The following is a 57,671-nucleotide window of genomic DNA, read 5'->3' as shown; positions in this document are numbered from 1 at the left end:
GCCTTGCCGCGCGTCCAATCCTCCATTTGCTTGAACGGCTCGACCGCCGGCGGCGACCAGATCGGCGTCAGGTTCGTGTCCATCATCATCCAGAACGTATGGGACGCGCCGTGCTGCTTGTCGAACGCGCCGCGGTCCGTATTCAGCAGGTTCAAGGCATCCGGCAGGAATTGATCCTTGCCGTCGATCGTATCCCACGTTACGCCTTGCTTGCCGAAGAACGTGTCGTGCTGCCCTTCTTCGGAGATCAGGTAATCCAGGAAGCGGATGGCGCGCGCCTTGTCCTTCACGTTCTTGGAGATGAGCGTCACCGTCCAGCCGGAGATCGAAGGGCCGGCGAGCGTCGGCTGGTCCAGGTTCGCGTTCGCCGGACCGTCGACCGCGATATAGACCGAGTTCGGATCGTTCGCGTACAGCGCGTTCTGCTGGTTGGCCAGATCGCTTCTGGCGTACAGCATCGCGAAGTAGCGGCCCTGCGCGATCTTCTCTTCCATTTGCGGACGCTTGTCGATGAAAATATCTTTGGCCAGCAGCCCGTTCTCGTTCGCCTGGCGCATCGTTTTGAGCCATTTCACGTATTCGGGATCCGTGTCGCGGTCGTACAGCTGGCCGTCCTTGTCGTAAGGAATCGCCAGGAAGTTCTGAATGTAATGCTGCAGCGACGCGTTGCCCGTCTCGTTGAAGTCGTACATGCCGAGCGGGATCAGCGGCTGGCCGTTCACGTCCGGGAACATCTCCTTCGCGTCGGCAAGCGCCTTCAGGAACCCTTCCGGCGTGCGCATGTCCGGTTTGCCCAGCGCCTCGTACATGTCCTTGCGCACGAGGAACGTTTGGGTCGACGTGATGTTGTCGCCGAATTTCTCGTAATCCTTGGGAGAGGACGAAGCGTTCGGATAGCCGTACACGTTGCCGTCCTCCTGCGTGTACCAGGACAGCTTCGCCGGATCGGTCACTTTGTAGAAGTAGGGGTCGTACTCGTCGGCGAGCTCGTTCAGCGGCAGCACCAGATCGCCCTCGATCATTTTTTTGACGGCGTCCTCGTACCAGCCGAGCGTAATGAAGTCGGGCAGCGTGCCGGAGGCGATCATCGTGTTCATCTTCTCCGCCTCGTTGCCGGCAGGGACGATGAAATTGACGTTGACGCCCGTCTTCTCCGTAATGTACTTGCTTGTCGCGTCGACGCCCCACTTGTTCGGGAACCAGGAGAAGTTAATGTACCAGTCGAACGTAATCGGCGATTTGTCCAGCTCCCAGCCTTTGTCGTCCTGGGTCAGCTTCACGTCCTCCGCGGGGGGCGCGCTCCCCTCTTCCTTCCCGGCGTTGCCGCCGCCGTTCGAAGAACAAGCGGCCGTGAATAGCAGCGCCGATGCCAGCACCGGCAGGAACAGCCTGTTGAACGTGTGCTTCTTGTTCATATTCGTTTCCCCTTCTCTGTTCGAATAAATAATGATATATGCAATCCTCCGCGTCGTAAAGGCGGAAGGCAATGCCGGAATTAGCCTTTGATCGAGCCGATCATCATCCCTTTGACGAAATACTTCTGCAAGAACGGGTAGACGAGGACGATCGGCAGGGTCGTCACGACCATGGTCGCCAGCTTGATGGACTGCGACGTCACCGTCTTGCCGATGCCGCCCGGTATGGCGGCCACCATCTGGTTGGAGCTCGACTGGGCCACGACGCGGTACAAGTACGTTTGAATCGGCTGCATGTCCATGTTGTTCATATAGATGACGCCCGCAAAATAATCGTTCCATTGGTAGACGCCGTGGAACAGGGCGATCGTCGCGATGACCGGCATCGACACCGGCAGGACGACCCGCAGCAGAATGGACCAGTCGTTCGCCCCGTCGATCTTGGCCGCTTCCTCCAGACCGTCCGGTATTTCCCGGAAGAAGGTCATGAAGATGATCAGGTCGAAGAAGCTGAACATCGCCGGGATGATATAGACCATGAAGTTGTCGAGCAGCTGCAGATCCCTCATGAGCAGGTAGGTCGGGATAAGGCCGCCGCCGAAGAACAGCGTGACGGTGCCGACGAAAATGTAGATTTTGCCCCCGATCAGGTTTTTGCGGGAGAACGCGTACGCGACCATCGCCGTAAAAAACACGTGGATAAGCGTGCCGAGCACCGTCTTGGCGACCGTAATGCCCATCGCCGTCATGATGCCGCTGCTCTGGAACACCGCTTCGAAGCTCTCCAGGCTGAATACCCGCGGCCACCAGTAGATGCCGCCGCGCATGCCGTCCTGCCCCTCGTTGAACGCATTGACGAGCACGTACCAGATCGGATAGAGCGTGGCGAAGCAGACGAGCAGCATGCCGAAGTTGTTGAAGAGGTCGAAGAAAGCTTCTCCCTTTGTTTTGCGTTTTAAACGAAACACGGCCTGCAGCCTCCTGTTCTAGAAAAGCGAAGTATCGTTCATTTTTTTCGTAACCCGGTTGGCGAGGAGCAGCAGAATGAGCGCGATCGCGGATTTGAACAGGCCGACCGCGGTGGAGTACGAATAGCGGCCCTGCTGCATGCCCGTCTGGTACACGTAAATATCGATGACGTTGCTGGCGCTCTCGTTCAGCGAGTTGCGCAGCACGAGAATTTGGTCGAAGTTGGAGTTCAGCACGCCGCTGACCGCCAGAATGAACAGGATCGAGATCGTCGCCTTGATGGAAGGCAGCGTCACGTACCACATTTTTTGAAAACGTCCCGCGCCGTCGATCGTCGCCGCTTCGTACAATTCCGGCGATACGCTCGCGATGGCCGCGAGGTAGATGATCGCCGACCAGCCGAGCTCCTTCCAAATGTCCGACGCGATAATGATGCTCCAGAAATAGCTTGGCTCCGCCAAGTACGAGATCGGCTCGTCGATCAGATGCAGGGCGAGCAGGATGTTGTTCACGATGCCCACGTCCGCGAGCCACGTCGTCAGAATGCCGCCGAGGATGACCCACGACAGGAAGTGGGGCAAGTATGAGATCGTCTGGATCGATTTTTTGAAAACGACGGAACGGACCTCGTTCAGGAACAGGGCGAACAGAATCGGAAGCGGAAACCCGATCGCCAGCTTGATAAGGCTGATGCCGAGCGTGTTCCTCATGACGTTCGCGAAGCTCTCGTCCCCGAAAAATTCCTTGAAGTGGCCGAAGCCGACCCACGGCGCCGCGCTGATCGCTTTGACGATGTTGAACTCCTTGAAGGCGATAATGACCCCGTACATCGGAACGTAGTTGAAGATGACCATCCAAATGACGCCGAGCAGCGCCATGATCTGAATATGCCGTTGGCCGTACAGCTTCCTCAGCCATCTGCCCCGGGCAGCCGCCTTGGTCTCTCCGGCACGCAGCGCCGCCGGCGCCGGTTCGAGGTGTGTCTTCACGATAATAACCTCCATGGTGTAGCGAATCTGTTGTAAGCCTTTGCAGCGATATAGCTCCATTGTAGAAGGTTGCCCAGAATCCCGTAAGGCTTCAGATTTCGTATTCGGGGTTCCGTTTTTCGGGTGGGCAGCCCGGAGGCAGGGGCAGAGGGTAGAGGAATGAGGTTGCTTTCACAATTTGTGAGCCTAGACTCACTAATTCAATTCAAATAGTCCCCCGCTTACGAATTAGTGAGGTAAACCTCATTCCCCGTGAATCCCGCCTCATGGCGAGTGAGGTTTCCCTCACTATTTCAACTAATTTCTACGCAGACGGCGAAAAGAGTGAGGTTTGCCTCACAATTTAATGAGTTTGCCTCATTAGCTGGTCATAGGTATGGCGGGCCAATCAACGTATAGCGGCTCCGAGGTCCGTTGCGCAACGAGCCTCCGCTTCGGTCAAGCGCACAGCATACAAAAAAGAGAGGGCAGCTGTTGCCCTCCCTTGCCTTTCTCGCATTCATTGCGATTTATTCCATGTGTCCTTCAGCGGCACGATGCGGTTGAACGCCGGCCGGCCTTCCGCCCCGTATTTCGGGTCCGCGCTGAAGTAGCCGTGACGGAAAAATTGCACCTTTTCCTCCGGGCGCACCAGCCGCGCGGCCGGCTCAAGCAAACAATCCTTCAGCAGCAGGAGCGAATCCGGATTGACGAGCGACTCCCACGATTCCCCGTCGTCCTTCGGCTGCTCCTCCTTCAGCAGAAGCTTCTCGTACAGCCGAACGTCGGCTCTCACGGCATGCTCCGCCGAAACCCAGTGGATCGTCCCCTTCACCTTCCGGCCCGCGAAGCAGGTCCCGCTCTTCGTCTGCGGATCGTACGTGCAGCGCAGCTCGGTCACTTCTCCCGTTGCCGGATCCTTCACGACTTCCTCGCACTTGATGAAATAGGCCCCCTTCAGCCTGACCTCCGCGCCGGGCGACAGCCGGTGAAAGCCCTTCGGCGGATGCTCGGCGAAGTCGTCCCGCTCGATATAGATAACTTTGGCAAACGGCACTTCCCTTCGCCCAAGCGCTTCGTTGCCGCTGTTGTTCTCGACGGTCAGCAGCTCGGAGCCGCCCTCCGGGTAATTCGCGATGACGACCTTCAAGGGACGAAGCACGGCCATGATGCCGGATGTCCTGTCCTTCAGGTCCTGCCGGAGCGAATGCTCGAGCATCGAGATATCCACCGTGCTCTGGGTGCGGATGCTGCCGATCTCCTCGATGAAGCGCCGTATGCTCTCCGGCGTAAAGCCGCGCCGTCGCAAGCCCTTGATCGTCGGCAGCCTCGGATCGTCCCAGCCGTCGACGTAGCCCCCTTCGACCAGCTGCCGCAAAAACCGCTTGCTCGTTACGACCCCCGTCAAGCTGAGCCTGCCGAACTCCCGTTGGCGCGGCGGCTCGGGTATGTCCAGCTCGCGCAGCACCCATTCGTACAGCGGCCGATGGTCCTTGAATTCGATCGAGCACAAGGAATAGGTGATGCCTTCGATCGCGTCTTGGATCGGATGCGCGAAATCGTACATCGGGTAGACGCACCAGTCGCGGCCCGTCCGGTAATGCTCGGCGTGGATGATCCGGTACAGGACGGGATCCCTCATGTTCATATTGGGAGAAGCCATGTCGATCTTGGCGCGCAGCACCATCGAGCCGGCGGGGCGCTCCCCCTTCTTCATCGCCGCGAACAAGGCCAGGTTCTCCCCGGCCGGGCGGTCCCGATACGGGCTATTCCTGCCCGGCTCGGTCAAGGTTCCGCGGTATTCGGTCACTTCCTCGGGCGTCAGCTCGCATACGTACGCTTTACCCCGCTCGATCAGCTTCACCGCGGCCCGATAAATATCGTCCGAGTAATCAGAGCCGTAGTAAATATGCTCGCCCGGGTCGTAACCGAGCCACTTGATGTCCTCGATGATCGCCCGCACGTATTCGATGTCTTCCTTCAACGGATTCGTATCGTCGAAACGCAGGTGGAATTGCCCGCCGAACCGCCGCGCGATCTCGTAGTTCGAATGGATCGCGTAGGCGCTTCCGATATGCAGATAACCGTTCGGCTCGGGCGGAAACCGCGTGCGCATCCCTCTGCCGAAGCCGCTTGCCTCAAGCTCCCCGCAGATCAGCTTAAATAAAAAATGGTCCGTGTCGTTCACGATTTCGTTGCTCATGGCAGGCTCCTCCTCATCGTTATGGCTTTCCGGCAAACAAAAAAATCCCACCCCCAAGACTTTGCGTCTTGGGGACGAGATTGTTCGCGGTGCCACCCCAGCTTCGTTAATATGTCGCCATATTAACCTCTTCAAGTACGGCATAGCCTGCTATGCTTATACTCTAGCCCGGTAACGGGAGCACCCGTCGCGCCATCTCCTCGCAATCGGTTCCGGCGCGCCGCTCGGAGGCTTGGTTCAAGGTTAGGCGCTTCGCTCCTTCCCACCATCCGGAGCTCTCTGTGCAAGGCCATGTTCCCCTACTCTTCTCGTCGTCGCGTTTCATTATTGGACCTATCGTATCAAATGATGCCCGTTTCTGTAAACCGCTATTCCCGCCTGCCTTGGTCATGATAAGGGACGTCCGGCTTGCCGATCAACGCCTGTACGCCATCCTTGTGATAAGGCATTAGCCGATCCGCCTCTTCGAGCGGCACCCACTTCACATCGACGATTTCATCCGGCCGCGATATCTCGATCTCTCCGCCGGCGATCTTCGCTTTAAACGTAAAGAAGACGGCATGCTCGCCAAGCCCCTCGAACACGCACTCGTTAACGGCGCAAATCCCTCCCACTTCGATATCCAGCCCCGTCTCCTCCTTGGCTTCCCTGATCGCCGCGGCGTCCAGCGACTCGTTCGGCTCGACCGCGCCGCCCGGAAGCGACCAAACCATCGAGCCGCCGTTTCTGACCATTAACACCCGATCCCGCTCATCATTCGTAATAAGTACATAGGCCACGTCTACTCTGCGCACCGTTATCATCCTCTCCCGTATCCGGCTAAATAATAAGCGTATTCGATCGGCCTGCTATACACCCGATGCTTATGCTTAACGTTTCGAATCTGATTATATATCATTTTTTGCGGTTTGCCATTAAGCTCGATGATCCATAGCCGCTGATCGGCATCGATAGCAAAATCAACGCTTAATTCCCCGAATAGCCCTAGATGGTTATCCATCATGTTGGCGGCTGCAAGGCTTATTGTTTCCATGGACCGCATGAGTTCCAGCTTTTCATTGGCTGAATAAAGGGTCGAGAAAAGCTCCTCCGCAGCATAAACGTCCTTCACGATACTCGTGTTGAAATAGTTTTCATAGGCCGTCCTGCACGCGAGCGCCGACAGGCTCCACTCGCCGCGAATATTTTTTTGAACAAGAGCGCGGCTATCAAAATAACGCCCCTCCGCCCGGCTAAGGCGGATCCCTCTTTGAACCAGGCAGTCTTTCAAATCGGCAAGGCCGGCTATTCTATTCCGAAATTGCTCGTCGTTCCTGCAAATATAGGCAGGAGCCACGCTGTGCTCGGAGAGATGAATATCCCCGTTGTCCATTCGTTCGATCCGATAAACCCCATTCCCTTTGTTGCCATAGAATGGCTTCAGGTATAGGAGCCTATGTTGCTTAACCAGCGCCAGCAACTTCTCTTCATCGCAAAGAAACGCATCCGGCAAAAATGCTTTTAATTCCGATTGGCTTAATAATTGATAGACTTCCCATTTATTTAAACGATTAATGGCGTTAAAGCAATTGCCGATGCCGATTTTGTCTATTAACGGCCGAAACGCCGCCGCGCTTTTGTTATAGCATTGATTATAGACGGCATCAGGAAAAGGAAATGCTTTCTCCCGCCAGCTTCCCCCGCTTAATTGAAGGCCGACGATATGTTGATTTTTCCACCGGATATCCGCCGGCGTAAAGGCAAAAAGCACCGCATCGCATGCGCAATACCGTTGATAGAGCTTCAATATCTTCCTTCTTCCGGTTTTGGAAGCCACCATGATTCCGATTAAACGGCGATCCGCCACGACCATTCCTCCCCCCGAACGCTATCTCTAGCATATGCTTGCCCGGACGGACCGGCATGGGACAAGGGCGCCCTTGAACGTACAATTTTCGCGCCGTTTTTGCCCAATTGCATAACACAACGGGCAATAGCTGTGGCTCCCCTACCGCACAATAATATGATAAGAAGATAGTTATACCATTTGACAATAAAAGGAGATGCGAGATGGGGCATCATCGTTGTCCTCCGGGACCGCCCGGACCGGAAGGTCCTCCAGGACCGCCGGGTCCGGCAGGTCCGTCCGGGCCTCAAGGCGTAATCGGTCCTCCGGGACCTTCACAGCTTCTGGTCAATCAGACGGCATTCGTCGATCCGGTCTACGGCAACAACGCTACGGCTATTCTTGACGACGAGACGAAGCCATGGCAGACGGCCGCAGCCGCGGCAGCCGCAGCGCCTTCCGGAACGAGAATCGTCGTTCGTCCCGGTTCCTACACGGAGACGAATTTGGCGAAGGACGGGATCAGCTGGGTCTTTGAAAAGGGATCGATCGTAACCGCCGTTGGAAATCTTTTTAACGATTCCGGAGCCGCCATCACCTTTGACGTACTCGGAGAAGGGCAATTTCAAACCGATGGCGCCACGGCGGCGGGAAGTTCGATTCTGCGGAGCACGGGGGCAAGCACGATCCGCTTCGAATGCGAATCCATGAGCGATGCGGCAGGCCATACGGTCGACCTCTCCGGGGGCGGGACGTACACGATCAATGTTTGGGAGCGCATGACGAACCATGCTGCCGGGAGCTCCGCGCTCGTCATCTCGAATGGAACCTTGTTTCTGAATGCCGTTGAAGTATCGAATGATAGCAGCGGCACGGACACGCTTATTCTGCTCGCCGGAACCGCTATGATTACCGTAGATATCGAAGCTAGACTGCTGATGAGCGGGGGAGAAACGATTGCAGTTACGAACAGCACCGCCCCCGTGGACCAGAGCCTTATCACCTTGCGGGTAAGCATCATTCAAAGCATCTCGGGCCTTATTATTAATGTTGGATCGGCGTTTAACGGAAACCTTATCCTTCGTGCCACAGCATTGGTTGGCATATTTCAAGGGGTATCGCTCCAAAGCGGTCAAATTACGTTTAACGCCTTCATATTAGTCGTCGTCAATCCGCCGTCTCCGGCGCTCGTGATTGACGGAACGTGCAGCTTTATTGGCGAATTCGATCTTCTGCTGAGCCAGGAACGGTGCCTTGCCTTGCTGAGCGCGTCCGCGTCGGCAAGCATTCACGCCATCAATATAAACTCCTTTCAAACGGCGACCGCTGCTCTTGATTTGCAAGACGGACAGTCGCTCCTGCAGGTGGACACTTTGAACAGCTCGGCAGGCTGCATTCGCATAGCCGGAGGGAATCACAAGATGACCGTGATGCAGATGTCGACCTTCGGATTGGCGGAGCCGGCCGTACGGGTTGCCGGCAACGGCATTCTGTTCTTAAACTTCCAGGAAATAAACGGTACCGTGAACGGGCTTATTCAAGTGCAGGGCAACGCCATTTTGAACATGATAGGTGACCGGATCTCCACATTTGACAACGGCAGCGGCCTTAAGACGGCCGTTCTTATTAACGACGGCCAGGTCGAAGCGAACGTCAATGCGATCTCCGCCTTCGGCAGCTGCATTCATTTGACGCCCGGAGGCGTCAACCCCAATATCCGCTGCTACGTAAACGCTTTGACCAGCACGGTGCCCTCCGGCTCTCCCGGCGCCGGCCTGATTCTCCAGGAAGCAGGCAATACGAATATCAAGTTCAACCGGATGGACGCCAACACCTCCATGCGGATGATCGCCTTGACGGCTGGCAATATGGACATCCAAGGGGAATTCATGCTTAACACCTTCTCGGACTCTTCGATCGGCGTTTCCGTCACGGGGGGAAATTTCAGCGGCAATATTTCCAGAATGCAATTGGGGACGCGCGCCTTGGAAGCAAGCGCGGGCAACGTCGCGCTTACCTTCGTTGAGGCGTCGGCCTTCGAGCCAAGCATGGTGCGTACGATCGTATTGCTAAACGGAACCGTGAATGCCCGAATCAACGGCAGCCTGATTCAAGGCGGAGAGGATTATACCGGAATTTCCGTCCAGGACACGGCTTTTGTCGTGATCGACGTTAGCGAGGTCCGAGTCGGCGGAATCTGCATGCTTTATAACTCTACTTTCACCGCAACCTCAGACTTGTTCTTCGACAAGCTGTTAGTCGTGAGCAGCGTATCGTTACCCGATGCGGCTGCCATTATCGTGAACGCCGGTACATTAAGGGCGAACGGCAGTATAATCGGAAACGATACACCCTTCGATACCGGAACGGGCATTATCGTTGCCAATGACGGGAGCTTGCAAGCCGATATCAACTTTATCCGCACAACGAACAATGCGCTGCGAACGTCCAGCACCGGCAGAGTCCAGTTGTATGTGGACGAAGCGGAAGCCGGGGCGGAAGTCATAGCCATCAATGACCTTCCCGTCGATAACCCTGCCGACTATACGTTCAAAGGACTCTACCGCTGCCTGGATCCGGCCACTGCGGTGATCGCGATTAGCGCCGAGCCTCCCGATGTATTGCGGCTGATCAACGGGACGCTTATCAACGGGGCAGAGCCTTCGATTACTTCGCCGGTCAACGTAACCATTAATAATTATGGCATCGCTTCGCTTTCCTTTGATCCGGAGGGCACCGTTAGCTTTCTACTCCCAGCTCCATACTTCATTGTTAATTCTGGCGTTATTTAGTTTATTTCAAAGAACCGAAACAGGCTGCCGCTCGATTGAGCGCAGCCTGCTCTAATCAGACTCTAATCAAGCCTTCGCTTCCGGACGCTACGTACATACTTCAATCAGCGCATAGCTTCTAGCCGGGATGGACAAGTCCGCATTCCGGACCTCGCCCGGGCCGATGGCGAACCATTCCCGCTTCTTCTCCTTGTCGATACGCAGCACGCGGTATTCCCCGGCGGCGTCCAGCTCCAAGCGGCGCGGGTCGATCTCGAATTGCACGGATACGGCCTCGCCCGTGACGTTCGCGAAGAACAGCCCCGCGCTCTCGCCCCTGAACAGCCAGGCGGAATGAATAACCGACTCCGCCTCGTACGTCCCCGACGTATTGTAATCGGCGGAGTTTGGTCCATGATTGTAATGATACCAGTCAAGCGCGATCCGCTCGCATGCGTAGGCAAGCGGCTTTAACATCCGCCCGTAGGCCAAATACTTGTTGCCGGCTCCGGTCCGGAGACCGGCATACATGCCGACGTATGCGGCGCGCTCCGCGGAGAATGCGTAGCCTCTTTCGCCGAACGGGCAGTAGTGCTCATCGGACTTGTTTTCGACGCCGTCCAGCGCCTCCATCGGGCTGTACTCGTGATTCAGCTCGTACAAGCCTCCCCACAGATAGGTCCGGGCTACAGAATAATAGAACAGCTCACCGATTTCCTCCACGAGCTTGCCCCAGCCGTCCATGCGAAGCGCCCCGTACTCGTGGTAGACGAAGGCGAACATCGGAATGAGCCGCGCCGCGCCGGAGGTCGCCAGCTCCCGGATGTTCCAGAACTCCAGCGGCGCCGCCGGCCGGCCTCCCGCCCGGGATTGGTAATAATCCAATACGTCGAGAAACACCTCGCACATCATTTCCGTGCCCATCGGGACGTAGCGGCCGGCTTTCCGGATCATCGCCGCCTTCGTATCGATGTAGTTCCGGCGGTACGCCATCGTGATCGCGCGGCCTGCGCCTACCGGGTGATCATGCTCTTCGTTCATGCAAATCTTCATGATGTTATTGGCGGAAATATCGTAGTAGATCGAATCGACGCCCGCTTCCTCCTGAAGCCGCTCGTCCCGGCGGACGTGCAGCTCGTGCGTATAAGGATGCGCCGGGCAGAGCAGCCGGAATTTGTATTTGTCGATGCTCTTCATCGCCTCGGGCTCGGGGAAGATCTGCTTCGCCTGCTCCGCCAGCTGCCCGTCGGTCCGGTCGAAGTTGAAAATATAATCGAATTCGAACGGCGCGAACTTGTCGCCGTATCGCTTCATGGCGTTCAGATTGTCTTCGTTGAATCTCGCGGGGAACCAGTCCTCCAGCCCGCCGGGCTTGTCCCCGCCGAATTTCACGTCGATTTTGGGCCAATCCGGACCGAGCATATGGAAGATCGGCGTACGGATGTAATCGTGATACGTATGAATCCAGGCCGCCCGGTCGCGGCTCGCGTTGATGCCGAAGGTGGAAGCGCCCATCTCCTCGTGCAGCCAACGCGCGCGCTCATGCTCCTCGCGGTCGTACAGCTCGCCCTTCGCGCACCAAAATTGCCGCACCGCCCATTCCTTATACATCGCCGCCGCTTCGTACCAGCCGTCTCCCGCAAGCGCTCGAATGACGACCGGGTATTCGGTCCTCATCCCTTTGCCCGCGCCCATGTCCTCGCAGCCATGATAGAAAGACGCTTCCAGCAGATCGTTACCGTTCTTGTAAAAATTGAGCCACTTGGCATAGCCCTCGCCGTCGTGCGCGGCGAAATACAAGCCTCCGGCATTCTCTCCATAATAGGCGAAAAACTGCATCGACGCGCCGGAGAAGCTTTCCGGATACGGCATATGCCGCAGCCCGTTACCGTCCTTCTCGAAGTTATTCATCGGATTCCGGATAAGAATCCCCGTCCCGAAGCTGTGCGCCAAATAGTCGCCGTCCCCGTCTTCCGTTATGGCCGTCAGGTTCGGCACGATCGGAAACTCGACCCCCGCAATTGTGGAATCGGTTTCATTTTTGACGTCGCAACAGAAGCGGATATCTTCTTCGTCATCCCGGACGGCGACAACGCCCGTCACCGTCAAGCCTTCCCGCACCTTCCACGTCAGCGCGACTCTCGTCTCGCCCGGCTTCGTCTCTTCTACCGAATAACCGAACGATTCGAACCCGCTTGCGAGCTCGCCCCCGGCCTCGATCCGGTATGGCTCGCCTGGCTTCCCCGCGGCTATGTAGTCTCTGTTGCTGCTTTTGTCGAACAAGCTGCCGATGCACCCATTGCCTTCATCGATCGTTACGATTAACCGCTTGTTTTCCAATCGGATCATGCAAAGACCTCCTACGTCGAATGGTTGTTGCGCGATCTTGCCAGGACATTAGAAAAAAAAGCTCCACTTCCGGTAATGCGTTGCTTCGAGAACAAGCATCCATGGTGGAGCGCCTTCGCCTTCAAGGTGAAGTCTATCATACCGCTTGGCAAAATCAAGCTTTATTTCGATTGGCGGCATGCCCGCCCCGCATCGGCTTTTCTTTATCGGATCAGCGCGATCCTGCGCGGAGAATTGCCGACCGGAATCTCTCTTACGACGCTGTTGGTATTGCCGTCAAACACCGATACGGTCCGCCCGACGGAATTGACCACGTAGACCCCGTTCCTGAGCGGATTCACCGCGACGCCGATCGGCTCTTCCCCTACGGGGAAGTCGCCGAGCACCTCATTCGTATTCCCGTCGATAGAGGTGAGCGTGTTGTCGCCCCTGTTCGGAACGTAGATACGTCTCGTCTCCGGGTTGACGCCCGCTCCCTCCGGCAAGCTTCCGGTCGGGATGTCGCCCACGGGAGCGTTGGATACGCCGGATCTTACCGATAAGGTGCTGTCGCCGAGCCTCGCCACGTAAAGCCGATTCAAGCCCGGATCGAGCCCCAATCGGAACGGCACGGCCTCCTGCTGGTCGATCGGGAAGGTTTCCCGAACCGCATTGCGGCGGCCGTCGATGACCGATATGGTGCCGCTGTCCCGGTTCGCGACATAAATATAATCGGCAATCGGGTTAACCGCAATGCTGATCGGGGCGCTCTCGACGGGAACGGAAGCGATGACCTCGTTGCTGTCCCCGTCGATGACGGATACCGTATTGCTTTCGACGTTCGCCACGTAAATCCGGTTCGTCGTCTGATTCACCTCGATACCCTCCGGCGAGCTGCCGACCGGGACGGTCGCGATCACTTCGCTGGTCAGGCCGTCAATGACCGTTACGGAGCCTTCCCCGCCGTTGGCCACGTAAACCCGGTTCGTCTCGTCGTTCGCCGCTATGCCGGCCGGGCCGTTGCCTACGGGTACCGTTGCGATGACGGTATCCGAATTTCCGTCAATGACCGAGACGGTGTTGTCTCCGAAATTGGCTACGAAGACCCGATTGACCGAGATCGGCAATGGCGCCCCGGCCGGGCCCGGAGGTCCCGCCGGTCCGGGAACGCCCATCGGCCCCGCGGGTCCCGCCGGTCCCGTCAGGCCGACGGGGCCGATCGGTCCCCTAAGCCCTCTCGGACCCGTTCGGCCGCGAAGTCCGCGCGAGCCGGCCGCTCCTCTGCGCCCGACGCAGTTGGCAGCATGGCGCAGCCCTTTCTTGCAGCCGCACTTCCGTCTCGCGCGGTCTTTTAATTTTACTCGCTTTATTTTCCGGCAAGGGCACGATCTGCCCAATCTCCTGCTGCGGCCTTTCTTCCATTGGCACCCCAGTTCCAACACCTCCAAGTAAATTTATACTATTCTATTCATCTCGCATAGGGAGAGCATGGACAGCTGTCTTGTAAACGTTCGCTGATCTGGTAGGCCGTTCGTCCGACCGGCCTCCGCCGCCGCAAAACGCACAAAAGCCCGCGCGGCTTTCCGCGCGAGCTTCATGTGTTTGCCTTAGCAGCCGTTCCTTCATTCAAGCGCTTCGAGAACCGCTTGCACGCCGTATGAATTGCCGATCGGACCGTAGCTGAGGGCGAGCTGGCCGTCGATCGCGTAGACCTGCCCGCTCTGAACCGCTTTGAGCGATTTCCAAACCGCGCTGTCGTCCCACTCGTCCGTCAGCGCTCCGACCGATTGATCGCTGTAGTTGAAGTAGCCGAGAAACAAATGGTCCGCATCGAGCTCGCTTAGCCCTTCGAGCGTAAGCTGCGCGCCTTCCGCCATCACGTCGCCTGCCGGAGGCGTAAGCCCCATCCCCTCGTAATACGGCTTTAAGTAATCGACTCCTTGCAGCCATACCGCATCCGCTCTCACCTGCAGGAACGCGACCGTCCCTTCCAGACCGGCGAGCTTCTCCTTCGCCGTCTTCAGCTTGTTTTCGTATTCGGCGATATAGCTTTGCGCTGCATCCTCTTGGCCGAGAATTTCGCCGAATTTGGCGACGAGCGCGGGCCAGTTCGCCCATACGTCCGTTTCCGCCTCGTCGATGACGACGGTCGGCGCGATTTTCTCCAGCTCCCCGCCGACTGCCTGGTTGACGCTGTTGCCCGCGATAATCAGATCGGGAGCGTACGCGAGCAGAGCCTCCATGTTCACCTGGGTGTTCTCGCCTACGACGACGAGCTCGTCGTGCTTGTCTACATAAGGCTTGTAGCTCTCCGTCGCCAACACGGACTGCTTCTCCGTGAACGGCAGCGCCAGCGCCACGGACGGCAGGTCGAACAACAGCAGCGAATCGCCATAGCCCCAATGAACGACCGCAACCTTCTTCGGCTCCTTCTCGATCGTGATCTCGCCGTTAGCCGCTTTGACCGTACGCGGAAATTTGTCCGTCTGGGCGACTTCTTCGTCCTGCCCCTCCGTCTGCTGCCCTCCGGCATCGTTGCTTGGCGCGGCGCTATTGCCCGGTGCGGCATTATTGGTATTCGCCGCGCCCGAACAAGCGCTGATCAGCAGCATGATGCATAATAAACTCATTAACGCGGCGAATGATTTGGCTCGATTGCTCATGTCTGGCATCCTTTCTTTTGTCCCCGTTTATTGTGCGATAACGATTCTCATTATCAAATAAACTTTATCACCTTGCCCATCTTTTGAAAATAGATAAATTCCCGATCTCAAGATGGACGATTTCTTCTGCGGTAGAGGCCGACCTTGCTCGGCGGCAGCCCCTTGTGCTTCTTAAACAGCCTGCTGAAGTAGTACGCGTCGGAATAGCCGACGCTTCCGGCTACGTCGGAAACGGAAAATTGTCCCGTCATGAGCAGCTCGTACGCCCGGTTCATCCGGTATTGGATCAAATAATCGATCGGCCCGATGCCGACATATTTGTGGAACAAATACGAAAAATACTTCGCCTTCATCTCGCAGCGCTCCGCAAGAGAGTCGAGCGTGATCGGCTCCAAATAATGCGCCTGAATATAGGCGACGGCTTCGTCGATAACCGGATAGCTGTCCTTGTTCTGCCGGTGGCGTTCGGACTGGAGCACCTTGCCGAGCAGCCGGTAGAACGCGGTCTTCTTCTCCAGAAGGCCGATGCCGCCCGGAGAGTCCGCCGCCTGCTGCAGCTGCTCCAGCAGCTGCAGCAGCTCCGGGTCGTACGCGACGTGCAGCATCGAAACGTCCTTCAGCCGCCCGCCGTCTTCATGGTCCTGCGGCGCGGGCACGTAGTGGACCAGGCAGTACTCGAAGCCTTCTCCGCCTACCTGGATCTCCAGCTGCCTGCGCGCCCCGCCCAGAAGCGCCTTGCCCGGCTGCAGCTCGTACCGCTCCGCCCCGTCGAAGAGGAAGACGGCTTGTCCCTTAAGCGCCACGACGAGCGCGCATTTCGTGGTCGGTTGGTCGACGTGGCCCCGGTAGACCCGGTCCGCCGCAAGCTCGGTCCGATAGACGCCGTAAACCTGCAGCGGGACGCTCGCAAATTGTTGAGCCAGCTCTTCATAATCGTAGGCCACGTCCTCGCTCCCCTTTCCTTCCGGTATGACTCCATTCTATATGAACCGAAGAGGCTCTTCAATCGCCGGCGGCTGCCGTGCGGGAGGCGAGCGCTCCTGCCTGTTATTACGCGGTTAATCTTACATGGCGTAAAAGGAAATACGGGCGGCGATATGACCATAACGGCAGAAAGCCCGGCTCGAAAACGGCACAAGGCCAGGTCTGCCCCTGACGGGGAAGGCCTGGCCTCAATTGGTTGCGGACGCCCTGCGCCGCCCTGCGCGGCCGCCAGACTATAGCGAAGCGGCGGCCTGACCGACCAGCGAAGAAAGCAGTTCGGCATCGAGCGAGTCGCCTTGACGCAGCTTCATCGTTTTTCTCTCCGGAGGACCGTCGAACTGCCCTTCCGGGATCGGCAGACCGGCCGCGTTGAAGATCGTGAAGCTGACCGCGTCCTTCGACGTGGAGATGACGGCGGCGTATTTGCCGTTTTTCAGAAAATGCGGTTTTTTGTACTGCATGCGCTCCTGAATATCCGGTACCGAGCCGTGGACGATTTCGCGCAGCCGGGAGCAAAGCTCCCCCTGCCATGGATCTTTGACCGTTTCGATAAAAGCCGTTACTTCCTGGTTCATGTTCGTTCTCCTTTTTAAGTTATGTCGTTGGCGCCGTTCTTATGGTTTGACGACTTGCCACGTGACGCCGAACGGATCGACGACCTCTCCGTAATGAGCCCCCCACGGCTGATGCTCGAAGGGATACTTGACCGCGCCGCCCTCCGCAAGATTCGCGAACGCCGTCCGCGCTTCGTCTTCGCTCGCGAACGTGAGCGACATGCTGATGCTTCTGTTTCCCGTTACCGGCTCGAAGGAATCGGACAGGAATAGCGTGTTGCCTCCGGCAGCCGTCATGGCGAGGTGCATCACTTTGTCCTTGATCGCCTCCGGCGCCCCCGGCATTTGGCCATGCATGACGACCGACAAAATCTCGCCGCCGAGCGCCTCCTTATAGAACTCGGCCTGCTTTTTTGCGTTCTCCGACATGATATAGGGGGTAAGCTGCGCTTTCATTTCCATCAACCTTTCGTCTCGTTTTTATGGGTGAAACTTTCGCTTCTATAAGGACGACGAACGGGGTGAGACGAAATCGACAGCTTCGGAAAAATTTTTTAAAAAAATTTTTTCAGGCCCCGCTGCTGCGGCAAAACCGGCGGGTACGCCGAACGACCGGGACTAGCTCTTTCCACTCGACTGGAATTTATAGTATGCTAATCCATAAGGGAGGAGATGAATTTATGGTTAAACAACTGATCGTCGGCGACGCAACGCACGAACTGGCCACTACGCGCCGCGTTTTGGAACGGTTGCCCGAGGAGCATATGTCGTGGAAGCCGCACGAGAAATCGATGACGCTCGGCGGGCTGGCCACGCATCTGGTCAACCTGCTGAACTGGCAAATCGCGATTTTTCAGTACCCGGAGTTGGATCTATCGACCGTGCCGCTGCGTCGGGAGCCTTTGGAAAAGCGCGCCGACGTTCTGGAGGAATTCGACACGAACCTCGGCAGGTTCGAAAAGCTGCTCGCCGAATGCGACGAGACAGCTCTCGGCGAGGAATGGACGCTGCGGCACGGCGACCATATCATTCTCCGCAAGCCGCGGGCGATCGCGCTTCGCACCTTCGGACTCAGCCACATGGTCCACCACCGGGCGCAGCTCGGGGTATACTTGCGGCTTCTCGATATTCCTGTGCCGGGCATGTACGGTCCCTCGGCCGACGAGGCAGCCCAATGAACTAATTTTTTCGATCCGATACACGCCAAACAGTCGCAGGGAGCCGGCATGACCGCCGGCACTCTGCGACTGTTTCCCTGTCATCTCGTTTTCCCGTCAAATGGCCGGGGCAGCTCTGGCGGCGTTACTCGGGCTCGCCGCCGCCCGCTTCCTTGACGGCGCATTCCGCCGCGCGCCTAAGCAGCAGCCCGCGCTCTTTGTCGTTGCGGGTCATCGACGCGGCGCGTTCGAACTGCTCGCGGGCTTCGCCGAACCGTTCCAGCTTGAACAGCAAATCGCCGCGGACGCTCGGCAGCAGGTGGTAATCCTTCAGCGCCTGCTCGGAAGCCAGCGCGTCGACGAGCTGGAGGCCGAACGCCGGGCCGAACGCCATGGAGATGGCCACCGCGCGGTTCAGCTCCACGACGGGCGACGGCATGACGCGCGACAACGCCTCGTACAGCGCGGCGATACGCGGCCAATCGGTCTCGGCCGCAGTACGGGCGCGAGCATGGCAAGCGGAAATCGCGGCCTGCAGCGCATACGGACCGAGCGGCCAGCCCAGCTTCTGAGCGCGATCCAGCGCGGCGAGGCCGCGCCGGATCAGAAGCCGATCCCACTGCGCGCGGTTTTGGTCCATGAGGAGCACGGGCTCCCCGGCCGCGTTCACCCGGGTTTTGAACCGTGACGATTGGATTTCCATCAAGGCGACGAGGCCGTGCACCTCCGGCTCCGAGGGCGCGATCTCCGCCAGCACCCGTCCGAGCCGAAGCGCTTCCTGGCACAGCAGCGGCCGAATCCAGCTGCCGCCGGACGTCGCCGTATATCCTTCATTGAACATTAAATAAATAACCTCGAGCACCGTCGACAGCCGCTCTTTCAGCTCATCGCCCGCCGGGACCTCGAACTCGACACGCGAAGCGTTAAGCGTCCGCTTCGCCCGGACGATCCGCTGGGCGATCGTCGATTCCGCGACGAAGAAAGCCCTCGCGATTTCGTCGGTCGCAAGCCCCCCGAGCAGGCGCAGCGTCAGCGCGACCCGCGCATCCTGGGACAATACCGGATGGCAGGTCATAAAGATCAACCGAAGCAGATCGTCCCCGACCTCTCCGTCCAGCGCGTCGTCGATGTCGTCCTCGGTATACAGCTCGCTGCTTCGCCCCAGCTCTTCGTATTTCCGCTCCCGCACCTTGCTCCTGCGCATCAGGTCGATCGCGCGGCGCTTCGCCGTCGTCATCAGCCAGGCGCCGGGGTTGTCCGGAATGCCGGCAGCCGGCCACCGTTCCATCGCGACGATAAGCGCATCCTGCGCCAGATCCTCCGCGAGGCCCACGTCGCGCACCATTCGCGTCAGACCGGCGATCAGCTTGGCCGATTCGATCCGCCAGATGGCGTCGATCGTGCGCTTGACCGCTGAATCGCTCATGGCTTGTTAGCCCTCTCCATCTTCTCGCGAATGGCGGCTTCCATCGCCAGCGTCTCCGGATTTTGCGTCAAATCCGTCGGATCGATGATCTGGCGCAGCTCGATGACGCCTTCGCCCTTGCCATGCGGATCGGGCATGCGCATCGCCCATTCGATCGCTTCTTCCCTCGATTTCACCTCGATCAGCGTATAGCCCGCAATAATCTCCTTCGCCTCGGTGAACGGGCCGTCGGTTACTTTCGGCTTGCCGCCAGGCTCCGGATAGGAGATCCTTATCCCCTGCGAGCTGGCGTGCAGGCCGTCGGCCGCGAGCAGCACCCCGGCCTTCGCCAATTCCTCGTTATACTTCAGCATCGCTTCGAGCAGCTCCTGGCTCGGCATTATCCCCGCTTCGGAATCTTTCGTGCCTTTGACGATCATCATAAAACGCATCGGTCTTTGCCTCCCGCATTCCATTCATTATACGAATCTTCTTCTTATTGCCTGCCTTTAATAGAAGTATAGTACGGATAGTCCATCTTGTCTTGCACCTGCCGGACGAACCGTCCATCCGTCAGCGATTCGACGAAAAACAAGCCCAAATCGATCGAAGCCGACACGCCTCCGCCCGTATAAACATCGCCGTCCCGCACGAAGCGCTCCTTCGCCACTTCCGCGCAATACGGCGTCAATTGTTCATAGGCCGAACGATTCGTCGTCGCCCTCTTCCCTTCCAGAAAGCCCGCCGCGCCTAGGATCAACGCCCCCGCGATCGATCTTAACCGTTAATCCCCGGTCTTCGGCAATTTGCGGTTGGTTCGAGCAAAAATCCCACGAGAGGAACTCCTTTCCTTTTAGAATGCCCATCCAGGTCACCGCTTCGTAAAATCCCGCAAAGTCGAGCGTCGTCATTCCGTCGAACAAAATAAAGGCCATCTTCATTTTCGAAACCCCGCCCTTTCGAAATAAAATAAAAAGCATCCGATCGGCGCGATCGAATGCTTGGCCCAGGCGTACGGCACTGCTCAGCATGCGTTCCCTCGCGGTTATCCGCGTTACGCCAGTCGCGCATGCCGGTTATTTCCCGTATTGTATTCGGAATAATGGATGAAATCAACATTTTTTACCGCAAAAAAACGTTCTCTTACCTTCGTCAAAACGTCGGGCCGATGCGCCAAATGCCGAAGTCATGCTGCTTTAGCACCTCCGCTTTGGTCAGCTTGCCGGAGCAGACTTGCAGCATTTCCTCGTACAGCCGGTCGCCGACCGCTTCGATCGATTCCGTGCCGTCGATGACGGTTCCCGCGTTAAAATCGATGTTGTCGTTCATTTTCTCGAAAATCGGCGTGTTCGTCGAAATCTTGATCACCGGCGCGATCGGCGAGCCGGTCGGCGTGCCCCTCCCCGTCGTGAACAGCACGACCTGCGAGCCGCCCGCCACCATGCCCGTCAGCTGCTCGATGTCGTGTCCGGGCGTATCCATCCAGACGAGCCCTCGCTCGGTCGGACGCTCCGCGTAGTCGATCAGCTCCTTCAGCGGCCGGCTTCCGGCCTTGTTGGAGGCGCCGAGCGACTTCTCCTCCAGCGAGCTGAGTCCGCCCTTGATGTTGCCGGGGCTCGGGTTCCCCGTCCGGATGTCGATGCCCATCATCAGCGCCCGGCTCTCCATCGCCTGGATGACCTCGTACACCCGCTTGGCGACGTGGTCGTTCACCGCCCTGCGCGCGAGCAGATGCTCCGCCCCGATCAGCTCCGTCGTCTCGGCGAGAATCGAGGTGCCGCCTCCGTCGACGATTTTGTCGCTGACGACGCCGACCGCGGGATTCGCCGACAAGCCGGAGCAGGCATCCGAGCCGCCGCATTCGGTTCCGACGATCAGCTCGCCGATATGGCACGGCTCTCTTCTCAGCATTGACGCTTCCTGCACCATGCGCGCCGCGATCTTAGCCCCTTCCGCGATCGTGTACAGCGTACCGCCGTGATCCTGGATCGACACGACCTCCACCGGCTTGCCGCTCTTCGCGATCTCTCCGGCCACGCTTCTCGCCTGATGCGTCTCGCAGCCGAGGCCAAGCACGACGACGCCGTACACGTTAGGGTTCAGCCCCATTCCCGCGTACGTGCGGAACGTTTGCTCGTAATCGACGCCCACCTGCGCGCAGCCGTGCTGATGGATGAACGATACCGTGCCGCTGACCAGCTCCGTAATTTGCTTGGCCGCCTGCGTCGCGCACGTGATGGTGGGCAGAATCAGCACATGATTGCGGACTCCGACCGAGCCGTCCGCGCGGCGGTACCCCCAAAATTGCCCTTCCCCGAGCTCCGTCATACCTGGTCACCTCTTCCTCTTTTTCCTTCCAAATTATGCACATGTACATGCGCGCCCTTCGAAATGCCGCAGAGCGCCGCTCCGATGACCTCGCCGTACTTGAGAATATCCTCGCCCTGCGCGATGTCCCGGACGGCGAACTTATGGCCGAACTCGATCGGCTCGAGCAGCGTCACTTCGAACCGCGAATCCTGACAGGAGAAGGCAAGCTCCGTCCCGGCCGGAATGCTCATCAAAGCAACCGCCACATGGTCCTGCGGCTTAATCATAACCAGCTTGTAACCTTCGGTAGCGCGATCCATCCCGCATCATCTCCTATCGTTTCGTCTTGGGAGTACCCGCTTGCGGCTTGCCGAACGGGCCGCCCGATCTGTAAGCGCTATCAATGAAAAGTTAACGATCGGACAAATACCGGATAACCTTCATCGCATCGCCGCCCACAAACTGTTCTACATTATAAAACAATGTTCTCGTTTCATTAGAAAGAAAAACCAATAGCCGCTCCCGCTATTGCTTCTCTTCCCGCTTTCCCGTCGATCCTGCCCTATAACCCAAAGCCCATTTGCCTGGAAAGCTCCTGCCCTTTGGCCGTCAGCTTCCCCGCGTATTCCGCTTCTTCCTCGGCCGTCACCCTTGCGACCAGCATGGAGAGGCTGACGGCGGCGATCACGTCCCCTTTGTGGTCCCGAATCGGCACGGCGTAGCAGCGGACGCCCGGCTCGTTCTCCTGATCGTCGATCGCATACCCCTGCTCGCGGACGCGTTCGAGCTCCTTCAGCAGATCGGCCTTATTCCGAATGGTACGTTCCGTCTGAATCCGATATTCATAGTTCAGGAGAATGGCTTCAAGCTGCGCGGGCGCCTTGAACGCGATGAGCGCCTTGCCGACGGCGCTGCAATGAATCGGAATGCGCCGTCCGATCCGCGAGTAGCGGATTTGCGCCTTCTCTCCTTCCACCTTGTCGATGTAGACTCCTTCGCGGCCGTCCAATATGACGAGATGCGCCGTCTGCCCCGTCTCTTTCGAGAGCTCGGCAAGGGTAGCCTTGGCCGTGCGCCGGATATCCATGCTCTGCGTCAGCTGGCCGCTTCGCTCGAGCAGCTTGAGGCCGAGCCGGTACTTCCCGTTCTCCGCGTTCTGCTCGATGTAGCGGTATTCCTGCAGCGTCTTCAGCAGCGAGTGCACCGTGCTCTTGTGCAGGTTCATTTTGGCGCTGATTTCCGTTATTTTCAGCTCTTGATTGTATTCGTCGAACAAGTCGAGGATGAGGAGCGCCCTTTCGACGGACTGGATGATTGGCATTGCACTTGCACCCTTCTCGATTTCGGTTTGATATTACAAAACGGCGGTTGACTATTTCACCAATAGAATAATTGATCGGGGCGCTTAACGCAATAGGATAAACGGGCGCGGATCCATTGTACGAAGCGCAACGTAGGAGGGGCTTGGGCACGCATGGTGCAGCCGATCCGCCAAGCGCATGACCTTTCATTTCTGCCCCTCCCGTTACAACAACCTGCCGCCTACATCCCGTACCGCTCAAGCAGCTCGCCGTGGTGGGCCTTCATCCGCAAGTAGCTTTCGGCCGCGGCGCCGTTGCCCCAGTCGAAAATCGTAAATTCGCCGATGCCGAGCCCTTCGTCGTTCACCTCGCCCGAGTGGCCGTAATTTTCCATCATGAAGCCGTAATCCCGCTCGTTGAAGAACGGATACACCTTCTCCCACTGCGCCTTCGTCCGCTCGTTCTCGGGACAGTACATCATGACGAACGCGCAGCGCAGGGCGGCGAGCCCCCGCTCGATGTACTCCTCGCGCCGCAGGACGATGCCGTACTCGACGATCAGCTCCGCGAACAGGCCCTGACGCGCATCGTTCCACTCGCCGTCGCAGTTCATGACGCCGAAGCCGCCGAGCGCGTCCAGATGAATGTACGGAGGCTGCCAGGAAGCCTGCGTCATGAGCATTTCGTCCATGCAGCGCTCGCCCGCGGTCAAAAACTTGCTCTCGCCCGTATGCTGGTAACAGCGCAGGAACGCCTCGGCGCACCAATAGATCGAGAAGTTGCATTGTTTGTACATGTTGTTGCGGCTATATTTGCGCCCGACGTGATCCGAATTCCCGAAGGAGGAGCAGGACCAGTACGTTTCGAAGTCCTCCCATCGCCCTTCCGGCACGACCTCCCCCGCCACGACGTCCGCAGCCCGAACCGCCGCTTCCGCATAATCCGCCCGTCCCGACAGCGCGGCAAGCTTCAGCAGCAGCGTAACGGACAATGCCGTCTCCGGCGAATCGGACAGCGTCGCAAGCGGCCGCAGCGTTTCGTAATCGAGCCACGCCGGGAAGTACCCGCGCTCGTCCTGCAGCCCGATCAGCGCGTCCGCGTACCGGACGGCGTACTGCAGCAGCCGCTCGTCCTTCTCCAGCTCCTCGTACCACCTCACCATCCATAGCGCCGTCCAGCTCATATCGAGCACATGGTAAGGCGCCGACCGGACGGATTGCCACGCCTTTACGGGATTCCGGTTGGAATTGCCCCAATACGCCGTGTCCCAGCCCTTCGAGCGGTTAACCCGTACGCCGTCCGCTTCCGCCTGCTCCATCTCGGCCGCGATCACCGCCGGGAACAGCCCTTCCCGCTGGGGAGCGGAGAGCGCCAGCTCCTTGGTCATATTCGCCTTGGCGATCAGGCTCTCGTCCTTTTCTTGCAAGCCGTACCGATAGACGCCGTGCGCGGAGCGAAGCGAGCTGAACCACGCCTGGTTCCATATCGAGAGAAATTCCCTCTGATTAACGGGTCCCGGGTAGTTGGGGCTTTGCGTATAGTTCACGATGAAAGCCGCCGCCCCCACTTCCTTGCCGTCCAGCTCGAACTGCTGCCATACGCTGTCGCGCCACGTTTCGAAAGCCCACCTGTACGTGTACCGCACCAGGTTCATGAGCGGCAGCTGCAGCGGCGCGCCCGCCCGGAACAACGATTGCCCCCACTTCTCCCACATAAACCGCAGGACAGGACGCCAAGGATTGGCCAGCGTCTCCGGTTCTTCGGACGTGAACGCATAAAAGCCGAACGTCACCGTTCCGGCCTTGTAAGCCGCCCCCGGCTTTCGCCGGTACAGCACATGCTCCTTCACCTCGTATTCGCTCATGCCGAGCGTCAGCACATTCCGCTCCGCGTCCATGTCCATGTACCATCTGACGTCCTGTCCGGCGAGCATCAAATCCAGATCCGGCACGAGCGCAAGCGTGCGCGCCCCGTCCTGAACGATAAGCGCCGGAGAACGGAAGCTGTGCTGATCGATGATATGATCGTCCGTCGGCGTCAGATGCGGCGCCCAATGGAAGCTCGGCGCGAACGCCGGCTTCACCGTAACGCGCCAGTCGTCCTGCCTCACCGGCCCTTCCAGCCGGAAGGTCAGCCGAATCCGGAGCAGACCCGGACCGATCCGCTCCTGCTCGACGTCCGGGCGCGCGGAACCGATCGTTCCGCACGCCATTCCGCTAATGTAATCCTTTAGCCCCTTCTCGGGCTCAAATTCAAGCATCTGCCCTTTTTCCTTCTCCACCTTGCATTCCCTCCAGAATCGTAGAAAAAGTTAAAAACCGGTTACCCTTTGACCCCCGACATCGTGATGCCTTGCACGTAATACTTCTGCAGGAAGGCGAACAGCAGCAGGATCGGGATCGAGCTTACGGTATCCGCCGCGAGAATTCTTCCCCATTCCGTCATTTCCATATTCGTGAAGGAGGCGATCGCCACCTGCAGCATCTGCTTGCTTTGATCGCTAATGACGACGAGCGGCCATAAATAGGAATCCCATTGCCCCAGGAACGTGATGATGGCCAGCGTGACGAGTGCGGGAGCCGCGGCCGGCAGCACGATGCTCTGGTAGACGCGAAGCCACGAGGCGCCGTCGATCCGGGCCGCTTCCAGCAGGGCGCGCGGAATTTCCGAGAAAAACTGCACGAGCAGGAAGACGGCGAATACCGAAATGACCGACGGAACGATGAGCGCCGCGTACGTATTGATCCACCCGAAGTTTCTCATGAGCAGGTAGGTCGGAACGAGCGTCACCTCTCCGGGAATGACGAGAGCGGATATAAAAAATACGAACAGGATCCGTTTGAACCGAAAATTCATCTTCGCGAACGCGAAAGCCGCAAGCGAATTGAAAAATAAAGCAAAGATCGTCACGGTCGCCGCGACGGCCAGCGTATTGCCGATAAACCGGCTGAACGGCTCCGCGGTATCGAAGAACAAATCCGCGTAATTTTGCAGCGTCCATTCGACGGGAAACAGCGTTCTCCACTCCAGCACGTTCGCGAACTTGAAAATTTCCTCATGAGGCCGGAACGAGCCGAGCGCCATCCAGGCGATCGGCAGGATGAACACGAACGCCAGCGCGAGCATGACCATGAGCTTTAACGTCAGCGACAGCGTCTTCAACATCGCTAGTCTCCTCCTTTGCGTGGTTGGCGAAGCCCGGAACCGCATCGAACGCAATGGCTCAATGCTCGACGTCCGTCTTGAAAAATTTCATCTGGACGAGCGAGATCGCCAGCACGATGACGAACAGAATAAAGGCGGCCGCGGTCGAATAGCCCATTTGCATCTCCTCGAACGCCTTCTCCACGATAAAAAAGGTGGCGGTCGTCGTCGAACCGGCCGGGCCTCCCCCGGTGAGGATGAAGATCGGACCCGAAATTTTGATCGCGTCGATCGTCGTAATGATGACGACGAAGGCCGTCGTCCGGTTCAATAGCGGCAGCGTAATGCGCCAGAAGCTGTCCCATGGCGAGGCGCCGTCCATCTGCGCCGCTTCGTAAATGTCCGGGGAGATGTTGTTCAGCCCCGCCAGAAAGATGATCATAAAGAAGCCGACGGACTTCCAGATGCCGAGCAGCATGACGCCGTAGATGGCCGCCTGCGGATCGGACAGGAAAGCGATTTTCGGCAGGCCGACGGCGTTCAGGATCGTATTCAGCAAGCCGAAATCGTTATTGTACAGCAGCCGGAAAACGGTCGACGCGACGCCGATCGCGATAACGACAGGCAGGAAATAGACCGTCCGGAACAGCGGGGCGTACCACGTTTTCCGCTTGATGAGCAGCGCCAGTCCGAGCGCGATGGCCGTCTGCACCGGGATGACGACGACCGCGAAGTGGAACGAATGCAGCAGACTGTCGAGAAAATCCCGATCCTTAAGCAATTCGATGTAATTGCTAAGGCCAACGAACTCCGAGTCCGGGCTGATGAGGTTAAAGTCCTTGAAGCTGACGATCAGCGCCTGCAGCATCGGGTAGAAGACGAAGACCAGCAAGCTTGCGAGCGCCGGAAAAATAAAAGCGTACGCGTACCGCTCCTCCGACCTGAGATACGACAGGCGAGAGGACGGCTTCTTGGCGTTGACGCCGTTCATCACATTGCCTCCTTCCGGAATCCTGGCCGGGGGAAGCACCGCTCCCCTCCCGGCCGCATGTCCAGATCCGCTATTTCGTTTTCTCGATCGCTTTGTCTATCGTCTCTACCGCTTTGCCGAGGGAATCGTCGATGTTCTTGCCGCCGAGCACCACTTCCTCGAACAAATCGGTAATCGCTTTGCTGATGGTCGGATAAGCCGGCGATACCGGGCGCGGATGCGCGAAGCTCGACGATTGCTCGACGAAGATGTTCATCGGGTATTCCTTCAGCTCCGGATACGCATCTGCGACGGATAGGCGGGCCGGCAAGTTTTTCGTCTTCTCGTACCAGACCTTGGCGCCTTCCTTGCCCGTTACCCAATTAAGGAACAGCCACGCTTCGTCCGGATGCTTCGACTGCTTCGTGATCGCCAGGTTCCAGCTGCCGTTCGGCGTGACCTGCTTCGCGTCCTTCCACAACGGCGCGATGTCCCAGTCCTCGCCAAGCTTGAAGTTCGGATGACTTGCGGCATAGCCGCCGATCGACCACGGTCCGCTGACGTTAATGCCGAGCTTGCCGGTTTCGAACGCTTCCGGCGGCAGCTCCTTGGCGGCCAGCTTCTCCGTATACAGCGAGTTGAAAAACTCGATCGCCCGCTTGCTTTCCGGCGAGTTGAGATACCCGTCGGCCGTTCCGCCGTCCGGACTCAGAATTTCGCCGCCCGCCTGCCAGATGAACGGCATCTTCACGAACGCCGAGCCTTCGCCGGCGCCGACGCCCCAAGCCGGATCGATGGCGTATACGCCTTTGCCCGGATCGTTGATTTTGCGCGCGGCGTCCAGCACCTGCTCCCACGTCCACGCCTCGTTCGGATCCTTGGACGGCAGCTCGACGCCCTTCGATTCGAACATCTTCTTGTTGTAGAACATCGCCACGCTCGCGTCGTTGAGCGGAGCCGCCCAAATTTGATCGTTATACGTCAAGCTGTCGCGGACGGGCTTCGCGATATCGTCCAGATCGCCGTCCTTCGCGAAATAATCGTCCAGCGGAATGACGGCGTCCTGATACGCGTAGGCCGCGACGTTCGGACCGTCGATGCCCATTACGTCGGGAGCCCCTTTGCCGGCCAGCGCCGTGCGTATTTTCGTCTCGTAGTCGGCGTAAGGAATGATTTCCATTTTGACCGTAATGTTCGGATGCTCCTTCTGGAAAGAAGCGATCAGCTGCTTCAGCGTATCGACCTCTACGTCGTTGTCGTGCCGCCAATACTTGATCGTAACCTTCTCCGAACCGCCCTCGCCTGCCGAGCTGCCGCCCGTTTCCGCGTTGCCGCCTCCGCCCGAGGAGCATCCGGCCAGTACGGTCAAGGCCAGCAGCAATCCCGTCATGGCTCTAACAAGCTTCGATTTCCTCACCTTTGTTCATCCCCTTTGTTTGTGGTCGTTACAAGTACAAAATTAACACGAAGGAGCAGGTTCGGATTTCACGATTTTTGGCTTGCCGCCTATAATTTCTTTTGATTTTTCCGGAAGTCCGCCGGCCGGACCCCGTGCGTCCGTTTGAATATCGTGCTGAAGTAGCTCAAATTCGAGAAGCCGACGCGGAGCGCAACGTCGCTGATGCTAAGACGTCCTTCCCGCAGCAGCGCCTCTGCATGGCGCATGCGCACGTCCAGCAAATATTCGCTGTACGTTTTGCCCGTCTGCTTGTGGAAGACGTCGGACAAATAGGCCGTATTAATCCGATATTGTTCCGCGAAGCCGGCCAGGCTGATTTCTTCCCCGTAATTGTCGTCCATATACCGGCACACCGCGTCGACGATCTCGTCGCTCCGGGAACGCTTGACGCGGTTCACCTGATCCGCGATGATGCCGCCGAGCAGGAGAAGGCGGCTCTTGACGCTCTCCGCGGCTTCCAGCTTCCACAGCGCCTGCTGCCCGTCCCACAGCGCCTCCTCGATCCGCGCGTCCTCGATCCGGAACTTGCGGACGACGGCGCTTACGGCGAACATCACCTTCAGGACGGCGAGGTTGAACGAAAATTTCGAATAGCTCTCCGTCTCGCGCAGCAATTCGTCCACAAGCGACGCGTAGGCCGCTCCGTTCCCCTTCTCGAGCGCGGCCGTTATCCGCTTCTCGAGATCCGACGGCAGCTCCCTGTCCTGCTCCGAGTCGTGGGCGAAGCCGATATGGGAATGCGTGTCGAGACGGATCCGGCTGAGCGCGAGCAGGCTGGTCGCGTATCCGTTCTTCATCCGGCTTGCGTCCGGAATCGCCTGGCCGATTCCCGCGACGACGCCGACTCGCAGGAAGTGATGGATGTCCCGCTGCAGCTTGGACGCGAAGGCGACAAGCCTGTCCTCGTCCGCGAACGCGGCGAAGAAGTGAACCATCGCCGGATAATTCATGTCGTAGAAGGCAATGATCGGCTCCAAGCTCTTCTGCGCGATTTCCCTGCACATGAGCTGGAAGGCGGTCCGCATCAACTCCGGCCGCTCCGACACGCGCTCGAACCGGTTGTCCGGGACGCGCAGCTCGGCCGATAAAATGCGCGCGCCCGTCCCGCCGTCAAGCCACGCGCCCATTCCCAGCTCCCCGGCTCTTCTCCGCGTTTCCGCGGCGGACAAGCCGTCTTCCTTGATCAGCTGCAGCACGAACTGCTCCCGCATCGCCGGAACCCGGTCGGCCAGCTTCCGCCTCAGCTCGGTTTCCGCCGTTTTTTTGACGTTGTCCTCGTCCAGCTGCTTCCCGACGCGTTCAAGCAATTGCTCCAGCTCTTCGGTGACGACGGGCTTCAGAAGGTAATCCGCGGCGCCGCATTGGATGGCGGTTTTGACATACGCGAAATCGTCGTAGCCCGACAGCACGATCAGCCGGATATGCGGATACGAGGACGAGCATTCCCGCAGCAGCGCGAGTCCGTTCATGACGGGCATCTGAATGTCGGTAATGACGACGTCGTACGGCTCCTCCAGCAGCCGCTCGAGCGCCTCCTCCCCGTTGCCCGCTTCCCCCGCGACCTCGAAGTGGAATCGATTCCACTCCACCCGCAAGCGGATGCCGGTCCGGATTTCCCGCACGTCGTCGACGATCAGTACTTTATACATGATGCCCGCTCTCCTTTATCGGCATGATTAGGCGAATTTCCGTCCCTTTGCCTTCCTCGGAATCGATGCGGACCGCAAATTGCTCCTCGTAATGCAGACGGCAGCGCGCAAGCACGTTGCGAAGCCCGATTTGTTTCCCTTCGCTCCTCAGCAGCTCCCTGCCCTGCAAGCGGTCCAGCTGCTCGGTCAGATCGCGGCGCAGCGCCTCGCCCATGCCGATGCCGTTGTCCTTGACCGACAGGCATAAGCGGCCGTCCGCTTTGGTTGCGGCGATGTCCACTTGCACCTTCTCCGCGTGATCGATGCTGAATTTCACCGCGTTCTCGACCAGCGGCTGCAGGATGAATTTGAGAATCGCCAGCCCGTCGTCTCCCGTATTGTCCGTAACGTTAATTTCGATCCGCTCGCCGTATGTCAGCTTGAGAATCGAGGCGAAGAAGCGCGCGTAATCGAGCTCTTCCTTCAGCCGCACTTCGTCGCTGTCGAGCTTCAGCGAATAGCGCAGCATGCGTCCGAGCGACTCGGTCGCCTTCAGCACGTCGCGATTCCGGCCTTGAACGGACAAGGAGCCGATGACCTCCAGCGTATTGTACAGAAAATGCGGGTTGATCTGCAGCAGCAGCGCCTTGTACTCCGCGTCCTTGCGGCGCAGGTTAAGGTCCACCTCGATTTGGATGTAATCGCGAAGCGTCCGGGTCATCCGGTGAAAGACGTGAACGACGTAGCTGATTTCGTACGAGTTGGATTTGGCCGCGGGCAGCAGCGCGTTCGTTTTGGAGAAATCGCCCCGCTCCACTTCCTTCATCGTCCGGGCCAGCTTCGACAGCGGATTGGTGATGCCGTACGCAAGCCAGTATGCCAGGCCGATCGTCGCGCATATCAACAACGCCCCGACCCACAATATTTGGCGCTTGATCCAGGCGATTTTGCTGAACAGCTCCTCCTTGGACACGACGCCTACGAGCATCCAATCCTCCGCCGACAGATGCTGGTAGAATACCAGGAATGAGGACGACGGCTCGTCGATCCAGAAGTGGCCCTCCGGCTGAGCCGCGATCAGCTTGCGTACGTCCTTCGCGCCTTCCTGCAGGATCCGGCCGTGCAGCGACAAGTCCTGATCCAATACGGGCCGTCCGGCCCCGTCGAGCAAGTAGACCGCGCCGGTCTTGCCGAGCTTGATGTTCGCAAGAGGCTCCCGGAACAGCGTCGTCGGCATATTGATTTTGATGACGCCCATCGGAACCAGCTCCTGCAAATTCGTCAACGGATAAATATAGCTGTTGATTTGCGTTCTTCTCACCGTGCGCGAAGGCTGGTCGTCGTCGTAATGCGCGGGCAGCCAGCGGATTCCGTTTTTGTAATATCGCGCGTACCAATCGGCCGCCATAAAATCTTTGTCGTAGCTCCAGATGCCGAACCGGTCTTCCAGAAACAAGCCGACGGACGCGAGCTCGGAATTGCTCGACGTGATCGAGGTCAGGTACGACCGCATCGCTTCGCTGTTCGTGAATTCCGCCTTGCGCCCGGGAGGCGTATTTTCCTGGAAAGACAGCCATTCCTGCGTCATTTCGCTAGCCAAAATCTGCTGCGACAGCTCCTCGGTCTGATCGAACAGCGAGTCGGCGTACGTCGCGTACTGCTTCATCGTCTGGGAGGTCGACACCTGAATCAGGTTTTCGATCGTCTCGGTCGACACCTCCGTCACGATCCAGGCCAGAAACCCGAACGGCACGACGAGCAGGACGGAGAAGGTCAGGATGAGCCTGGAGCGCAGCGAATAGAACATGCGTACACCCCCTTTTTTTCGATCGGCATCTTACGCTGTAAGCGGTTGCGGAATAACACCTGCGCAGCGTCATCGGGGTGGCCCCCTTGTACAGCCTAACAATCGCCATGCAAACCGCAACGCGCCTTCTGCCTGCATGGCAATTGCCAGTAATTACTAGCATGCGCCTCTCACTTGCGTCTTACTCCATAAAATCGCATCGCTCTCGGCACGCCTTTGATCGCCAGCTTCCCGCAATAGACCAGCTCCCGCAGCCGGTATTCGAAATAATCGTCATGGATGTATTGCTCGCAATACCCGATCGCTTCGCCGATGACTCTCGCCGCCCGGATGAAGTCGCGATTCGCTTTGTAGCCGTGCAGCTTCTCCACCGTTTCCAGCAAATAATCGTCAAAATAATGCGCAGCGACGCTTTGGATGCGATCGCCGGACCATAGGCGCAGCACCTCCCGGGATTCGGCAAGCGCCAGCCATTCGCGCTCCAGCGCAAGCCGCGCTTCGCGGTCGATGGGCCCGGTCTCCGCCCGCTCCCCGAAGACGGCCTGCAGCTTCTCGGGCACGATTTCTCCCGCGTGCCTGTAGTCGATGCGCCGGTCCGCCCGGTTATACCGCCTAGCACAAGCGCTTGCCGCATCAAAGACGCAGAGCTCGTTAGACCGACCTCTAAGCAAATAGGCGGCATACCGCAGCCCGACCTGCTCATGCGCATTGCCGCCGCTCCATAGGACGATCGGGGCTCGCGAAGGAATACGCGCAAGCTGCCCCGCAAGCCGCTCGAACCCGGCTTCCTCCTCTTCGGGATCGGCTTCATGGCCTTCATCGTTGATGTGGTCGCGGAGCCACTGCCTCCTCTCCCGCCGGCCGGCTTCCTCATGAAGCTGCCATAGCGGACCGATGGCAAAATGGTCGCGGAACGCGATCACCTTGTCCGTATCCGCTCGCCCGAGCTGCTTAATCGCGAGCCTCAAGCAGCCGGCGATCGAGTCGCCGAAGACGAGATGAACGGCCTTTGGTTCCGCTTCCTGGACCTGCTGGCCATGATGCGCTTTAAGCAGCGCGCTCCGCAGCTCCATCAAGCTATCGAGCAGATCGGCCTTCGCGCCGTCGTGACGGCCAGCCATGTCGGCCTGCAGCAAGAGCAGCTTGAGGGCTTGCTTCGCTTCCCGCTCGGTAAGCGCGTCGACCGCGCTGCGTAATTCGTTCCATTTGTCCAACGGCTCCGCCTGCCTTTCATCCTTCAAAGTATCGCGCTCCCTACCGAACCGCTTCCCGACTGACCTCGAAGCCGCCGAACGCCGCCCAATGCTCCTCCTCGTCGGAGCCGCAATGGCCGAACACGCCCGCCTGCAATCCTTCCGTTCCCCGGCCGAATGCCGGGCATCGCCCGATCGCGGTCCAATCCTCCGCCTCGGACTGCCGGCAGCTCGCTTCGACGGCCTGTCCGTCTCCGGCCAGCGCGAGCCGGAGCGCAACGCGATCCGTATCGACCGCCGCTTTGGCCGCGACGGACGCCACGGCGCCTTCCTCCCGCACGAGGACGACATGCCGCCCTTCGGGAAGCAGCTCGAACACAAGCTTAATATAGTGGTCGTCATCATAATACCACAGCAGGCCCGCCTGCTCGAACGGCAGCTTCAGCCGTATTTCCACGTTTGCTTGCACGGCGTCCGCATCTTCGGGGAGAGGCCGGACAAGCAGGTTGCGCGCCGTGTTCTCCTCCCCGTAGATCGTGCCGGGCCGGATACGGATTAGCAGACGCCCGTCTTCGCCCACTCTCCAGTCCCCCTCGTTCCCCCGTATCCAACTCCACTCGCCGGCCAGCCCGCCGTCTTCCGGCCTCGTCTCGAATCCCGTCATCATCCCGCAGTTCCCCCTTAACTGATTTATGACTATGCAAACTATTCATTTATCGGTAAAGTAACATCTCTTATTATACAGAAATGGCCGGACGTGTCGAACATAATCGCCGAAATGGCGACGGATTAAGCAGTAGTCAAAGGTGCATCCCTTTCTATTTTTCGCATCTATTCGCTCGTCTCTACGCTCTGCCGGATGCTCAAGCCAAGCTTGCGCCCCGTATGCTCATACGCCATTCCCGGCGACTCATCGTTTAAGCGTGCAAACTTACCTCGTGTACTCTCTATGTACGTATTGGCAGACTAATGAGCCATCCTCACTAATTAGTGAGCCAAATCTCATTGTTTCGAGACGGGCTTCTCCGATATGGCGGTTTTGTGAGGCAAACCTCACTCCCCATGAAGTCAGTCTCACGGCGAGTGAGGTTTGCCTCACTATTCCCGCTCGGCCCTGCGACACCGACTACAAGAGTGAGGTCCTCCTCATAAATCAATGAGGTTGCCTCACGAATTGCCAGCCACGCCGTCCACGCTGCCCCCATCCGCAGCTGCCCCCAGCATAAGATCACTGCCTCCGCATGACGAGCCGCACCCGGAGTTATCCACAGTTTTATGCACATAATATCCACATTTCGCAGTCATCCTTAGTATTACCCCGCAACGCCAAAAAGCCGCCCGCGGCTATTCTGCGCGAGCGGCCTCGTCCTAAACGCCTACCTTGTCGCGCCAAGCCTGATTCGGCTGCCGCCTTCGGTCACGGCTACTTTCGGACGCGCAATCTTTCCTTCCGCATTAAGCCAAAATCTGCTCGATCCGCTCCAGCGCTTCGGCGCTCAGCTCGACGCCCGATGCCTTCGCGTTCTCTTCCACCTGCTCCGGACGGCTCGCGCCGACCAGGGCGCTGCTTACGTTCGGCTGCCGCAAAATCCAGGCCAGAGCCAGCTGCCCCACCGAGAGATCAAGCTCGGCCGCAACCTTGCCAAGCTCCTGCACCTTGGCGATCTTCTCTTCCGTCACGCCTTTGCGCATGCCTTCGAGCTTCGCCGCCCGGCTGTCCGCCGGAACGTCGCCTGCGCTGCTGTACTTGCCCGTCAGCAAGCCCTGCGCAAGCGGCGAGAACACGACTTGTCCGATCCCGCTCCGCTCCCCGAACGGAATGACTTCCTTCTCGATATACCGGTTGAACGCGTTATAGATCGGCTGGTTCGCCACGATCCGATCGAGCAGGTACCGGTCCGCGATCGCATGCGCTTCCGCCATTTGGGACGCCGTCCATTCGCTGACGCCGACGTACAGCACTTTGCCTTGGCGAACCAGGTCGTCGAGCGCCCTCAGCGTCTCTTCGAGCGGCGTGTTCGGATCGTGGCGGTGACAATAGTACAGATCCACGTAGTCCGCGCCAAGCCGCTGCAGGCTGGCATGACACTGCTCCATAATATGCTTGCGCGACAATCCCCGGTCGTTGGGCCCGTCGCCCATCTGGCCGAACACTTTGGTGGCGAGCACGTAGGATTCGCGCGGGAACGCCTTCAGCGTTTCGCCCATCAGCTTCTCGGCTTCGCCCCGCTCGTATACGTTCGCGGTATCGAAAAAATTAATGCCCAGGCCGTACGCCGCTTGAATCGCCTTGACCGCGTTCTCGCGTTCGACGTAGCCTCCATATGTCAACCAGCTGCCCAGACTGATCTCGCTGACCTTCAAACCGCTTTTGCCGAGTTTCCGATATTTCATCTCTACCATCTCCTCTTTAGATAGGTGACCACAATCAACGTGAAGCGGATTGCTGCTTGCCTCTCTATTCTAGAAAAGGATGCGGTTTTTAGAAAGTAGTGAAATTATTCTTACTTGATTATATCGGCTATAGCTACTATACATGAGGTTACCTGTACGGATGGCCGCAATCGGGCCAATTCCGCCCTTATTCCGCGATAAAGCCCAAGCAGAGACCGTGCCCCGAAGGCAATCCGAAAGAGGAATAAAGCGGCCGGCCGCGAATAAACCAACATACAAACCGTAAAGGAGCCATATTGCCATGTCCATGTACGAACATCTCGTTGCATTCAAATTCAATGACGGCATCACGCCCGCCAAGCGGCAGGAGCTGCTGGACCAATTGCTTGCGTTTCGGGGCCGCATCCCCGGCATCGTCGATTTAAGCGCGGGCATTAACGTTACGGAAGAAGCGGAGAACGTCCACGGCTTCACGCTCGGACTCCGGGTGACGTTCGAAGACCGCGCCTCGCTGCAAGCCTACGGGCCGCACCCCGTCCATCAGGCTTTCGTGAAATCGCTCGACGGCTTGCTGGACAACGTGATCGTCGTCGATTATCCAAAGGTTTAGCCCGGCCGACGCCGGGATCGACAGCCTTCGCCGGTTCCCCTCCGCACATCCCTTACATACAATGACCTTGGGGAGGTGATTCGATATGCTCCAAGCGTCATGGTATGCGAAGGCGCTGGGCCTCGTCGGCCGGCCCGTCGGCGTATCGCTGGTGAACGGGCAGGGCGTAACCGGCGTATTATGCAGCGTCACCGGGGGGACCGTGGTTTTGCAGGAATATTTGTACCAAAGCCAGTTTGCCGCCAAGCAATACCCCTACGATTCGATCCAGGACATTAACGCCTTTCCGGGGTGCAGTACGTCGGGCCCGCTTTACTGATAGATCCTTCATTCCAGGCAGCTTATGCTCTCCTCGCAAAAAAACGAGGCCGGGACGCTCGCGCAGCGTTCCGGCCTTTCGTTCAGCACAGAATCGAGCCGCGCAAGATGCAGCTAGCGGTTCGTGCGTAGCGTCAGCCGTTTACGATTGGATCAGTTCGGGCTTGCCGTCGGCCTGACGATGATCTCGCTCACGTCGACTTCGTCCGGCTGCTCGATGGCGTACAGGATCGAGCTCGCGATCGCCGACGCCGGAATGGCGATCCGGCGGTATTCCTTCATCGCCTGCCGGGCCTCTTCGTTCGAGATGCTATCGGCCAGCTCCGATTCGGTTACTCCCGGCGAGACGAGCGTCACGCGGATATCGCCGCCGGCTTCGAGACGCAGACCTTCCGTGATGGCTCGGACGGCGTATTTGGTCGCGCAATACACCGACGCGGTAGGGGTAACGCTGTATGCTCCGATCGAGGCGATGTTGACGAACTGGCCGAAGCCTTGCTGTTGCATCAAGGGAAGCCCCGCCGCAATCCCGTGCAGCACGCCGCGGATATTCACGTCGATCATGCGGTCCCACTCCTCCACCTTGAGCGCCGCCAGCGGGGAGAGCGGCATGACGCCCGCGTTGTTGACGATGACGTCCACGCGTCCGAACCGGCCAGCCGCGTAACCGACGAAGGCCTCCATCCGCTCCCTGCTGGTCACGTCCAGCGTCCGGAACTCGGCCGAGCCTCCTTTGGCCCGAATCTCCGACGCGATCGCTTCCAGACGATCCGTCCTTCTGGCGCCCATGACGACATGGGCCCCGCGTTCCGCAAGCCGGTAAGCGGCCGCTTCGCCGATCCCGCTGCTTGCTCCCGTGATCAAAACCACTTTTCCTTTTACGTTCGGCATCCTTATTCTCCTCCTTATTTCTCTTCCTTGTAAAAAATCATGCCGGCGTGGTAAAGCACGCCGTCCCGGAATTCGCCGTCGACCGTAAAGCCCGTGTCATCCACGTACGCGATCCGGCTGCCTTCGATCGTGTAGCTGCCGGTATACGCGCTTTTTCCGCTGCCCCGCGCCTCATCGTAACGGCCTTCGGGCAGAAGCTCCTGACGGATGTACCCGTCGGCGGTCACCCACATGCCGACGCAGGGATGCAGGGGTTCGTTCGGGCTGGTCGCCATCTCTCTTCACCTCCGTTCCGGTAGCGATTGAATCTGTCTTTATTATGGGTGAGCCGCCCTTGCGGGAGGTAGACGATTACTTGCAAATAATTGCCTAATCCTCCTACGCCGCTTCCCCCAGTCGGATCGTTTCGTTATAATGATGCTACAATGTTCAGGAGGTGCTTGCATGATCGAAGCAATGGATGCGATTGCGAGGGAGCAGGAGGAATTGGCGGCGCTCATCGAGCGTTTCTCCGGCGAAGACGGCGTTCACGCGACGGCCGTACCGTCGCTTCATTTGATTCGCAGCTCGGCCGTCACGGAGCCGATCTATACGGTCCATCAACCGGCGTTGTGCATCGTCGCCCAAGGGGCCAAGGTCGTCATGCTCGCGCAGGAGAGCTTCCGGTACGGTCCCGCCGACTACCTCGTCGTTTCGGTCGACCTGCCGGTATCCGGGCAAATCGTGCAGGCGTCGCCGGACCGACCCTATTTGTGCTTCCGCCTCGATTTCGATCCGAACGAGGTCGTCGCGATTGTTGAGGAATCGGCCCTGACGCCGAATCAGACCGGGAAAGCCGGACGGGGCTTGTTCGTGAGCCGGACGAATTCGGCGCTGCTCGGCGCCGTCATCCGGCTCATGCGTCTGCTGGAGTCGCCGGAGGACGTGCCGGTGCTTGCCCCGCTTATTTCGCGCGAGATTTTGTACCGGATATTGAAGGGGGAGCAGGGGGACGTATTGGCCCAAATCGCGACGGCCGGCGGCGCCTCAGGGCGGATCGCCGACGTCATTGAACGGATCAGGCGGCATTACGAGCAGCCGCTGCGCATTGAGGAATTGGCCTCGCTTGCCAATATGAGCGCTTCGTCGCTCCACCGCCATTTCAAGGAGGTGACCGCGATGAGCCCGCTGCAGTACCAGAAGCAGCTGCGGCTGCAGGAAGCGCGCCGTCTCCTCTTGGCGGAAGCCTCCGACGCGGCCGACGTCGGCTTCCGCGTCGGCTACGAGAGCCCGTCCCAATTCAGCCGCGAATGCGCGCGCCTGTTCGGCCTGCCTCCGATGACCGACATGAAGCGTCTTCGCAAGACGGCGGGACAGCGGACGATCTGAAGGAATAGGCGACAATAAACGGCCGTTTCGGCACGGCTGGTCGCGCGGCGATCAGCCAGGGCAGGTCCGGCACGGCCACCAGCGGCATTGCCCCGCGACCAAGTGTAAACGGCTGACGCTACGCACGAACCGCTAGCTGCATCTTGCGCAGCTCGGTTCTGTGCCGTCCTTTGGAGGCATAAGCTCGTTTCGCGATGAAATAGAAGCTCATTTATAAGTATCTTATATTTAAAAAAAGGGATTGCCCCGCGAAGCCGTTACGGCCATTCGGGACAATCCCTTTTCGTTTTTTCAACCACGTTGTACTTTGTGCAATGGATGAGCGCCAAACGGAGGCACCTCTCGTCTACGATGCATTTTATGCAACAGGAACCCGAGTCTCGCGCCAAAATCGCGCTTTATCGCTCCATCCCGTTGCAAAAGTGCAACGCAGCTGCTTATGCCGGAGCGCTCACGTTCTAGTCGATCAAAAACTCCAGCCAAGGATTGCTCTCTTTCCTCGCGGCATCGTAAAAATACGTTTTGCCCGTAATCGCCTGCGTCTTAACGCTCGCTTCCCCATCCTTCGGGGGCAAAATAATCAAAAACGAAAACAATGCCCATACGATGACCGCCGCGGCAAGCACGCTTACGATCGTTCTCATCCTCATCATCCTTACAAAATTCTTTATAATGAACATTTTGTTCTTAATAAAGACTATAAGGGATGCGCCCGCCTCTGGCAATACCCAAATCCCGCCTCCCGCCGCACGCCTCCCTTCATTCTCCGCTCATCTTCCGGCTGCGCTTGACCAACAGCAGCGCAAGAAGCAGCGCCGGCAGCGCCAGACCGAACGTCATGTCGAACCACGGGTAATCATTAACGATGATCTCGTTATAAACCGTAATATTGGGCGTGCCGATAACCGTGCATACGAGGAGGATCATGCCGAGCGGAATCGTCAGCATGCGGTCCTCCCTCAGCTTCAGCAGCTGCGAAAGGCCGGTCGTCAACCCATAATACAGGAGCAGCACTTTGTTAAAGACCGTAATGATCCATAAAAAAGCCATGATGGCTTCCAGCCGCTCCAAAAAATCGCCTACCGTAATTTTCTGCGCCAGCACGAAGGTCGGATAATATTTCGTCTCCATAAGGCTCGGGCCCAGCACCGTCACGCATAGAAGAACGACCGCGAGCATCATGGCGCCCCCGACCGCGAAGCCCGTCAGGATCGGCCTCCTCAGCTTGCCCTTGGCGGCGACGTGAGGGACGAGCATGAGCAGCACGACCATCTCCGCGAAGCCTGCCGCGAACGAAGGTAGCGCGCCTTCCCAGATCGAAAAAAAACCTGTCCGACCGATCGGCTGCAGATTTTCGATTTTCACCTGCGGAATCAGGAAGACGACCAGGAAAACAAGCAATAAAGCGAAGACCGGAAAGAGCAGCTCGCTCATGCGCGCGAACGCCTCGAGGCCGTACCGGTACGCCACGATCACGACCGCCAGGAAAACGATTAGAATCGCGTTGACGGGCGTCTCCGGCATGAGCTGCGTCGTCATGAACTGGCTCATCTCGCTGAGCAGGGTGAGGACGCACATAAAAAAATTGAAGAGCAGCAGCAGGCCAGCGGCGCCTCCCGCCCATGCGCCAAGCCTCGCCTGCATTGCGGTGACGGGACTTTCCCCGCGCAGCCGGTCCGCGATCGAGGCGAATAACCAGCCTGCCCCCATGCCGAGCAGCATGGCCAGCAGCATGGACAACCAGGCGTCCTGCTTCGCCGAGGTCGCCGTGATCGTCGGCAGAATAAGGATCGAATCCCCGATTACGCCGAGAATGACGAGAATCGTGAACTGACGTACGGATATTTTCACATCGGCCTTCCCCTTCATCTGCCCCTCCCTTTCCCCGAAATCGGCATGCGCTAGGCGCCCCCTCCGTAGACGAGTTTGATGATCATGAACGGATTCGGCAGCTTGACCTCCAGCGCCAAGGCGCCGTAAAGCGCCGTTGCCGCGAGCAGGAAAACGACGAAGACGGCCAGCTCCCGCTTGCGCTTGCGGCGAATCAGTCCCGGCGCCTCCAGCCAGAAGACGCCTCCCGCCAGCGCCAGCACGGCCAGGAATGATGCCATGCTTACCAGCCCCTTCCTACGAATGCTTCAAGGTTGAATTGCCTGTCGTACCCGTCTTGCGGATCATCAGCTTAATGTTGTACGTGACCTCGGTCTGCGGGAAATACCGTTCGTTCCAGCTATCCTTCACGGTTTTCCAATACTCGGGATAATCCTTGCCGAGCTGATTGCCGAAGCCGAGTATGTCGGACTTGAGACGCTTCGCCTTCTTGACGGCCGCTTCCGCATGCGATCGCAGCTGCTTCGCCGCCTCCTCTTCCAGCCGCTTGATCGCCTCGGGATCGGTCAAATCCACGCTTTTGCACGACCTGTCGACGATATTCGCTTCCGACCTTATGCTCACGGCAACCTCGGGCTTCCCGCTTCGCAGCTTGGTCTCGATCTTCGCGTTCGACGAAATGATTTCGATCCCCATATAATCACGCTCCCCGCAAGCAAGCTCAATCGACGTGCTGTCGAGATTGTCGGTAATATCCGTATACCCTTTGCTTTCGTTCTCGTTCAGCCAGCTGACCAGCTTGTCGCCCTTGAATGCGGCAATGCCGGTATAACGGAAGCGGCTTGGCGGATGGTAGACCTCAACGTTTTTTTTGGACTCGCCCATATTGGGGTCGCCGATCAATTGAATGCCGGTCAACGCAAGCTCGGTGCCGTCGTTTGACAACTTATCCAGCACCTCGTCGAGCATGATGGATACGGACGGCGCCCAGGACTTCTCCGATGTCTCCAGCGATTGCAGCATGTTGTTGGTCGGCAGCTTCTCAAGCGGCGTATACAGCTTCAAAATATCGGAGGCCGAGGTTCCTTTGGCAACGACGAGGTTGAAATCCATCCGGAATTCATTGTCGCGCAGCATATTGTCGACGACGTCGTTTAGTCCCCTTCTCGCGATTTCTTCGCTAAGGACATAGAGCTGCAAGTGGCCCATGTACACTTTCCGCGGAGCTTCCGCCGTCAAGGAGCGCGCCGCTTCGAACAAGGTCTTCCCTTTTCCCTGGTACAGCGTGACGGGCGGGCGGTCCGCGCTTTTCCGCTGCGTCGATATTTCGCTCGGGTTGACGACCTGGAACGAGACCAGATACTCGCCTTCCTCCCAGTCGATGCCGGCTCCGAGCACGACCAGAATGTCGTTCAGCTCCCTTCGGCTCCAGCATCCGGTTAGCATCAGCAGACACAGTGCAAGGATGGTTAGCTTGCTCAGCATATCGATGCTCCTCCTTACCACCGTCTGCGCTGGCGTCTGCCGCCGCTGCCGACCGACGTGTCGGGTCTCTTTAAAGATAGCCATCTTGGCATGCGAATGATCGTATCCTCGATATCCGGCGAAACGTAAGGCGAGAATGGCGCCATATACGGCTCGCCGAAGGAGCGCAGCGCGCACAGATGCAGCAGCAGCACGAAAAAACCCATAATAATGCCGAACAGCCCGAAGCTCGCCGCCAAGCCCATGAAGGCGAAGCGGAGAATGCGGATCGGGATCGACATGCTGTAGGCCGGCAGCGTGAACGTGGAAATCGCCGTAACGGATACGACGATGACCATCGCGGCCGAGACGATGCCCGCTTCGACGGCCGCCTGGCCGATCACGAGCGTGCCGACGACCGATACGGCTTGCCCGATAGCGCGCGGCATGCGCAATCCCGCTTCCCGCAAAATTTCGAACGTGATCTCCATGACGATCGCCTCGACGAACGCCGGGAACGGCACGCCCTCCCGCTGCGCCGACAGATTGAACAGGAGCGAGGCCGGCAGCATATCGCGGTGGAACGTCGTGATCGCGATGTACAAGGAGGGAAGCAGAAGCGAGATCAATACGCTCCCGAACCGCAGGAGGCGAAGCAGCGACGCATAGAAAGCGCGCTGATAATAGTCCTCCGTCGACTGGAAGAAGGCGACGAGCTGCGTCGGCACGATCAGTACGTTCGGCGTGCCGTCCACGACGATCGCAACCTTGCCTTCCAGCAGCTGCGCGGCGACGTTGTCCGGCAGCTCCGTATTGTAAACCGTCGGGAACAGCGAATACTTGCCGTCCTCGATCAGCTCCTCGATGTAGCCGCTGTCCAGGACGCTGTCGATATCGATGGCCAGCAGCCGAGAACGCACCTCTTCGATGACGGAAGGCTTGGCGATCCCGTTAATATACATGACCGTGACATCGGTCTTCGTGAGGCGCCCGACGGCATGCGTTTCGAGCCAAAGCCGCGGATCCTTGATTTTCCGCCTGATCATCGACGTATTGGTCCGGAGCGTCTCGGTAAAGCTCTCCCTCGGGCCCCTGACGGACGTCTGGTTCGTCGACTCGGTGACGTCGCGCCCCTTCCAATGCCGGATATCCGCACAGTACGCATGCTTGCTTCCGTCCAGAAGGATGACGGCTTCGCCGGACAGCAGGCTGCCGTACAGCGATGCCAGCTCCGACACCGTCCTGACGGCACCGATGCCGAAGACGAGCTCCCCCGCCAGCGCCGCCTTGTTCGGGCCTTCCGCCGCTTCCTCCCCGCCTTGAGCGTCGTTCAACGAACGGCTGAGCACGTCGTAAACGTAGCTGTTCACGGCCGCCGCGTCCGTCATGCCGTCGATATACAGCACCGCGGCCGCGGCCGACTCGGCGCCCGCGTGCCGGATCTCGCGGACGATGACGTCGTCGCTCCGGCCGAAATCGCCGAGCAGGCGCTCCACGTTGCGTTCGACGCTCGGTTCGACCGGAATAGCCTTGTATTCCGGCAATAAAGGAAGCTCCTCCACTTGACGATGATTTGCTGACTTCTTACGATGCATTTGCGAACGCTACCTTCTCCACGTATGGTTGTCTTCTCACCATTATGACCATCCCGATTTGGGGCTAAACGCGGATTGCCGCCCTGTTCGTCTCCCGCCATGCCCGGCTGCGAACGCGATAAAAGAAAGCCGCCGATCGGAATCGGCAGCTTCGTAAATAACGTTCGACGGCGAGCTCTCTTCGCTCCTTGTCTCTCACGATTTTCGTTTTGGCCCTCACGGGCGCTTCATCCTTTTCAAATACTGTTCGAGGGCGTCGAAGCGCTCCCGCATAACGGTTAAGCCGTTCTTCCTGCAGGGCACGATCAAGCTGTCGATACCGGTCATGGCTGCTCCTTTCCGTGGATTTCGCTCATATAGTCCTCGAATTGGTCAAGCCGCTCCTCCCACAGCTCGCTGAACGAATCGAACCAGCTGTCGAGCTCTTGGAACGGCTGCGCCTCCAGGCTGTAGATGCGCAGCTGGGCTTGCCGCCGAACCTTTACCAGCCCCGCCTCGCTCAAAATGCGCAAATGGCGCGATACTTGCGGCTGGCCGATGCTTAATGCCTGAACGATGTCGCCTACCGAGCGCGGCCCTTTCTTCAATAGCTCTACGATGTTGAAGCGGTTAGGCTCCGAGATGGTGAGCAGGGTTAATTGCATGGCTGATGTGTTCATGTTTATAACATACACAAAAATGTATATACGCACAAGTGAATATTAAAAAAACAATAATACCCCGGTATTAATTTCATAAGCAACTCTCCCCGGCAAATTGACTCGTATCCGCTCATGATTAAGGCCGTTAATCTATTAGCGAAAGTTAACAACCGGATACAAATAAGCCGCCCGCGCGTCTGCCCGGGCAGATCTGCGGACGGCTAGCAGCCGTTGATTCTTCTTGATCGTTCGATGCCGATTAAATATCCGATACAGCTCGCGGTGTATACAATAGCAATGCCGATCAAGACGAACTTGGCGTCGGGCCGTACGTTCAAAAATATTCGAATGCCGTACAGCGGCCCTGCAAAAATGAAGTAGATCGGAAGAGCTATCGCCAACTTATCCGCAATGAATGCAGCGATGGTCAATAACCCGCCCAATCCCCAATAGATCGTCAATCCTCTCAAAAACCGTATACCTCTCAGCCCGAAATACAGCGCGGCGGTAAACCACATCGCCATATAGGCGAGCGAACCCGCAACTTGAACCGGATCGGGCATGCCCCCTTTCAAATACGCGCTAAAATTGATTAGGCTGAAAGGGATCGCGGCCGTGAATAATGCGACAATGGCTTCTCGGCTTCGCAGCATGAATGACGTCCCCCGTTTCATCGGTCCCTCTCCATTCGGAAACAATCGCCGCGCAAAAGGACGCTGCTAACGCTGTTTCAATCGCGATATCATCCCATCGAGCAGCAACCCGGCAATCAACCACGAGCCTAAATGAATGCCGTAGACGATCAGCATGAAGAGCTCTTCATTCGCCATCGAAGCGTTTAATTTCGTTAAATAACCGTTCAGCGCCAGCAGCAGCGGATTCGTAAAAAACAACAGCAGGTTTTTGTCGTCTTCCCCGGACAGATTGAACAGACAAACGGCCAACGAAAACAGCGCGAGCCAAAAACTGATTTTCTTCGCGATTTTCACCGGGCACCTCCACGAACAAACTTCGTTCAACTTGATGCAATCAGTGTAGCATCCGGTAAGCAGGAGCCATAGTACCAACTATTCCTGGTACCGCTCACGAAGAACGCGCATGCCGAACCCCCTGCCTCCGCGCAACCGGAAACAGGGGGTTCGTTCGTTCGTTTTATCCGATAAAATGCTTGTTCTCGCGGGCGCGTCCTTGACTTGCGTAATGGGACGGCGTTACCCCGACGAGCCGGCGGAAGATGCGGCTGAAATAAAACTCGTCGCCGAAGCCGACCGCGGCCGACACCTCCTTGACCGGCGCGTCGTAATGCCGCAGCAGCCGCTTGGCCCGCTCGATGCGGAGCCGGGTCAAATATTTGACCGGCGACACGTTCATCGTTTTCTTGAACAGCCGGGAATAGGAGCTTGCCGTAAGCCCGGCCATCGAGGACATCATCGCCATGTCGATCTTGTCGTGAAAATGGTTCTGCATGTAAGCAATGGTTTTCTCTATCGCCTTAACGGATTCGTTAAGAGGCGTCTGGTTCATCCTAACCACTCCTTTAGCAAGAGCTTATCTCAGCGCTCGGTATCGAGGGACCGGCATGGCGAGGCCCAGATGCTCGCGCAGCGTCGTCCCCTCGTAGGCTTCCCGAAACAGCTTTCGGTTCTGCAGCTCCGGTATGACTTTATCCACGAAGGCTTCTAGCCCTCCCGGGAACGATTGGGGCATAATGTTGAAGCCGTCCGCCGCCCCGCGGAGGAACCACTTCTCCATCTCGTCGGCCAGCCGGACGGCCGTCCCCGTGAAGGCGAAGTGGCCGCGGCCGTTCGCGAACCGGCGCACGAACTGGCGGATCGTCAGCGATTCCTCCTCGATCATGTCCAGCAGCAGCTGCTGACGGCTTCGAAGCGCGTTGATCTCGCCGGGCAGCTTCGCTTTATGCAGCGGCACGGGCCCGTCAAGCGGGTATTCGGAGAGATCGGCCTCGAAGCGCGAGGATAACCGCTTCAGCGCATCCTGCATGTTCACGTGCTCGTTCAGCTCCGCCTCCAGCTCTCTCGCCTCCGCCTCGGTGTCCGCCACGATCGGGCACAGCCCCGGCATAATGACGAGCTGCTCGGGAAGACGGCCGTAAGCCGGCAGCCTCGACTTAAGATCGGCGTAAAATTCGCGCGCCGCGTCAAAGGTTTGCTGCGCCGTAAAGACGACTTCCGCCACCCGCGCGCCCATCGCCCTGCCGCTCTCCGAGGAGCCGGCCTGGACGAGCACAGGATAGCCTTGGGGCGGGCGGGGCAGATTGAACGGGCCCTTCACGCTGTAGTACTCCCCCTCGAAGCCCGCTTCGCCTACAATGCCGGAATCCGGACGAAGGCCGCTCGGCCCGTCGACGGGCTGCGCGCCGCCGGATAATGCGGGGTCTATCCCGCCGTCCCACAGCCGCTTGACTGCGTCGACGAACTCTTCGGCGATCCGGTACCGACGCGAATGCTCCGGATGCTCGGCTTTGCCGAAGTTAAGCGAAGAGGCGTCCGCGCTGCCGGTGACGATGTTCCAGCCGGCCCTGCCCCCGCTTATATGGTCCAGCGTAGCCGCTTGCCGCGCCAGATGATACGGCTCGCAGTAAGTCGTGCCGACCGTGGCGATCAGCCCGATGCGCTCGGTAGCCGCGCTGAGCGCGGCCAGCAGCGTCGTCGCTTCCAGCTTGTTGATTCTGCCGAAATAAGCGTCGCTGACGAATAGCGAATCCATCAGGCCGCGTTCGGCTACGCGGGCCAGATGCCGGTAATAATCAATGTCGAGCGTCTGCCGGGGATCGGCCTCCGGAAGCCGCCAAGCCGCTTCGTGATGGCCCGTTCCGTGCGCGAATAAGTTCAAATGAAGCCTTTTGCCGCGATTCAGTCGGATCCTCCCCTTCTCTTCAAGGTCGCGAACACGTTGTTCGGCCTCGCAAGGCCCAGGCCGGAACGAAGGGTCGACGTCTCCCCGCCCGCACGGAACAGCCCTCTGCGCCGCAGCTCGGGGACGACCTTAGCGGCGAAGGCGGGAAGCAAGTCCGGCCGTGGAAGCGGCGCGATATGAAAGCCGTCGATCGCCTCTTGGCGGAACCACGCTTCGATCCGGTCCGCGACGGCGGCGGCGGTCCCCGCGAAGATCAGCCTCTCGCTCGCCGCGCCGAACGCCTGCCTAAGCCTGTGCTCGAGCTCCCTTGCCTCCTCGTTCGTCTCGGCGACAACCGGACATAGCTCCGCAAGCAGGCGGAGGTCCTCCGCCCTCCGGCCGTTCCGCACCATTCTGGCGCGCATATCCGCTCGCATGAGCGCCGCCTCCGCGGTCGAAAGCAGCGGCGCGACGGCCGCGTCCGCCTCCTTCGCCGCGGCGGACCTGCCTCTTGCGCCGGTCACCGCGAACAGCACCGGCGGCTGACCTTGCGGCGGCCGGGCGATATTAAGCGGCCCCTTGACCGCGTAATAACGGCCGGCATAATCGATCTCCCTGACCTTGCCTTCGTCCATTTGGACGCCGGCCCGCTTATCGTAGACGAGCGCATCGTCCTCCCAGCTGTCCCACAGCAGCCTTAGCGCTTCCGCGAACTCCGTCGCGGCGGCCTCGGCTTCGAGCAGGCGCGGACCGGGTCCGCCTTCGCCCGTCCGGCCGAAGTTGCCCGCCGCGGCCGCCGGCCCCGGCGCGATATGGCATCCCGCCCGGCCGCGGCTCATATAGTCCAGCGCGCCCAATTTCCTGGCGATATGGTACGGCTCGTTATAGGCGGCATGAACCTCCGCGATCAGACCGATGCTCGCGGTTCCCGCGGACAGCGCGGCCAGCAGGGAGAACGGCTCCAGCGCCGCCTCCGGCTCCCCGTTGCCGCCAAGACGGAAGTCGCTGCTCTCCGGCGCGACGACCGCGTGGAAGCCCGCCTGCTCGGCGATTTGCGCCTGGCGGACGCACCGCGCGTAATCCGGGCCGTCGAGCGCCGCGGTGAGGATGAGCTTGCGATCCGCCCCGCCCGCGCTCATAGCCGTACTCCCTCTCTGCCTCTGCCCGCGGGCCGAGGCAAGCCGTAATGGTCCCGCAACGTGTATCCTTCGTACTCCGAGCGGAACAAGCCCCGGTTCTGCAGCTCGGGAATGACCTTGTCCACGAAGTCCGCCAGTCCGCCCGGCATATGCGACGGCATCAGGTTGAAGCCGTCCGCGGCCTCCCCTTTGAACCACCGTTCCATCTCGTCGGCGATTTGCGCCGGCGTGCCGACGGCGGCGGCATGCCCTCTCGATCCGGCCGTCCGTTTGATCAGCTGGCCAATCGTCAGCTTCTCCCTTCTCGCCATGTTTTCGATAAGCTCGTATCTCCCCCTGTTCCCGTTGATTTCGTCAGCCTTCGGCAGAAGCTCAAGCGGAACGGGAGCGTCCAGCGGATAGCCCGTCAGGTCGACCTTGAACAGCGTCGACAGCCGCTGCAGGCCGAAAGCCGGCACCGTCAGCTCGCCCAGCTCCCGCTCCAGCTCCTTCGCCTCCGCCTCCGTGTCGCCGACGACGGTGTACAAGCCCGGCAGCACGCGCAGCTCGTCCGGACTCCGGCCGCAGCGATTCGCCCGGTCCTTCATATCCCGGTAGAACGCCTGCCCGCTGCGATAATCGTTCTGGGCGGTGAACACCGCCTCTGCGACTTTGGCTGCGAACGACTTGCCGTCCTCCGAGGACCCCGCCTGCACGAGCACCGGCTGCCCCTGCGGCGCGCGCGGCACGTTCAGCGGCCCTTGCACGGAGAAGAACGCCCCTTTGTGCGCCAGCGGATGGATCTTGTCCATATCCGCGTAGACGCCGCTGTCCTTGTCGGCCACGAGCGCCCCGTCCTCCCAGCTGTCCCACAGCGCTTTGACGACCTCGACGAATTCGTCCGCCCGGCGGTACCGCTGGGCATGATCCGGCAGCGCCCGGTCGCCGAAGTTGTACGCCGCGCTCTCGCTCGCCGTCGTGACGATGTTCCAGCCGGTGCGGCCGCCGCTGATATGATCCAGCGAAGCGAATTTGCGCGCGATATGGAACGGGTCGTTGTAGGTCGTCGACGCCGTGCCGATCAGACCGATGCGGCTCGTGACGGCGGCGATCGCCGCAAGCAGCGTGAAGGGCTCCAGACCGTGCAGCACTTTATGCCGGACGGTGACGGGCAGAACGTACGTATCCGCCAAAAAGAGCGAATCGAGCTTGCCGCGCTCGGCGATCCTGCCGATCTCGCAGTAATAGTCGAGCTCCGTAATCCGGCGCGGAGACGTATCCGGATGCCGCCAGGAAGCCTCGTGATGGCCCGTGTTCATCAGAAACAAATTAAGATGCATGTGCCGCTTTGCCGTTTCCATCGTTCCATTCCTTTCTGTAGTGGCGGTTCAGCCCGAAACCGTAAGCCCCGCCTTTCCGTATCGGTTCGCCGGGCGCAGAAGCCCGTAATGCTCCCGGAGCGTCGTCCCCTCATATTCGCCGCGGAACACGCCCCTGTTCTGCAGCTCCGGCACGACCTTCCCGACGAATTGCTCGAGACCGGCGGGCAAATACGGCGGCATTACGTTGAAGCCGTCCGCCGCGCCCTCCCGCCACCACTTCTCCATCTCGTCGGCGATTTGAACGGGCGTGCCCGCCATCGAATAATGGCCGCGCGAAGAGGCGGTCTGCCGGATCAGCTCGCGGACCGTCAGCTTCTCCCTGCGCGCGAGCTCGACGTATAGGGCGTAGCGTCCCCTGTGCCCGTTCACTTCCGCCTGCCGCGACAGAAATTCGACGGGCACCGGCTCGTCGAGCGGGAACGCCGACATATCCGTCTGAAACAGATTGGACAGGCGGTGCAGGCCGTAATCGAGCTGAATATGGCGGTGAAGCTCGACTTCCCTCTCCTTCGCTTCCGCTTCCGTGTCGCCGATAATGGCGCAGAAGCCCGGCAATATTTTCAGCTCCTCCGGCGATCGTCCGTACTTGGCCAGCCGCGCCTTCACGTCGGCGTAGAACAGCTGCCCGTCCGCCATCGAGTTTTGCGCCGTGAACACGACCTCCGCCAGCTTGGCGGCGAATTCCTTGCCCGTCTCCGACGCCCCTGCCTGCACCCGGACCGGCTGCCCTTGCGGGGGTCTCGGCAGGTTCAGCGGACCGCGCACGGAGAAGTGTTCCCCGCTGTGTAGGATCGCGTGGATCCGTTCCGGATCGGCATAGATGCCCTGATCCTGATCCGCCAAAATCGCTTCGTCCTCCCAGCTGTCCCACAGACGCCGCACCACGTCCACGAACTCCTCCGCGCGAAGATAGCGCTCCGAATGGTCCGGCAGCCGCTCGCCCGCGAAGTTATACGCCGTCGCGTCGTTCGTGGAGGTGACGATGTTCCATGCCGCGCGTCCCTCGCTGATGAAATCGAGCGAGGCGAACTGCCGGGCCACGTGGTAAGGGTGGCTGTAAGTCGTCGAGGCCGTGCCGATGAGGCCGATCCGGCTCGTTCCCATCGCCAGGGCGGACAGCAGCGTGAACGGCTCCAGGCTCTGCAGCACCTTGTAACGGATCGTCGGAGGCAGCGCGTAGGAGTCGGCCAGAAACAGCGAGTCCAGCTTGCCCTGCTCCGCGGTCCGAAGCAGGCCCGCGTAATAGTCCGCCTTCGTCACGTCGCGCGGCCGGCAGCCTTCCATCCGCCAAGCCGCCTCGTGATGGCCGTTGCCCATAATAAACAGGTTCAGATGCAGCTGCCTTTTCGATGCATGCATAGCTTGCGTTCCTCCCCTCGTTCTACTTGGCGGCGACCGCCCGCTGACCGCTCGTTCGCTCCGGCTTTGCAAGGCCGTAGTGCTCGCGCAGCGTAGCCCCTTCGTATTCCGTGCGGAACAGGCCGCGGTTTTGCAGCTCCGGCACGACCTTATCCACGAACTCGTCGAGCCCGGTCGGGAAGCAAGGCGGCATCAGATTGAACCCGTCGGCCGCCCCCGCGTCGATCCACCGCTCCATCTCGTCGGCGATTTCGACCGGCGTGCCCGTAATCGAATAATGGCCGCGCGACGTCGCGGTGCGCAGAATGAGCTGGCGGATCGTCAAATTTTCTCGCTGGGCGAGCTCCAAATAAAGCTGATGGCGCGCCTTCTGCGAATTAATCTCGGCATTGCGGGCCAGCTCCGCGTACGGCAGCGGACCGTCCAGCGGATAATCGCGCAGATCCATCTTCAGCAGGTTCGACAGCCGGTACACGCCGTACTCCGGCTGCGTCAGTTCGTTCAGCTCGCGCTCCTTCTCCACGGCCTCCGCGTGCGTATCGCCGATGACCGGGCAAAATCCGGGCAAAATTTTCATCCGGTCCGGCGAGCGTCCGTGCTTCAGCATGCGGGCCTTCACGTCCGCGTAGAAGCGCTGTCCGTCTTCGAGCGTGTTCTGGGCCGTGAATACCGCTTCGGCCAGGCTCGAGGCGAATTCCCGCCCGGTATCCGACGCGCCCGCCTGCACGAGCACCGGATGCCCCTGCGGCGCTCTTGGCAGGTTCAGCGGGCCGCGGACGTTGAAGTATTCGCCCGCGTGCCTGATTTCATGCAGCTTGGCCGGATTGACGTACAGCCCGTTTTCTTTGTCGCCGACGACGGCGTCCTCCTCCCAGCTGTCCCAAAGCGCCCTCACCACCTCCATGAATTCGCCGGCGCGCCGGTAGCGCTCCGAATGCTCGGGAAGCGGCGCGTCGCTGAAGTTGAAGGCGGTGGCGTTGCCCGTCGAGGTGACGATGTTCCAGCCCGCCCGGCCGCCGCTAATATGATCGAGCGATACGAACTTTCTCGCGATATGGAACGGTTCGTTATAGGTCGTCGACGCCGTGCCGATCAGCCCGATGCGGCTGGTTGCCATCGCGAGGGCGGACAGCAGGGTGAACGGCTCGAGCGCCTGCTGCACCAAGAACTGCATCGTTGGCGGCAGGCCGTACGAATCGGCCAGAAATAACGAGTCCAGCTTGCCCCGCTCGGCCGTCTGCGCGAGGCGCACGTAGTACGCGATATCGGTCACTCCGCCCGGCTGGCTGTCCGGATGTCTCCAGGACGCTTCATGATGTCCCGTATTGCGCAAAAACAAATTCAGATGCAGCTGCTTCTTGCTCCGACTCATCTTCTGCACGCTCCTTATGGCTGCGCTCCGCTCCGGATTCACGCGAAAACAGAGCGCTTTCGTTAGTGATAATGATATTCATTATCATTTTAGCTAAGGCGGTTCCGGAAGGCCATGCACATTTTTGCCCATTTTCCGGGATAAACGACGCATAAATATGCGCAAACGGTCAGTAATTGGTATATTTGCCACCAACAGCGTTGCGCGGCCGCGACGACAGACGAGTCATTGTGCGGCGGAGCACGGACTGCAAGCTTCGTCTTCGCACGCCCGCGATGTCAGACGCGTCACTGCGTGACAGCACCGCTCGCCAGCTTCCTCTTCGTGCGCCCGCGATATCAGACGCGTCACTGCGCGCCAGTATCCTCTTCGTGCGCCTGCGACGTCTGACGCATCATTACTCGGCGACGCTCGGGCCGCCAGCTTCCTCTTCGTACGCCCGCGACATCAGCCGCGTCACTGTGCGACAGCACCGCTCGCCAGTATCCTCTTCGTGCGCCTGCGACGTCTGACGCATCATTACTCGGTGACGCTCGGGCCGCCAGCTTCCTCTTCGTACGCCCGCGACATCAGCCGCGTCACGTGCGACAGCACCGCTCACCAGTATCCTCTTCGTGCGCCTGCGACGTCTGACGCATCATTACTCGGTGACGCTCGAGCCGCCGACTTCCCCCTGGCGCGGCGCTATGACAGCCGTTGAACTGTACCGCTCGCTCCAGCGCGGATTGTTGAGATGTGCGTACGACACCCTGCAAAATTTCAAAAATTGAAATTAGCGGTATTAATCCGCCGTGGAATCGAGTCGTAGTTTCAGGAATTGCAACTAAACAACGGAATCCGGTGAATAGCATCGCCAATGGAGCGACTTTGTTTCAACTTTTGAAACTAATCAGACTTACAGGTTCGTGCGGTTGATTCTAGTTTCAATTATTGAAACAAACCGTCCCCCTTCACCTCCACCTCCACCCGCGGCCCCCTGCCGTCAACGACAAAAACTCCCGAAACCGCGCGCGGTCCGAGAGTTTCATGAAGTTGCAAGCCTGCTGCTGTCTATCGGTCCACTACGGTCAGCTTCTCGATCGCCGGCGTGCGCGGAGCCGCCGGTGGAATGATGCGGGGATAGCCGATATGCAGGACGGCGACCACCTTCTCCCCGGGCTGAATGCCCGCCGCCTCGCGGAATTTCGGATGGTACATATACGGGTTCGACTTCCAGACCATGCCGATTCCCTGCTCCCAAGCGGCAAGCTGGAGATTTTGAATCAGGCAGCTCACCGCCGAAAAATCCTCGTCCCATTGCTTCTGGCGAGGGTCTTCCTTCAGCGCGACGATCAAATGCAGCGGCGTCGCCATATATTCGTTCCGCCTGGCTTCCCCGTATTTTTTCGCCTCTTCCTGCGTGAACGACTGGAAGACGGCGTCGGCGAATACTTTCCGGCCTTCACCGGTGTAGACGATAAACCGCCATGGCTCGCGCAAATTATGATTAGGCGCCCATACGGCGACGTCCAGCAGCTCGGTCAGCTGCTCCACGGTAACCGGATCGCCGGTGAACAGCCTGACCGTGCGCCTTTCCTTGATTAATTGCGACATCGTGCCAAGACGCTTGACGCTTTCCGTGTTCATCCTATCCATCCTTCTCCTTTCATTTGGCCGGCTTGCGGTTGCGGTAAAGCAAATAGATGAGATAAGGCGCGCCGATCGCCGCCGTAATGATGCCGGCCGGCACTTCGATAGGCGGCGCGATCGCTCTTCCGAGCAAATCCGCCGACATGACGATGAGGCCGCCGGCGAGCGCGGAGACGGTCAGCAGTCTCGCGCTGGATTCGCCGACGAGCTGTCTCGCGATATGCGGCCCCATCAAGCCGACGAAGCCGATCGTGCCCGCCATCGCGACCGCGGCTCCCGACAAGCTTACGCAGATGAGCAGCAGCAGGCCTCGGGAGCGCTCGACCGCGCTGCCGAGACCGATGGCCAGTTCGTCCCCGAGCTTCAGGACGTCCAGCCTTCTCGCCATCGCGAGCGAAGCCGGATACAAGACGAGCAGCCAGGGCAGCAGCGGCCAAAAGTGTTCCCACGTTCTTCCGTACGTGCTGCCCATCAGCCACAGCATCGCCTGCTTGACGGATTGTATATCGCGCGAGGTGACCCAGAACGTGATGTACGCGCTCGTGGACGCCGCGATCCCGATTCCGACGAGCAGCATCCGCATCGGCGAGCTCCCCCGCCTCCACGCGAGCACGTACGTCAGCGCCGCTGCGGCGAGCGCGCCGGCGAAAGCGGTGAAGGGCAGCCACGCGATCGGCATCGCCGGGAACACCACGATCGCGGTGACGGCGAACGCCGCCGCGCCGCCGTTAATGCCGACGACGCCCGGCGCCGCCAGCGGATTACGGGTGAGGCCCTGCAAAATCGCGCCCGACAGCGCGAGTCCGCAGCCGACGAGGAACGCGACGAGCGACCTCGGAAAACGCAGCTCGTTGACGACGAAATGATAGGCCGGATCGCCCAGCCCGAATACCGACTTCCAGGCCTCGGCGGCGGGAATCGGAAATTCGCCGATCATGATGCTAAGCAGCAGGATGGCCGCATTCGCCGCGAGCAGCAGGACGACGACCGCGATCCAGCGTTCCCGGAGCAATGAACGAAGCATCATCATTCCCCCTTCCGCTGCGCCAAATAGATGAGGAACGGCGCGCCAACGAGCGCCGTCACGACGCCCGCGGATATTTCCTGGTCCGGCAGGATGAACCGCGCGCAGATATCCGCCAGCAGCAGCAGCCCCGCTCCCAGCACGGCGGCATACGGGATAATCCAGCGGTAATCGACGCCGACCAAAAACCGGGCCAGATGGGGCACGGCAAGGCCGACGAAGCCGATCGGACCCGCGATCGCGACCGCGCCGCCCATCAGGCACATAATCGCAAGCAGCGCCATCGCCTTATAGAACCCGACTTTCAGTCCGAGGTTCTGCGCCACTTCGTCGCCGAGGCTCAGCAGGTTGATCTGCTTGCTCATGACGAGAGCGCCCGCCAGACCCGCAAGCATGAAGGGAAGAACCTTGACGAACATCGCCAGGCTTCCGCCGGTCAGCGATCCCGCCAGCCAGAAGCGCATTTCGTCCAGTGATTGCTCGCTGAAAATAAGGATGCCCTGCACGAGCGACCCCAGCAGCAAATTAACGGTCGCCCCGGCCAAAATCAGCTTGATCGACGTCATCCCGCCGCCGAGCGAGCCGAGCATGAATACGGCCAAGCTGGCGAGACCCGCCCCGATCAGGGCGGCCCAAATATGGAGCATCGACGACGTATACCCGAACAAAAACATAGAGATGACGAGCAGCAGCGCCGCGCCGTTGCTGCTTCCAAGCATTTCCGGACCGGCCAGCGGATTGCGGGTGACGGCCTGCAGCACGCTGCCCGCCGCCCCGAGGCAGGCGCCGACCATCATCGCCATGAGCGCGCGGGGCACGCGGACGGTTCGCACGATGAGATGCTCTCTCGAGCCGTCGTACGACGTGAAGGCGTCGAAGACGGTGCCCATGGCGATCATCGATTTGCCGAAGGCGATGCTGGCCGCTAGGCCGGCGAAGACAAGCAGAATGCCAAGTAGAATGCCCGTAAGCCGTATGTTCACGATAACCTCCGATTTTTCGCCACATGAAAGAGGGAAAACCGGTCCGTACCGGTTTTCCTCCCCTACGTTATTTCGCCGCCAAATATTCGGCAAGGTCGTCAATCATCAAATTAACCGCCTGGATGCCGTGCCCGCTCAGCCACACTTCCCAATCGGCCGAATAGACGCGGTCGTTCTTCACGGCTTTGAGCGTTTGCCATAGCGGATTCGTTTTGATTTTGTCGTTGAAATAGTCCTGCTCGCTCTCGCGTCCGAACAAAATGATCACGTCTCCGTCAAGGTCGGCAATCTGCTCTTCGGTGACGTTGAAGTTGAAGTCGTCGTCGCGGTCCTGCTTGGCCGGCCGCTTCAGGCCGATCTTCTCGGCGACGCCTCCGGTGAAGCCCGGCTTCAAGTAGACGGATACCCGGTCCTTCCGCGGACGAAGCAGCGATACCTCGGTCGAATTTATGGCATCGCCGACCTTGCTCTTCAGCTCTTCGATCTTTTTATCCAGGTTCTCGAGCAGCTTCTTGCCCTCTTCTTCCTTGCTCGTGATGGAGGCATGGACCGCCAGGTTCTGCTCCCATTCGGCCCCGCCGACCTCGGTGAAGACGGTAGGCGCGATTTGCGACAGCTGCTCGTAGATCGCTTCCTGCGTATCCTTAATGCCGATAATGACATCCGGCTTCAAGGACGCGATCGTCTCCAGGCTCGGCTGCTCGACGGTACCGATATTCGTAATGCCTTCCGTTCCTTTTAAATAAGAAGCGAAACCGTCCTCCACCGCAATGATCGACGGCGCCCCCACCGGCGTAACGCCGAGCGCGAGCAGATTGTCGAGCGCGCCGTTGTCGAGCACGACGACCTTCTCGGGATTGAGCGGAACTTCCGTTTCGCCCATCGAGTGCGTCATTTTTTGGGTTTCCGCTTCTCCTTCGGAATTGCCGCCCGCTGCGTTAGCCGAAGCTTCGGCCCCGGTCTGCTGAGCCGGTTCCCCGGTTTCCGCCGCCGGCGTATTCGAATTGGATCCGCCGCAGCCCGCGGCGACCAGCAGGACGAGCATAAGCGCGATGGTGACTGACCAGAGCGAGTTCTTTTTAAACATCTTGCAAAACCTCCCTGAATTTCTCTTTGATCCGTGCGGATCTGTATTTGATAATGATTATCAACGAGAATGATAAAGGGTTTGCCCTGTTTTGTACATATAATTTTTTGTCCGCTTTCCTGTACAATATTGTCCCGGCGCAAATGAGTGTAGAATAACATTGACAGTGACAGTAAACAGTGACAGTAACAGTGACGGTAAACAGTGACAGTAAACAGTGACGGTAAACAGTGACGGTAAACAATAACAGTAAACAGTGACGGTAAACAATAACAGTAAACAGTGACAGTAACAGTGACGGTAAACAATAACAGTAAACAGTGACATTGATGACATTGACAGTGGTGACATTTACATTGACAGTAGTGACAGTGACGTTGACAGTAGTGCCATTGACATTGACATTGATAATGATTATCATTTACAATTTAGTGGGGCTCCCTGGGCGTCCCCTCTCTATCCTTTACCGGCACACGACCGGCGCTTCTAAGCGAGAGATGGCGCTATTTCCTCACTTTTGGCGCGCAACCTGCGCGTTTGAGCGAAATAGAGGTAATTTGTGGCCTTATTTGGCGCAATCCCGACTTTTTTAGCGGAATAAGGGAAAAAGTTGGCGCTATTGCCTCACTTTCGGCGCTCCACAGGCGTATCAGAGCGAAATAGAGGTATTTTGTGCCCTTATTTGGCGCGATCCCA

At 59.0% G+C, this 57,671-nt stretch carries 55 protein-coding genes, 1 riboswitch and 1 other annotated feature (1 of these 57 running past the window's edge); of the genes, 5 read left to right on the top strand and 50 right to left on the bottom strand.

The window, feature by feature from the left end:
- From IDH41_RS18625 to IDH41_RS18600, 6 genes are all read right to left on the bottom strand, one after another.
- Positions 1 to 1,415, bottom strand: the 5' portion of a protein-coding gene (locus IDH41_RS18625; protein ID WP_190863664.1) for an extracellular solute-binding protein. It extends 253 nt beyond the left edge of the window; 1,415 of the gene's 1,668 nt are visible here — the first part of the coding sequence; its start codon is at positions 1,413 to 1,415; the stop codon falls past the left edge of the window.
- Positions 1,416 to 1,495: 80 nt separating this feature from the next.
- Entirely contained in the window at positions 1,496 to 2,320 is an 825-nt protein-coding gene (locus IDH41_RS18620) for a carbohydrate ABC transporter permease (protein ID WP_223829860.1), read from the bottom strand.
- 81 nt (positions 2,321 to 2,401) lie between these two features.
- On the bottom strand, positions 2,402 to 3,379 hold the full coding sequence (locus IDH41_RS18615; protein ID WP_397328209.1) for an ABC transporter permease: 978 nt from the start codon (positions 3,377 to 3,379) through the stop codon (positions 2,402 to 2,404).
- 493 nt (positions 3,380 to 3,872) lie between these two features.
- Positions 3,873 to 5,555, bottom strand: a complete 1,683-nt coding sequence (locus IDH41_RS18610) for a glutamine--tRNA ligase/YqeY domain fusion protein (protein ID WP_190863658.1) — start codon at positions 5,553 to 5,555, stop codon at positions 3,873 to 3,875.
- 67 nt (positions 5,556 to 5,622) lie between these two features.
- Positions 5,623 to 5,879 (bottom strand) — a binding site (T-box leader).
- 44 nt (positions 5,880 to 5,923) lie between these two features.
- A complete protein-coding gene (locus IDH41_RS18605) occupies positions 5,924 to 6,358 on the bottom strand; it encodes an NUDIX hydrolase (RefSeq protein ID WP_223829851.1) in 435 nt (144 codons plus the stop codon).
- Entirely contained in the window at positions 6,355 to 7,401 is a 1,047-nt protein-coding gene (locus IDH41_RS18600) for a YheC/YheD family endospore coat-associated protein (RefSeq protein ID WP_190863654.1), read from the bottom strand. The genes IDH41_RS18605 and IDH41_RS18600 overlap by 4 nt, the downstream gene beginning before the upstream one ends.
- A gap of 203 nt (positions 7,402 to 7,604) precedes the next feature.
- Between IDH41_RS18600 and IDH41_RS18595 the strand changes: the two genes are divergently transcribed.
- Positions 7,605 to 10,172 carry a hypothetical protein gene (locus IDH41_RS18595; RefSeq protein ID WP_190863652.1) on the top strand — a complete coding sequence of 856 codons (2,568 nt, stop codon included), beginning with the start codon at positions 7,605 to 7,607 and terminating at the stop codon, positions 10,170 to 10,172.
- 87 nt (positions 10,173 to 10,259) lie between these two features.
- Here the strand turns inward: IDH41_RS18595 and IDH41_RS18590 are convergent, their stop codons facing one another.
- The 6 genes from IDH41_RS18590 to IDH41_RS18565 form a co-directional block, all read right to left on the bottom strand.
- Entirely contained in the window at positions 10,260 to 12,500 is a 2,241-nt protein-coding gene (locus tag IDH41_RS18590; RefSeq protein ID WP_190863651.1) for a DUF6259 domain-containing protein, read from the bottom strand.
- Positions 12,501 to 12,703: 203 nt separating this feature from the next.
- On the bottom strand, positions 12,704 to 13,876 hold the full coding sequence (locus tag IDH41_RS18585; protein WP_190863649.1) for a YncE family protein: 1,173 nt from the start codon (positions 13,874 to 13,876) through the stop codon (positions 12,704 to 12,706).
- Positions 13,877 to 14,101: 225 nt separating this feature from the next.
- Positions 14,102 to 15,142, bottom strand: coding sequence for an ABC transporter substrate-binding protein (locus IDH41_RS18580; RefSeq protein WP_190863647.1), 1,041 nt, complete (start codon positions 15,140 to 15,142; stop codon positions 14,102 to 14,104).
- A 107-nt stretch (positions 15,143 to 15,249) separates the two neighbouring features.
- Positions 15,250 to 16,086, bottom strand: a complete 837-nt coding sequence (locus IDH41_RS18575; protein WP_190863645.1) for a helix-turn-helix domain-containing protein — start codon at positions 16,084 to 16,086, stop codon at positions 15,250 to 15,252.
- A 273-nt stretch (positions 16,087 to 16,359) separates the two neighbouring features.
- Positions 16,360 to 16,701, bottom strand: coding sequence for a DUF1801 domain-containing protein (locus IDH41_RS18570; RefSeq protein WP_190863644.1), 342 nt, complete (start codon positions 16,699 to 16,701; stop codon positions 16,360 to 16,362).
- 39 nt (positions 16,702 to 16,740) lie between these two features.
- The gene (locus IDH41_RS18565; protein ID WP_317890777.1) at positions 16,741 to 17,142 is read right to left on the bottom strand and encodes a VOC family protein; all 402 of its coding nucleotides are present in this window, start codon (positions 17,140 to 17,142) and stop codon (positions 16,741 to 16,743) included.
- 218 nt (positions 17,143 to 17,360) lie between these two features.
- Here IDH41_RS18565 and IDH41_RS18560 point away from each other — a divergent pair, with 218 nt between their 5' ends.
- Complete coding sequence (locus IDH41_RS18560; protein ID WP_190863642.1) at positions 17,361 to 17,858, top strand: DinB family protein; 498 nt, start codon at positions 17,361 to 17,363, stop codon at positions 17,856 to 17,858.
- A 124-nt stretch (positions 17,859 to 17,982) separates the two neighbouring features.
- Here the strand turns inward: IDH41_RS18560 and IDH41_RS18555 are convergent, their stop codons facing one another.
- The 16 genes from IDH41_RS18555 to IDH41_RS18485 form a co-directional block, all read right to left on the bottom strand.
- Positions 17,983 to 19,263 (bottom strand): RNA polymerase sigma factor, encoded by a 1,281-nt coding sequence (locus IDH41_RS18555; protein ID WP_190863640.1) that lies wholly within the window; start codon positions 19,261 to 19,263, stop codon positions 17,983 to 17,985.
- A complete protein-coding gene (locus tag IDH41_RS18550) occupies positions 19,260 to 19,694 on the bottom strand; it encodes a YciI family protein (RefSeq protein ID WP_190863638.1) in 435 nt (144 codons plus the stop codon). Before IDH41_RS18550 ends, IDH41_RS18555 begins: the two co-directional genes overlap by 4 nt.
- A gap of 44 nt (positions 19,695 to 19,738) precedes the next feature.
- Positions 19,739 to 20,002 (bottom strand): DJ-1/PfpI family protein, encoded by a 264-nt coding sequence (locus tag IDH41_RS32000; RefSeq protein WP_317890776.1) that lies wholly within the window; start codon positions 20,000 to 20,002, stop codon positions 19,739 to 19,741.
- Positions 19,938 to 20,183 (bottom strand): hypothetical protein, encoded by a 246-nt coding sequence (locus IDH41_RS31995; protein WP_317890775.1) that lies wholly within the window; start codon positions 20,181 to 20,183, stop codon positions 19,938 to 19,940. Before IDH41_RS31995 ends, IDH41_RS32000 begins: the two co-directional genes overlap by 65 nt.
- A gap of 56 nt (positions 20,184 to 20,239) precedes the next feature.
- Positions 20,240 to 20,319, bottom strand: a riboswitch (ZMP/ZTP riboswitch).
- 75 nt (positions 20,320 to 20,394) lie between these two features.
- Positions 20,395 to 21,570, bottom strand: a complete 1,176-nt coding sequence (locus tag IDH41_RS18540) for a UxaA family hydrolase (RefSeq protein WP_190863637.1) — start codon at positions 21,568 to 21,570, stop codon at positions 20,395 to 20,397.
- Entirely contained in the window at positions 21,567 to 21,872 is a 306-nt protein-coding gene (locus IDH41_RS18535; protein ID WP_190863635.1) for a UxaA family hydrolase, read from the bottom strand. Before IDH41_RS18535 ends, IDH41_RS18540 begins: the two co-directional genes overlap by 4 nt.
- Positions 21,873 to 22,114: 242 nt before the next feature.
- Positions 22,115 to 22,873 (bottom strand): IclR family transcriptional regulator, encoded by a 759-nt coding sequence (locus tag IDH41_RS18530; RefSeq protein WP_190863633.1) that lies wholly within the window; start codon positions 22,871 to 22,873, stop codon positions 22,115 to 22,117.
- Between the two features lie 221 nt (positions 22,874 to 23,094).
- Positions 23,095 to 25,134 (bottom strand): hypothetical protein, encoded by a 2,040-nt coding sequence (locus tag IDH41_RS18525; protein WP_190863632.1) that lies wholly within the window; start codon positions 25,132 to 25,134, stop codon positions 23,095 to 23,097.
- A gap of 41 nt (positions 25,135 to 25,175) precedes the next feature.
- Positions 25,176 to 26,018, bottom strand: a complete 843-nt coding sequence (locus IDH41_RS18520; protein ID WP_190863630.1) for a carbohydrate ABC transporter permease — start codon at positions 26,016 to 26,018, stop codon at positions 25,176 to 25,178.
- Positions 26,019 to 26,076: 58 nt separating this feature from the next.
- Complete coding sequence (locus tag IDH41_RS18515; RefSeq protein ID WP_190863628.1) at positions 26,077 to 26,988, bottom strand: carbohydrate ABC transporter permease; 912 nt, start codon at positions 26,986 to 26,988, stop codon at positions 26,077 to 26,079.
- Positions 26,989 to 27,058: 70 nt separating this feature from the next.
- On the bottom strand, positions 27,059 to 28,384 hold the full coding sequence (locus tag IDH41_RS18510; protein ID WP_190863626.1) for an ABC transporter substrate-binding protein: 1,326 nt from the start codon (positions 28,382 to 28,384) through the stop codon (positions 27,059 to 27,061).
- A gap of 89 nt (positions 28,385 to 28,473) precedes the next feature.
- Positions 28,474 to 30,075 (bottom strand): response regulator transcription factor, encoded by a 1,602-nt coding sequence (locus IDH41_RS18505; RefSeq protein ID WP_190863624.1) that lies wholly within the window; start codon positions 30,073 to 30,075, stop codon positions 28,474 to 28,476.
- Positions 30,068 to 31,861, bottom strand: a complete 1,794-nt coding sequence (locus IDH41_RS18500; protein ID WP_190863622.1) for a cache domain-containing sensor histidine kinase — start codon at positions 31,859 to 31,861, stop codon at positions 30,068 to 30,070. The genes IDH41_RS18505 and IDH41_RS18500 overlap by 8 nt, the downstream gene beginning before the upstream one ends.
- A 170-nt stretch (positions 31,862 to 32,031) precedes the next feature.
- Positions 32,032 to 33,102 (bottom strand): DUF1835 domain-containing protein, encoded by a 1,071-nt coding sequence (locus IDH41_RS18495; RefSeq protein ID WP_190863620.1) that lies wholly within the window; start codon positions 33,100 to 33,102, stop codon positions 32,032 to 32,034.
- A 13-nt stretch (positions 33,103 to 33,115) separates the two neighbouring features.
- Positions 33,116 to 33,721 (bottom strand): beta-xylosidase family glycoside hydrolase, encoded by a 606-nt coding sequence (locus IDH41_RS18490; RefSeq protein WP_190863618.1) that lies wholly within the window; start codon positions 33,719 to 33,721, stop codon positions 33,116 to 33,118.
- A gap of 788 nt (positions 33,722 to 34,509) precedes the next feature.
- Positions 34,510 to 35,448, bottom strand: a complete 939-nt coding sequence (locus IDH41_RS18485) for an aldo/keto reductase family protein (RefSeq protein ID WP_190863617.1) — start codon at positions 35,446 to 35,448, stop codon at positions 34,510 to 34,512.
- 301 nt (positions 35,449 to 35,749) lie between these two features.
- On the opposite strand from IDH41_RS18485, the gene IDH41_RS18480 reads away from it, so the two are divergent.
- Positions 35,750 to 36,058, top strand: a complete 309-nt coding sequence (locus IDH41_RS18480; RefSeq protein ID WP_190863615.1) for a Dabb family protein — start codon at positions 35,750 to 35,752, stop codon at positions 36,056 to 36,058.
- Positions 36,059 to 36,143: 85 nt separating this feature from the next.
- Positions 36,144 to 36,377, top strand: a complete 234-nt coding sequence (locus IDH41_RS18475; RefSeq protein ID WP_190863613.1) for a hypothetical protein — start codon at positions 36,144 to 36,146, stop codon at positions 36,375 to 36,377.
- 152 nt (positions 36,378 to 36,529) lie between these two features.
- On the opposite strand, the gene IDH41_RS18470 is transcribed toward IDH41_RS18475, so the two are convergent.
- Both IDH41_RS18470 and IDH41_RS18465 read right to left on the bottom strand, forming a co-directional pair.
- Positions 36,530 to 37,267, bottom strand: coding sequence for an SDR family oxidoreductase (locus IDH41_RS18470; protein WP_190863611.1), 738 nt, complete (start codon positions 37,265 to 37,267; stop codon positions 36,530 to 36,532).
- A 14-nt stretch (positions 37,268 to 37,281) separates the two neighbouring features.
- The gene (locus tag IDH41_RS18465) at positions 37,282 to 37,542 is read right to left on the bottom strand and encodes an Atu4866 domain-containing protein (protein ID WP_190863609.1); all 261 of its coding nucleotides are present in this window, start codon (positions 37,540 to 37,542) and stop codon (positions 37,282 to 37,284) included.
- A 169-nt stretch (positions 37,543 to 37,711) separates the two neighbouring features.
- On the opposite strand from IDH41_RS18465, the gene IDH41_RS18460 reads away from it, so the two are divergent.
- On the top strand, positions 37,712 to 38,635 hold the full coding sequence (locus IDH41_RS18460; protein ID WP_190863608.1) for an AraC family transcriptional regulator: 924 nt from the start codon (positions 37,712 to 37,714) through the stop codon (positions 38,633 to 38,635).
- 458 nt (positions 38,636 to 39,093) lie between these two features.
- Here the strand turns inward: IDH41_RS18460 and IDH41_RS18455 are convergent, their stop codons facing one another.
- The 20 genes from IDH41_RS18455 to IDH41_RS31480 all read right to left on the bottom strand — a co-directional run.
- Complete coding sequence (locus IDH41_RS18455; RefSeq protein WP_190863606.1) at positions 39,094 to 39,279, bottom strand: hypothetical protein; 186 nt, start codon at positions 39,277 to 39,279, stop codon at positions 39,094 to 39,096.
- 115 nt (positions 39,280 to 39,394) lie between these two features.
- Positions 39,395 to 40,486 (bottom strand): GerAB/ArcD/ProY family transporter, encoded by a 1,092-nt coding sequence (locus IDH41_RS18450; RefSeq protein ID WP_190863604.1) that lies wholly within the window; start codon positions 40,484 to 40,486, stop codon positions 39,395 to 39,397.
- Between the two features lie 50 nt (positions 40,487 to 40,536).
- Entirely contained in the window at positions 40,537 to 40,746 is a 210-nt protein-coding gene (locus tag IDH41_RS18445; protein ID WP_190863603.1) for a hypothetical protein, read from the bottom strand.
- Between the two features lie 16 nt (positions 40,747 to 40,762).
- Positions 40,763 to 41,950, bottom strand: a complete 1,188-nt coding sequence (locus tag IDH41_RS18440; RefSeq protein ID WP_190863601.1) for a Ger(x)C family spore germination protein — start codon at positions 41,948 to 41,950, stop codon at positions 40,763 to 40,765.
- A 14-nt stretch (positions 41,951 to 41,964) separates the two neighbouring features.
- A complete protein-coding gene (locus IDH41_RS18435) occupies positions 41,965 to 43,473 on the bottom strand; it encodes a spore germination protein (RefSeq protein WP_223829849.1) in 1,509 nt (502 codons plus the stop codon).
- Between the two features lie 115 nt (positions 43,474 to 43,588).
- Complete coding sequence (locus IDH41_RS18430) at positions 43,589 to 43,744, bottom strand: hypothetical protein (RefSeq protein WP_190863597.1); 156 nt, start codon at positions 43,742 to 43,744, stop codon at positions 43,589 to 43,591.
- Between the two features lie 103 nt (positions 43,745 to 43,847).
- Complete coding sequence (locus IDH41_RS18425; RefSeq protein ID WP_223829848.1) at positions 43,848 to 44,183, bottom strand: ArsR/SmtB family transcription factor; 336 nt, start codon at positions 44,181 to 44,183, stop codon at positions 43,848 to 43,850.
- Positions 44,184 to 44,386: 203 nt separating this feature from the next.
- Positions 44,387 to 44,818, bottom strand: coding sequence for a hypothetical protein (locus tag IDH41_RS18420; protein WP_190863595.1), 432 nt, complete (start codon positions 44,816 to 44,818; stop codon positions 44,387 to 44,389).
- 66 nt (positions 44,819 to 44,884) lie between these two features.
- The gene (locus IDH41_RS18415) at positions 44,885 to 45,154 is read right to left on the bottom strand and encodes a hypothetical protein (RefSeq protein ID WP_190863593.1); all 270 of its coding nucleotides are present in this window, start codon (positions 45,152 to 45,154) and stop codon (positions 44,885 to 44,887) included.
- 163 nt (positions 45,155 to 45,317) lie between these two features.
- Positions 45,318 to 45,689 carry a helix-turn-helix domain-containing protein gene (locus IDH41_RS18410; protein WP_190863591.1) on the bottom strand — a complete coding sequence of 124 codons (372 nt, stop codon included), beginning with the start codon at positions 45,687 to 45,689 and terminating at the stop codon, positions 45,318 to 45,320.
- 24 nt (positions 45,690 to 45,713) lie between these two features.
- Positions 45,714 to 47,018, bottom strand: a complete 1,305-nt coding sequence (locus IDH41_RS18405; RefSeq protein ID WP_223829847.1) for an LLM class flavin-dependent oxidoreductase — start codon at positions 47,016 to 47,018, stop codon at positions 45,714 to 45,716.
- A gap of 20 nt (positions 47,019 to 47,038) precedes the next feature.
- The gene (locus IDH41_RS18400; RefSeq protein WP_190863589.1) at positions 47,039 to 48,160 is read right to left on the bottom strand and encodes an LLM class flavin-dependent oxidoreductase; all 1,122 of its coding nucleotides are present in this window, start codon (positions 48,158 to 48,160) and stop codon (positions 47,039 to 47,041) included.
- On the bottom strand, positions 48,157 to 49,500 hold the full coding sequence (locus IDH41_RS18395) for an LLM class flavin-dependent oxidoreductase (protein ID WP_190863587.1): 1,344 nt from the start codon (positions 49,498 to 49,500) through the stop codon (positions 48,157 to 48,159). Before IDH41_RS18395 ends, IDH41_RS18400 begins: the two co-directional genes overlap by 4 nt.
- 27 nt (positions 49,501 to 49,527) lie before the next feature.
- Positions 49,528 to 50,880 carry an LLM class flavin-dependent oxidoreductase gene (locus IDH41_RS18390; protein ID WP_190863586.1) on the bottom strand — a complete coding sequence of 451 codons (1,353 nt, stop codon included), beginning with the start codon at positions 50,878 to 50,880 and terminating at the stop codon, positions 49,528 to 49,530.
- Positions 50,881 to 50,902: 22 nt separating this feature from the next.
- Positions 50,903 to 52,252: an LLM class flavin-dependent oxidoreductase gene (locus IDH41_RS18385; RefSeq protein WP_190863584.1), complete on the bottom strand. Its 1,350-nt coding sequence runs from the start codon at positions 52,250 to 52,252 to the stop codon at positions 50,903 to 50,905.
- A 1,050-nt stretch (positions 52,253 to 53,302) separates the two neighbouring features.
- Positions 53,303 to 53,878 (bottom strand): nitroreductase family protein, encoded by a 576-nt coding sequence (locus tag IDH41_RS18380; protein ID WP_190863582.1) that lies wholly within the window; start codon positions 53,876 to 53,878, stop codon positions 53,303 to 53,305.
- 19 nt (positions 53,879 to 53,897) lie between these two features.
- A complete protein-coding gene (locus IDH41_RS18375) occupies positions 53,898 to 54,905 on the bottom strand; it encodes a FecCD family ABC transporter permease (RefSeq protein ID WP_223829846.1) in 1,008 nt (335 codons plus the stop codon).
- A 2-nt stretch (positions 54,906 to 54,907) separates the two neighbouring features.
- Positions 54,908 to 55,888, bottom strand: a complete 981-nt coding sequence (locus IDH41_RS18370; protein WP_317890774.1) for a FecCD family ABC transporter permease — start codon at positions 55,886 to 55,888, stop codon at positions 54,908 to 54,910.
- A gap of 67 nt (positions 55,889 to 55,955) precedes the next feature.
- On the bottom strand, positions 55,956 to 56,975 hold the full coding sequence (locus tag IDH41_RS18365) for an ABC transporter substrate-binding protein (RefSeq protein WP_190863578.1): 1,020 nt from the start codon (positions 56,973 to 56,975) through the stop codon (positions 55,956 to 55,958).
- Between the two features lie 503 nt (positions 56,976 to 57,478).
- Positions 57,479 to 57,671 (bottom strand): hypothetical protein (locus tag IDH41_RS31480; protein WP_223829845.1); only part of this gene is annotated, 193 nt, incomplete at its 5' end.

The organism is Paenibacillus arenilitoris (genome assembly GCF_014705655.1).
GTDB classification, from domain to species: domain Bacteria; phylum Bacillota; class Bacilli; order Paenibacillales; family Paenibacillaceae; genus Pristimantibacillus; species Pristimantibacillus arenilitoris.
The sequence above is the reverse complement of the archived record's forward strand: the minus strand, read 5'-3'. Positions and strand labels throughout refer to the sequence as shown.

Coding starts and splice junctions, on each gene's coding strand:
- IDH41_RS18590 (WP_190863651.1), bottom strand. CDS start 12,500: ATGATCCGATTGGAAAACAAGCGGTTAATCGTAACGATCGATGAAGGC.
- IDH41_RS18580 (WP_190863647.1), bottom strand. CDS start 15,142: ATGAGCAATCGAGCCAAATCATTCGCCGCGTTAATGAGTTTATTATGC.
- IDH41_RS18515 (WP_190863628.1), bottom strand. CDS start 26,988: ATGAACGGCGTCAACGCCAAGAAGCCGTCCTCTCGCCTGTCGTATCTC.
- IDH41_RS18610 (WP_190863658.1), bottom strand. CDS start 5,555: ATGAGCAACGAAATCGTGAACGACACGGACCATTTTTTATTTAAGCTG.
- IDH41_RS18550 (WP_190863638.1), bottom strand. CDS start 19,694: ATGCGTTTTATGATGATCGTCAAAGGCACGAAAGATTCCGAAGCGGGG.
- IDH41_RS18595 (WP_190863652.1), top strand. CDS start 7,605: ATGGGGCATCATCGTTGTCCTCCGGGACCGCCCGGACCGGAAGGTCCT.
- IDH41_RS18505 (WP_190863624.1), bottom strand. CDS start 30,075: ATGTATAAAGTACTGATCGTCGACGACGTGCGGGAAATCCGGACCGGC.
- IDH41_RS18470 (WP_190863611.1), bottom strand. CDS start 37,267: ATGCCGAACGTAAAAGGAAAAGTGGTTTTGATCACGGGAGCAAGCAGC.
- IDH41_RS18540 (WP_190863637.1), bottom strand. CDS start 21,570: ATGACGGAGCTCGGGGAAGGGCAATTTTGGGGGTACCGCCGCGCGGAC.
- IDH41_RS18570 (WP_190863644.1), bottom strand. CDS start 16,701: ATGAACCAGGAAGTAACGGCTTTTATCGAAACGGTCAAAGATCCATGG.
- IDH41_RS18425 (WP_223829848.1), bottom strand. CDS start 44,183: ATGAACACATCAGCCATGCAATTAACCCTGCTCACCATCTCGGAGCCT.
- IDH41_RS31995 (WP_317890775.1), bottom strand. CDS start 20,183: ATGAAGATGGCCTTTATTTTGTTCGACGGAATGACGACGCTCGACTTT.
- IDH41_RS18375 (WP_223829846.1), bottom strand. CDS start 54,905: ATGCTTCGTTCATTGCTCCGGGAACGCTGGATCGCGGTCGTCGTCCTG.
- IDH41_RS18400 (WP_190863589.1), bottom strand. CDS start 48,160: ATGAGCGCGGGCGGGGCGGATCGCAAGCTCATCCTCACCGCGGCGCTC.
- IDH41_RS18395 (WP_190863587.1), bottom strand. CDS start 49,500: ATGGAAACGGCAAAGCGGCACATGCATCTTAATTTGTTTCTGATGAAC.
- IDH41_RS18455 (WP_190863606.1), bottom strand. CDS start 39,279: ATGAGAACGATCGTAAGCGTGCTTGCCGCGGCGGTCATCGTATGGGCA.
- IDH41_RS18500 (WP_190863622.1), bottom strand. CDS start 31,861: ATGTTCTATTCGCTGCGCTCCAGGCTCATCCTGACCTTCTCCGTCCTG.
- IDH41_RS18480 (WP_190863615.1), top strand. CDS start 35,750: ATGTCCATGTACGAACATCTCGTTGCATTCAAATTCAATGACGGCATC.
- IDH41_RS18365 (WP_190863578.1), bottom strand. CDS start 56,975: ATGTTTAAAAAGAACTCGCTCTGGTCAGTCACCATCGCGCTTATGCTC.
- IDH41_RS18535 (WP_190863635.1), bottom strand. CDS start 21,872: ATGGATCGCGCTACCGAAGGTTACAAGCTGGTTATGATTAAGCCGCAG.
- IDH41_RS18605 (WP_223829851.1), bottom strand. CDS start 6,358: ATGATAACGGTGCGCAGAGTAGACGTGGCCTATGTACTTATTACGAAT.
- IDH41_RS18530 (WP_190863633.1), bottom strand. CDS start 22,873: ATGCCAATCATCCAGTCCGTCGAAAGGGCGCTCCTCATCCTCGACTTG.
- IDH41_RS18390 (WP_190863586.1), bottom strand. CDS start 50,880: ATGCATGCATCGAAAAGGCAGCTGCATCTGAACCTGTTTATTATGGGC.
- IDH41_RS18560 (WP_190863642.1), top strand. CDS start 17,361: ATGGTTAAACAACTGATCGTCGGCGACGCAACGCACGAACTGGCCACT.
- IDH41_RS18380 (WP_190863582.1), bottom strand. CDS start 53,878: ATGAACACGGAAAGCGTCAAGCGTCTTGGCACGATGTCGCAATTAATC.
- IDH41_RS18555 (WP_190863640.1), bottom strand. CDS start 19,263: ATGAGCGATTCAGCGGTCAAGCGCACGATCGACGCCATCTGGCGGATC.
- IDH41_RS18485 (WP_190863617.1), bottom strand. CDS start 35,448: ATGAAATATCGGAAACTCGGCAAAAGCGGTTTGAAGGTCAGCGAGATC.
- IDH41_RS18465 (WP_190863609.1), bottom strand. CDS start 37,542: ATGGCGACCAGCCCGAACGAACCCCTGCATCCCTGCGTCGGCATGTGG.
- IDH41_RS18620 (WP_223829860.1), bottom strand. CDS start 2,320: ATGCTGCTCGTCTGCTTCGCCACGCTCTATCCGATCTGGTACGTGCTC.
- IDH41_RS18385 (WP_190863584.1), bottom strand. CDS start 52,252: ATGAGTCGGAGCAAGAAGCAGCTGCATCTGAATTTGTTTTTGCGCAAT.
- IDH41_RS18410 (WP_190863591.1), bottom strand. CDS start 45,689: ATGAACCAGACGCCTCTTAACGAATCCGTTAAGGCGATAGAGAAAACC.
- IDH41_RS18565 (WP_317890777.1), bottom strand. CDS start 17,142: ATGGAAATGAAAGCGCAGCTTACCCCCTATATCATGTCGGAGAACGCA.
- IDH41_RS18445 (WP_190863603.1), bottom strand. CDS start 40,746: ATGGCATCATTCCTGGCCGTGCTGGCGCTGGCGGGAGGCGTCTTCTGG.
- IDH41_RS18440 (WP_190863601.1), bottom strand. CDS start 41,950: ATGCTGAGCAAGCTAACCATCCTTGCACTGTGTCTGCTGATGCTAACC.
- IDH41_RS18520 (WP_190863630.1), bottom strand. CDS start 26,018: ATGTTGAAGACGCTGTCGCTGACGTTAAAGCTCATGGTCATGCTCGCG.
- IDH41_RS18420 (WP_190863595.1), bottom strand. CDS start 44,818: ATGCTGCGAAGCCGAGAAGCCATTGTCGCATTATTCACGGCCGCGATC.
- IDH41_RS18490 (WP_190863618.1), bottom strand. CDS start 33,721: ATGATGACGGGATTCGAGACGAGGCCGGAAGACGGCGGGCTGGCCGGC.
- IDH41_RS18475 (WP_190863613.1), top strand. CDS start 36,144: ATGCTCCAAGCGTCATGGTATGCGAAGGCGCTGGGCCTCGTCGGCCGG.
- IDH41_RS18460 (WP_190863608.1), top strand. CDS start 37,712: ATGATCGAAGCAATGGATGCGATTGCGAGGGAGCAGGAGGAATTGGCG.